The organism is Listeria grandensis (genome assembly GCF_014322885.1).
GTDB classification, from domain to species: domain Bacteria; phylum Bacillota; class Bacilli; order Lactobacillales; family Listeriaceae; genus Listeria_A; species Listeria_A grandensis.
Window position 1 is genome coordinate 1 of the sequence record NZ_JAASUG010000009.1, and the last position, 57,671, is coordinate 57,671.

General features: G+C 42.8%; 42 protein-coding genes (1 of these 42 running past the window's edge). 5 read left to right on the forward strand and 37 right to left on the reverse strand.

The window, feature by feature from the left end; all coding sequences use genetic code 11:
* From HCJ54_RS12000 to tadA, 9 genes are all read right to left on the reverse strand, one after another.
* A partial coding sequence (locus tag HCJ54_RS12000) for an Ig-like domain-containing protein (RefSeq protein WP_187137815.1) occupies positions 1–4,073 on the reverse strand: 4,073 nt, incomplete at its 3' end.
* 286 nt (positions 4,074–4,359) lie between these two features.
* A complete protein-coding gene (locus HCJ54_RS12005) occupies positions 4,360–5,034 on the reverse strand; it encodes a Crp/Fnr family transcriptional regulator (RefSeq protein WP_036066515.1) in 675 nt (224 codons plus the stop codon).
* A 127-nt stretch (positions 5,035–5,161) separates the two neighbouring features.
* Complete coding sequence (locus HCJ54_RS12010) at positions 5,162–5,848, reverse strand: Crp/Fnr family transcriptional regulator (protein WP_187137816.1); 687 nt, start codon at positions 5,846–5,848, stop codon at positions 5,162–5,164.
* A gap of 467 nt (positions 5,849–6,315) precedes the next feature.
* Positions 6,316–7,023 carry a Crp/Fnr family transcriptional regulator gene (locus tag HCJ54_RS12015; protein ID WP_187137817.1) on the reverse strand — a complete coding sequence of 236 codons (708 nt, stop codon included), beginning with the start codon at positions 7,021–7,023 and terminating at the stop codon, positions 6,316–6,318.
* Between the two features lie 343 nt (positions 7,024–7,366).
* Positions 7,367–9,103, reverse strand: a complete 1,737-nt coding sequence (gene cydC, locus HCJ54_RS12020) for a thiol reductant ABC exporter subunit CydC (protein ID WP_187137818.1) — start codon at positions 9,101–9,103, stop codon at positions 7,367–7,369.
* Entirely contained in the window at positions 9,103–10,818 is a 1,716-nt protein-coding gene (gene cydD, locus HCJ54_RS12025; protein WP_187137819.1) for a thiol reductant ABC exporter subunit CydD, read from the reverse strand. Before cydD ends, cydC begins: the two co-directional genes overlap by 1 nt.
* Complete coding sequence (cydB, locus tag HCJ54_RS12030) at positions 10,818–11,831, reverse strand: cytochrome d ubiquinol oxidase subunit II (RefSeq protein ID WP_036066531.1); 1,014 nt, start codon at positions 11,829–11,831, stop codon at positions 10,818–10,820. The genes cydD and cydB overlap by 1 nt, the downstream gene beginning before the upstream one ends.
* Before the next feature lies 1 nt (position 11,832).
* Entirely contained in the window at positions 11,833–13,257 is a 1,425-nt protein-coding gene (locus HCJ54_RS12035) for a cytochrome ubiquinol oxidase subunit I (RefSeq protein WP_185409710.1), read from the reverse strand.
* 481 nt (positions 13,258–13,738) lie between these two features.
* Entirely contained in the window at positions 13,739–14,212 is a 474-nt protein-coding gene (tadA, locus tag HCJ54_RS12040; RefSeq protein WP_187137820.1) for a tRNA adenosine(34) deaminase TadA, read from the reverse strand.
* A gap of 254 nt (positions 14,213–14,466) precedes the next feature.
* On the opposite strand from tadA, the gene HCJ54_RS12045 reads away from it, so the two are divergent.
* Entirely contained in the window at positions 14,467–16,050 is a 1,584-nt protein-coding gene (locus HCJ54_RS12045; RefSeq protein WP_187137821.1) for an acetate--CoA ligase, read from the forward strand.
* 72 nt (positions 16,051–16,122) lie between these two features.
* The gene (locus HCJ54_RS12050; protein WP_187137822.1) at positions 16,123–16,563 is read left to right on the forward strand and encodes a GNAT family N-acetyltransferase; all 441 of its coding nucleotides are present in this window, start codon (positions 16,123–16,125) and stop codon (positions 16,561–16,563) included.
* A gap of 293 nt (positions 16,564–16,856) precedes the next feature.
* Here HCJ54_RS12050 and HCJ54_RS12055 read toward each other — a convergent pair whose 3' ends face one another.
* The 10 genes from HCJ54_RS12055 to yicI all read right to left on the reverse strand — a co-directional run bounded on the left by HCJ54_RS12055 (position 16,857) and on the right by yicI (position 33,483).
* A complete protein-coding gene (locus HCJ54_RS12055; RefSeq protein WP_187137823.1) occupies positions 16,857–17,387 on the reverse strand; it encodes a hypothetical protein in 531 nt (176 codons plus the stop codon).
* 11 nt (positions 17,388–17,398) lie between these two features.
* Positions 17,399–18,277 (reverse strand): hypothetical protein, encoded by an 879-nt coding sequence (locus HCJ54_RS12060; RefSeq protein WP_187137824.1) that lies wholly within the window; start codon positions 18,275–18,277, stop codon positions 17,399–17,401.
* Positions 18,278–18,976: 699 nt separating this feature from the next.
* Positions 18,977–20,692, reverse strand: coding sequence for a DUF6119 family protein (locus HCJ54_RS12065; RefSeq protein WP_222713025.1), 1,716 nt, complete (start codon positions 20,690–20,692; stop codon positions 18,977–18,979).
* Between the two features lie 164 nt (positions 20,693–20,856).
* A complete protein-coding gene (locus HCJ54_RS12070; RefSeq protein ID WP_187137825.1) occupies positions 20,857–24,015 on the reverse strand; it encodes a type I restriction endonuclease subunit R in 3,159 nt (1,052 codons plus the stop codon).
* A gap of 25 nt (positions 24,016–24,040) precedes the next feature.
* Positions 24,041–25,252 (reverse strand): restriction endonuclease subunit S, encoded by a 1,212-nt coding sequence (locus HCJ54_RS12075; protein WP_222713026.1) that lies wholly within the window; start codon positions 25,250–25,252, stop codon positions 24,041–24,043.
* Positions 25,242–26,834 (reverse strand): type I restriction-modification system subunit M, encoded by a 1,593-nt coding sequence (locus HCJ54_RS12080; protein ID WP_187137827.1) that lies wholly within the window; start codon positions 26,832–26,834, stop codon positions 25,242–25,244. The genes HCJ54_RS12075 and HCJ54_RS12080 overlap by 11 nt, the downstream gene beginning before the upstream one ends.
* A 551-nt stretch (positions 26,835–27,385) precedes the next feature.
* A complete protein-coding gene (locus HCJ54_RS12085) occupies positions 27,386–28,945 on the reverse strand; it encodes a right-handed parallel beta-helix repeat-containing protein (RefSeq protein ID WP_187137828.1) in 1,560 nt (519 codons plus the stop codon).
* A 236-nt stretch (positions 28,946–29,181) separates the two neighbouring features.
* A complete protein-coding gene (locus tag HCJ54_RS12090; RefSeq protein ID WP_187137829.1) occupies positions 29,182–29,700 on the reverse strand; it encodes a peptidoglycan recognition protein family protein in 519 nt (172 codons plus the stop codon).
* A 72-nt stretch (positions 29,701–29,772) separates the two neighbouring features.
* A complete protein-coding gene (locus tag HCJ54_RS12095; protein ID WP_187137830.1) occupies positions 29,773–31,158 on the reverse strand; it encodes a glycoside-pentoside-hexuronide (GPH):cation symporter in 1,386 nt (461 codons plus the stop codon).
* Between the two features lie 57 nt (positions 31,159–31,215).
* Positions 31,216–33,483: an alpha-xylosidase gene (yicI, locus tag HCJ54_RS12100; RefSeq protein ID WP_187137831.1), complete on the reverse strand. Its 2,268-nt coding sequence runs from the start codon at positions 33,481–33,483 to the stop codon at positions 31,216–31,218.
* A 153-nt stretch (positions 33,484–33,636) separates the two neighbouring features.
* On the opposite strand from yicI, the gene HCJ54_RS12105 reads away from it, so the two are divergent.
* The gene (locus HCJ54_RS12105; protein ID WP_187137832.1) at positions 33,637–34,791 is read left to right on the forward strand and encodes an ROK family transcriptional regulator; all 1,155 of its coding nucleotides are present in this window, start codon (positions 33,637–33,639) and stop codon (positions 34,789–34,791) included.
* Positions 34,792–34,842: 51 nt separating this feature from the next.
* Here the strand turns inward: HCJ54_RS12105 and HCJ54_RS12110 are convergent, their stop codons facing one another.
* Positions 34,843–36,195: an MATE family efflux transporter gene (locus HCJ54_RS12110; RefSeq protein ID WP_185409720.1), complete on the reverse strand. Its 1,353-nt coding sequence runs from the start codon at positions 36,193–36,195 to the stop codon at positions 34,843–34,845.
* Complete coding sequence (locus HCJ54_RS12115) at positions 36,192–36,641, reverse strand: MarR family winged helix-turn-helix transcriptional regulator (RefSeq protein ID WP_187137833.1); 450 nt, start codon at positions 36,639–36,641, stop codon at positions 36,192–36,194. The genes HCJ54_RS12110 and HCJ54_RS12115 overlap by 4 nt, the downstream gene beginning before the upstream one ends.
* Positions 36,642–36,781: 140 nt before the next feature.
* On the opposite strand from HCJ54_RS12115, the gene HCJ54_RS12120 reads away from it, so the two are divergent.
* Complete coding sequence (locus tag HCJ54_RS12120; RefSeq protein ID WP_187137888.1) at positions 36,782–37,660, forward strand: helix-turn-helix domain-containing protein; 879 nt, start codon at positions 36,782–36,784, stop codon at positions 37,658–37,660.
* A gap of 379 nt (positions 37,661–38,039) precedes the next feature.
* Here HCJ54_RS12120 and HCJ54_RS12125 read toward each other — a convergent pair whose 3' ends face one another.
* Both HCJ54_RS12125 and HCJ54_RS12130 read right to left on the reverse strand, forming a co-directional pair.
* On the reverse strand, positions 38,040–38,435 hold the full coding sequence (locus HCJ54_RS12125) for a DUF1398 domain-containing protein (protein WP_187137834.1): 396 nt from the start codon (positions 38,433–38,435) through the stop codon (positions 38,040–38,042).
* Between the two features lie 121 nt (positions 38,436–38,556).
* Positions 38,557–39,147, reverse strand: a complete 591-nt coding sequence (locus HCJ54_RS12130; RefSeq protein WP_187137835.1) for a LysE family transporter — start codon at positions 39,145–39,147, stop codon at positions 38,557–38,559.
* A gap of 116 nt (positions 39,148–39,263) precedes the next feature.
* Between HCJ54_RS12130 and HCJ54_RS12135 the strand changes: the two genes are divergently transcribed.
* Positions 39,264–39,818, forward strand: coding sequence for a helix-turn-helix domain-containing protein (locus tag HCJ54_RS12135; RefSeq protein ID WP_036066554.1), 555 nt, complete (start codon positions 39,264–39,266; stop codon positions 39,816–39,818).
* A gap of 66 nt (positions 39,819–39,884) precedes the next feature.
* Here the strand turns inward: HCJ54_RS12135 and HCJ54_RS12140 are convergent, their stop codons facing one another.
* The 14 genes from HCJ54_RS12140 to HCJ54_RS12205 form a co-directional block, all read right to left on the reverse strand.
* Positions 39,885–41,636, reverse strand: a complete 1,752-nt coding sequence (locus tag HCJ54_RS12140) for a class I mannose-6-phosphate isomerase (protein WP_187137836.1) — start codon at positions 41,634–41,636, stop codon at positions 39,885–39,887.
* A gap of 127 nt (positions 41,637–41,763) precedes the next feature.
* Complete coding sequence (locus HCJ54_RS12145; protein ID WP_185409844.1) at positions 41,764–42,627, reverse strand: MurR/RpiR family transcriptional regulator; 864 nt, start codon at positions 42,625–42,627, stop codon at positions 41,764–41,766.
* A 99-nt stretch (positions 42,628–42,726) separates the two neighbouring features.
* Positions 42,727–44,184, reverse strand: coding sequence for a glycoside hydrolase family 125 protein (locus tag HCJ54_RS12150; RefSeq protein WP_244966950.1), 1,458 nt, complete (start codon positions 44,182–44,184; stop codon positions 42,727–42,729).
* A complete protein-coding gene (locus HCJ54_RS12155) occupies positions 44,147–45,016 on the reverse strand; it encodes an ROK family protein (RefSeq protein WP_187137837.1) in 870 nt (289 codons plus the stop codon). Before HCJ54_RS12155 ends, HCJ54_RS12150 begins: the two co-directional genes overlap by 38 nt.
* A gap of 15 nt (positions 45,017–45,031) precedes the next feature.
* On the reverse strand, positions 45,032–47,461 hold the full coding sequence (locus tag HCJ54_RS12160; protein ID WP_187137838.1) for a glycoside hydrolase family 38 N-terminal domain-containing protein: 2,430 nt from the start codon (positions 47,459–47,461) through the stop codon (positions 45,032–45,034).
* Between the two features lie 15 nt (positions 47,462–47,476).
* The gene (locus HCJ54_RS12165) at positions 47,477–48,313 is read right to left on the reverse strand and encodes a carbohydrate ABC transporter permease (RefSeq protein WP_187137839.1); all 837 of its coding nucleotides are present in this window, start codon (positions 48,311–48,313) and stop codon (positions 47,477–47,479) included.
* Between the two features lie 2 nt (positions 48,314–48,315).
* Positions 48,316–49,203: a carbohydrate ABC transporter permease gene (locus HCJ54_RS12170; RefSeq protein ID WP_187137840.1), complete on the reverse strand. Its 888-nt coding sequence runs from the start codon at positions 49,201–49,203 to the stop codon at positions 48,316–48,318.
* A 73-nt stretch (positions 49,204–49,276) separates the two neighbouring features.
* Entirely contained in the window at positions 49,277–50,383 is a 1,107-nt protein-coding gene (locus tag HCJ54_RS12175) for an ABC transporter substrate-binding protein (protein ID WP_244966951.1), read from the reverse strand.
* A gap of 417 nt (positions 50,384–50,800) precedes the next feature.
* Positions 50,801–51,460, reverse strand: a complete 660-nt coding sequence (pgmB, locus tag HCJ54_RS12180; RefSeq protein ID WP_187137842.1) for a beta-phosphoglucomutase — start codon at positions 51,458–51,460, stop codon at positions 50,801–50,803.
* Complete coding sequence (locus HCJ54_RS12185) at positions 51,457–52,575, reverse strand: glycerate kinase (protein WP_187137843.1); 1,119 nt, start codon at positions 52,573–52,575, stop codon at positions 51,457–51,459. Before HCJ54_RS12185 ends, pgmB begins: the two co-directional genes overlap by 4 nt.
* Before the next feature lie 21 nt (positions 52,576–52,596).
* Positions 52,597–54,780, reverse strand: a complete 2,184-nt coding sequence (locus HCJ54_RS12190) for a glycoside hydrolase family 65 protein (RefSeq protein WP_425324808.1) — start codon at positions 54,778–54,780, stop codon at positions 52,597–52,599.
* Positions 54,781–54,785: 5 nt separating this feature from the next.
* Positions 54,786–55,820 (reverse strand): Gfo/Idh/MocA family oxidoreductase, encoded by a 1,035-nt coding sequence (locus HCJ54_RS12195; RefSeq protein WP_187137845.1) that lies wholly within the window; start codon positions 55,818–55,820, stop codon positions 54,786–54,788.
* A gap of 103 nt (positions 55,821–55,923) precedes the next feature.
* Positions 55,924–56,715, reverse strand: a complete 792-nt coding sequence (locus tag HCJ54_RS12200; RefSeq protein ID WP_187137846.1) for a sugar phosphate isomerase/epimerase family protein — start codon at positions 56,713–56,715, stop codon at positions 55,924–55,926.
* Positions 56,716–56,733: 18 nt separating this feature from the next.
* A protein-coding gene (locus tag HCJ54_RS12205) for a zinc-dependent alcohol dehydrogenase (RefSeq protein ID WP_187137890.1) crosses the window boundary here: on the reverse strand, positions 56,734–57,671 show its 3' portion. 115 nt of this gene lie beyond the right edge of the window; the window shows 938 of its 1,053 coding nt (coding positions 116–1,053); its start codon lies beyond the right edge, outside the window — the gene reads right to left on this strand; its stop codon occupies positions 56,734–56,736.

A 57,671-nucleotide genomic window follows, 5' to 3' on the forward strand; every position in this document is an offset into this window, starting at 1 on the left:
AAAGTACCTTTGACAGTCGTGTCTGTTTTTAGTTTAAATGCAGCTGGTGTAATCGTGCTTGTTCCTGCAGGGTTTTGCGTGACAGTGATTGTTTTCGTGTCTACAAGCGTTCCAGCGGCATTGTAACCTTTCACAGAAACAACATCCGTAGGGTTCGTAATTTTACCTTTTGCATAGTACTGCCAGTTTGTTGCGTCTACCACGTTCACTTTCGCTGATTCTACACTGTTGACAACGAGCGATACATATTTCACGTTACCAGTAAAGGTACCTTTCACATATGTGTCTGTTGAAATGACAAAATTACTTGGGTTTGGTGTAATCGTACCAGTTAAGCTTTCTGGACCGGCCACAGTAACGGTTGTTGTCGCAATGGATGTGCCTTCGGAATTGTAACCAATGACTTTCACGACATCCGTTGTATTTTTAATCTTGTCTTTCGCGTAGTATTGGAATTTGTTATTTGCGCCTACAGCCACGGCAGGGTACACCGTTCCGTTGACAGAAATGGCTACTTTGCTGACAGAGCCAGTGAAGGAACCTGACACATAACTAGAATCACTGATCGTGAATCCGTTCGCTGTCACCGCACCTTTTAATAGGTTGCCGTCTTTTAATGTTACTTTCGCGCGTGATAGTTCTCTACCAGATGCGTCTGTCGCTACAATATACGCGTTTTGTGTCGTGCTTGTAATCTTGTCTTTCGCATAATATTGGAAGCTTCCACTTACTGGAACGGTTGTATATTTCGTATCGCCTACAAGAAGGTATACTTTTGTTGCGTCACCAGAAACGGTTGCTTTGACGTTGGTATCATAGCCTACATAATAGGCTGCATTGACAACGACAGTACCTGCTGTTTGTTTGGTTACGGTTGTAGAAGCGCTCGATGATTTACCATCTTTCGTTACATTCGCTGTCACAACGGCACCTGTTGTTTGTTTTGGAATCGTCAAGCTGTAATTGCCATCGCCTCCTGTTGTTCCAGTTGCGATTACTGTTCCAGCAGCATTTTTAATCTCGATAGAAGCGTTTGGCTCACCTTTACCTGAAACAACGGTAGAATCATTGGTTAATGGATTAATCGTTGTTTTCGCGAGTTCTTTACCTGCTGTTACAGTTGTATTTCCACTTGTTGATTTACCATTTAATGTTCCTTTTGCTGTCACAACTGTTCCTGCTGCTTGCTTAGTAATGGTCAAGCTGTAGTTACCTTCTCCGCCTGCTGTTCCTGTTGCAAGCGTCGTCCCAGCAGCGTTTTTAATCTCAACTGAAGCGTTTGGTTCTGTTGTTCCTGTTGCTACTGTTGAATCAGCTGTTAGTGAATTAATCGTTGTAGGGGCAATACCACCACGTACGACTGTTGTGTTTGCACTTGATGTTTTACCATTTAGCGTTGCTGTTGCTGTAATAACTGTTCCTGCTGTTTGCTTATCAATGGTAAGACTGTATTTACCTTCTGATCCTACTACTCCTTTTGCAAGCTCCTTACCATCTTGATCCTTCAAAACGATTGCTGAGTTAGGCTCTGCTGTTCCTGACAAAGTTGTTGACTCTGTTGTGATAGGATTATTAATTGTTGTTTGATCGATACTACCACGTACTACAGTTGTGTTTGCACTTGATGTTTTGCCATCTAATGTTGCTGTTGCTGTAAGAACTGTTCCTGCTGGTTGTTTAGGGATCGTAAGAACATATTTACCATCTGATCTCACTGCTCCAGATGCTATCTCCGTTCCATCAGCTTTTTTGATTACAATATCGGCATTTCGTTCTGCTGTTCCTGATATAGTTGTTGCCTCTGTTGTAACTGGATTCTCAATTGTTGTTTGATCGATACTACCACGTATTACAATAGTTGATGCTGTAGCAGAAAATCCATCTAAAGTAGCTGTTGCCGTAATAACTGTTCCTGCTAGTTGCTTATCAATGGTAAGACTGTATTTACCTTCTGATCCTACTTCTCCTTTTGCAAGCTCCTTACCATCTTGATCCTTCAAAACGATTACTGAGTTAGGCTCTGCTGTTCCTGACAAAGTTGTTGACTCTGATGTAACAGGATTATTAATAACTGTATCCGCAATGTCACCACGAACGACTGTTGTTTGTGCAGTAGATGTTTTGCCACTTAATGTTGCTGTTGCTATAACAACTGTTCCTCTTGGTTGCTTAGGAATCGTAAGACTATACTTACCTTCTGATCCTACTTGTCCTTCTGCTAGTAAAGTTCCATCAGCTTTTTTGAGTACAATTGCTGCATTTGCTTCTGCTGTACCTGTTGCTGTTGTTGATTTTGTTGTTAAAGCTGAAATTGTTGTTTGTGCAAGCTCACCTTTTGTAACGGTTGTTGTTGCTGAAGAAGTTGCGGATCCTTTTGTTGCCGTTGCTGTTACTCGTGTGCCCACATCTTGTTGTGGAATGGTAAGGCTGTATTTTCCGTTTGCCCCTACTGTTCCAGAAGCAATAACTTCACCATTGGCCATAAGTTCAATCGTCGCATCTGGTTCCGCTGTACCTGTTGCTGTTTTTGAATCTGTTGTTAAAGCTGCGATTGTAGTTTGTGCAATTGCCGCTTGTTTTACTGTTGTTTCCGCAGAAGAAGAAATACCGTTAGAAGTTGCTGTTGCTGTTACTTTTGTATTCACAGCTTGTTTAGGAATTGTAATGTTATAGTAACCGTCTGATCCTACTGCTCCTGAGCCTAGCGTAGCACCTGCAGCATTTTTAATAACGATTGATGCGTTTGGCTCTGCTACACCCGTTGCTTGTGTTGAATCTGTTGTAAGTTCCTCAATTGTAGTTTGTGCAATATTTGTAAGTGCATAGCTACCACCGAAAAGTTTCGCTGTTGTTTTACTTACAAATTGTGATTGGAATTGTGCACTGTTTGAAGTTAGATTTCTTTGACTCAAGTTGCCTTTCGCCCATCCAGATAAATCAAAAGTTGCTGTTGTAAAGTTGTTGTAGTTACGTGTTGGAATTTCACTGTTGATTAAACCAGAATCCCACGTTGATAGTCCTTTATCAGAATTAATATTGATGTTTGTTGAATTTCCTGCATAGTTGGCAAAAACAGAACCAACAGAGTTCGTATTTGTAATAGCAAAGTTCGAACCATTCTCAAATACTAATTTACCACCCGTTTGCACTGTTCCTTGTTGACCTGGTGAAGTCGCAACAAAATCTGCGCCAGTTTGAACCGTCAAGTTACCACTTGTAATAGAGATACCTTCTTCAACCAAATCGCCTGCAACAGCTTTTAGTTTAGCTCCAGTTTTGACGATCATGTTACCGCCTGCACCTGCTGTGTAGATTGCTTGTCTATTTGTAGAAGTTAAATCCATATTTCCTGCTAAAGTGATTTGCGTGTTGTTGTTATGACCGTAAATAGAAATATCTTTCGAATTTACTTTCAAATTAGAGTTCGCTTCTTGATTCATACTTCCGTATAAACGAATGGCAGGACAGTTAGATGAAGATGTGAAGTTTACGTTTGCGCCATCTTTAATATTGAGAGTTGTTCCTTGAAAAACTTCTTCTAATGCTGCATCTGCTGTAATTTTGCCTTCTAAGATTGTTGTACCATTAGCGTTATATACAAATTGTTGACCGCTAGAAGTTACATCTTTATACGTAACTTGTACGCCTTGATATTCTGACCAGAATAATGGATAGATATTTTGATTCGTCATTGTTAAATCTTCCACACGGTTGACTGAATCTGCTTTGGCAATTCCTATTTTGGCGAAGTTCATATCAATAGTGTGCCCGTTACCATATAGATTTTTTTGTGTTGTGAAGTTAAAGCTTGCTGTTACTTTGAAATCTGCTGTTAATTTGATGTCTTTTACACTTGTATTTAATAATGCTGCCCTGAATTCTGCAAACGTTGCTACCTCTGTTGCATTGGCTGGTGCTGCTGTTAGTGCTGTGCTTTTAAGTGCCGCGCTTTTAAGAGCAGCTTCACTTGCGAATACATTAACAGGTAATGTGCTTAATAAAGAACTTCCCACCAATACAGTTGCTAAGGCGATTGTTCCACTTTTTCTGACGATATTTTTTTTCGTTGACATTAATAAATGTCCTCCTCTGAATTTAAATTATTATTATAGTTGCGCAACTATTTTTTGGACTGAATTCAAAAGTTTTAACTTGAATCAATCATATTTCTTAATTTTTCCATAAGGCACATCCTTTCTTTATGAAAAATTATTTAAATAATCGCTTTCTTGAAACATTTCGAATTAATTTATCTGACAAATAATAAGCCTATGTTTCAAAAAATCATGTTTGCTTTTGAAATTGAACTTCTGCTCTGACCTGAATATACGTTTTACTTGATGATCAAATAATGTTTTTTTATACGTGCACGATCTCTTCCTTATTTAAAATATATTGATTTGGATCGACAGTGAAAATACCATCATTTGCGAGATTTCGATATAAGGTTGTCATATGCTGTCGAGACATACCTAGATAATTCGAAATTATTGCTTTTGTAAAATATTTCGGTATTTTAATTTGATCGCCATCTTCTTCTCCATAAAGCCTTCCTAAATAAGTGAGGGTGGATATAAGTCGTTCTTTTGTATCTTCCATTTGCCACATTTGTTTCTGTAGTAGCTTGGCATTTGTTTCTTTCATAGAATGATAAAGATAAAAGGCACCTTCTTGAGAATACATCAGCTTGCTCATTACTTGTTGTTTTGAGAAGCGCCAAGTCTTTACATCTGTTAACGCGACTGCGCTGATAGCCGATTTTTCATTTCCAAATATATCGTTCATACCAATGATATCGTGTGGACCAATAAAGTAAGTGACGTGTTCATTTTGCCACGCTACACAAACACCGGATTGGATAAAATAAATGTAATCATGTATAAGGTTTTCTGAACTTAATTTTTCTTTCTTGTTAAATATTCTCTCTTCTATATTGATGGGATAAGAGCTTGTATCTGATAATAATTTTAACAACTGCGTACTACCAAACTGTTGATCCATGACGTCCTTATCAAATAATGCCATATAACTCATGTTTGGGCAGCTCCTTTCTGTATTGCCTTTCGATATATTTAATATTACCATGTTTTTTAGGGGTGAGATGGAAAGTATACGTCATAAAAGTTACTTTATTTCATCTATTTTGTGAACACCTGTTTTTTTAGCTGCAGGCGCCTATTTTAGGGGAAAGTTGATTAAGATACACGATCATGCCGTGTGGCTCATCATGGATAATACCTTCTGCCACTAGCAACTTAAAAGCCTTGACAACCGTAACATAGCTTACATTCAAATAGTTAGCTATCATTTTTTTAGAAAAATATTTTTCTGTATAGATACAATGATCTTTTTCTTCACCGTACAAAAAGCTAAGTTGGAGTAACACATCCAATACTCTATCTCTCGCTACGCCTGATCTAATAAGATGATGTGTTAATAACTCTGTGCGGCCAGCCATGACCGCTACTGCTAAACGCCATCCTTGTGCTCTTTTGTGTAATTTTATATGCACATCTTGTAATGTCATTTTGTATAACTTCATTTTGGTCAGCGTCACAATACGTGTTCTTGTTTCACCACCAACCAAAATATTTTCTACTCCTAGGCATTCGTTCCGCCCCAAGAATTGAATAATAATACCATCTTGCATCACTACAGCAACACCGGATGCTATCATGTATATATCTGTTAAAAGTGTATCTTCTGCTATGATGACTTGATCAGCTTCCATGAAACATATTTCACTAGGAATGCTATATGCGCCGCCTGCTACTAAATATTGTTTGAGTAGGCTATTGATACGTTTCTGTTGTTGTAGCGCTTCATTTAAAGTAATGGAACTGTTCATCACGGATACACTCCTTTTTTTCTTTCGTTTTTGTTGTCTGAATTTGTTTACTCACACAGTATACCCCCATTTGCATTTCCGTGCCTTTGGTGTTCCAACTTACAAATGAGAGATTTTTTTGCATTTACGAGATCCTTCGTATTATTTTGGCGTTAAATGTATTACTTTTGTTATGCTGTTCCTGCCGATTATGAACAATTGGTGACAATAAAAATTTATTGGCATCTCGATATAATGTTCTTCTAAAGATACATAATATACATTTTTATCATTTTATAAGAACTCAATATAGTGTTTCCGATCTCCTTTATTTCTCTTTTTTCCCTTTGCTATACTTGATTGTATGCCTTGATACACGCAAAAATGCACATCTAAACTGTTCCTACAGTCCAGATGTGCATTTTATTAGTATATTCATCTTTACTTCTATATTATTCAGTTAAAAATTATTACTTTCGTTTTCTTCCTTAATCCTCAGCATCTATTGGAATTTTTTCTTGTGCCATCAACTCCATAAATCTTTTTACATCTATAATAGTCCAAGGCCTCTTACTAGAAACTAGTATCCCATCTTCTCTCAAAGATTTACAAACGAGGGTTACCAAACTTTTTGAGACGTTGGCCATATCAGCTAGTAGTACGTAATTAACGAACATCGGTAACTCAATACTATTAGGTTTAGCATGGAAACCATCGTACATTAATCTGTATATGCAGAAATATACCCGTTCCGTAGCATCCAAGTTAGCTCGAATAGAAGCTTGGAAAAATTTTTTACGTGTTCTTAAGAAATGTTGCATTAAAATGAAATTGTGAGGATCTTCCTTAGCTAAGACTCGCTCAAAGAACGGAAAATCAATTACCCAGCCAACGATATCTGTAATAGCCTCGTAGCGATATTCCATTGGTAGTTCTGCCTCGTATTCTGTAAGCCTCATGAACTCCGTTGGTTCTAACAAATGTTGAAAAATAAACGCTTGACCTTTCATATAACTAAATTTCATTACACCTGCTTCTATAAAGAAAAGATGGTTATTAATTATTTTTCGCGTTAGTACCTCTCCTTTTTTTATTCGCTTTTCATAGCAACGTTCATGGAAATCTGGATCTGACCTCAAAAGTTGCATCGCATCTATTTTCTCTTTAATATTTGGAAAAAAAGATTCGGAGTACATAATTCTCACCTCTATCTATTTTTTTATGTATCTTCTCTTACAACTTACCCATAATCACATTTTACAAACTCCGCACTTCACTCAGTTTTCTCCTTATGCTACTTCCAAAAAACCGGCGCCAGGGGTATTGATTTGCTAATACATTTTTAGTAGCTAAAATGAGACGGCTATGTTTTGCTATTTTTCTTTGTTTAACGCTTGATGGCATGTCAACAAAATGACAAGATCATAGTTAGCCATTTTTTCGTAATCGACCGCGATGGGTTCATAAATGGATCACAAAAACACTCCCCTACACCACAAGAGCTAGCTTGTCGTGCATGAGAGCGTATTTTATATTACTTTATAATGGGCGATCCAATTCATACAAATGACGATAACGTTCTTCCTTCTCTAGCAATTCCTGATGCGTTCCGTCCATGATCACATCGCCATTCTCCAAGAATAACACCCGGTCCATTTTCTCCACACCAACAAGATGATGCGTCACCCAAACGAGCGACTTCTCTTGCAGTGTCTCAAAAATCGTGCCAAGCAATTCCTTCTCGGTAATCGGATCAAGTCCCACTGTCGGCTCATCCAATACAACGATTGGCGTATCCTGCAACAAAATCCGAGCCAGCGCAATCCGTTGACGTTCGCCACCTGAAAAGCGTGCACCCATCTCCGTCATCTGCGTACGATATCCATCCGGCATGCTCATAATAAAGTCATGCAACTTCACTTGTTTCGCGACCTCAGCCACTTCCTCATCCGTTGCATCCTGATTGCCCATCCGAATATTATTCAGCACCGTCGTATTAAACAAATGCGCCTTCTGATTCAGCATTGAAATCACCTCCGCGATTTGCGGTCGCAACTTCGCAACACTTTCACCATTCAACGTCACAGAACCAGATGTTGGCATCAAAGCGCCCTGTACTAATTTCAAAAACGTCGACTTCCCAGTGCCACTTCGTCCCAAAATCGCAACCTTCTCGCCCTGCTTCAACTCAAAATCCAAATCACGCAAAACTGGAGCCTTTGCTTCCGGATAACCAAATGTCAGTTTTTCCGTACGTAAAATTACGTTTTCCGTATCGATCGCCACTTTTGGGAGCGCACCTTCCTCTTCCCAAGTGAGGAGTTCCGCGTCTTCCATCTGCTCCAAGCGCGCAATCGAATCCTTGTAAAGCGAACCATCACTGACCGCGTTACTCACCGGAATAAAGCTCTCCGACAACGCCAAAATCGCGAGCACAAACGCTGCAATAAAGGTCGGTTCAAAAACGCCATCCACGACTTGCTGATTCGTCCAATACACCATCGAAAGCACCATAACCCCAATAATCAATTGCCCGACAAAATCCCGCAATGTCGCAAAGCGCGCCTGTTTTGTCTCCATCGCCAGCAACACTTTTTCATCCGCTTCATAATCCGCGATAAAATCCTTTTCACGACCACTAAACATCCAGTCGCTAATTCCAAACACCGCATCCGTGAACTTCTGATACAATTTGTTCCGCTCCTGTTTCATGTATGCATTTTTTCCACGCGCGTAAAGCAACGAAACCCAAGGCATCACGAGCACCAGCAAGGCAATATACGCGAAAAATAAAATCGCAAACGGTATCGAAAAGAAGCCCAGTCCAATCACAATACCGCCGTACAAAACCATCGCCACAATATTCGGCAACAACGTCGTCAAATAGTAATTCTGCAAATGCTCAATATCATCCGAAAGAAGCCCCAAAATATCCCCCGTCCGATAACGCGAACGCATCAACAACGCCTGCGGTTCAATGATTCGGTACAAACGCACACGCATCGATGCCAAAATCCGCAAAACGAGCGAATGACTTGCGAGCCGCTCAATGTACCGCGACACTGCACGCATAATTCCGAATGCCCGAACCCCAACTATCGGCACATAAATCAGCAAAATCGTCTCTGGAATCGTCGCTGCCGTCGAAATCAAATATCCCGACGTAAACATCAGCGCCCCCGTCGAGAACACCGTCAGCAAACCAAGCAAAATAACCCAGAGGAAAAGCATCCGATTTTGTTTAATATAAGGCCCAATCCAGCTACTTTGTCTCATCAGATCTCCTCCAATTGGGCTTTGATTAATTTCGCATAAAAGCCATTTTTCGTGAGCAATTCCGCGTGCGTGCCAACTTCCACAATCGCGCCATGATCCAGCACGATAATCCGGTCCATTTCAAGCATCCAATGCAAACGATGCGTCGCAAAAAAGACAAGCCGATCCGTGAACAAATCAAGCATTGGTTGCTTCAACTCGTACTCCGTTTCAATATCCAAATGCGCCGTCGGTTCATCCATCAACACAATTCGGCGATCACTTAAGAATGCCCGCGCAATCGCGATCCGCTGCTCCTGACCACCACTCAGCACACGTCCAGCCTCACCTACAAGCGTATCATAACCAGCATCAAGCTCCGCCACTAACTCACGCAAGCCCGCCGCATCAGCCGCCCGTTCCACTTCCTGGTCATCACTATCCGGCGCATAAAAACGAATATTCTCGCGCACCGTCTCGTGGAACAAATAAGGATGCTGCGGAATATACGTCACCTGACTCTGCCAAGCCGCATCACGCAACTGCACACGTTCGGCGTCATTCCAGAGAAATCCCCCGTCCGTCGGTTCCAAAAAGCCACTGAGCACATCGATCATCGTCGACTTCCCAGCACCCGTGGCACCGATAATCCCAATTTTCTCAAAACCGCTCACCGTAAAATTAGCCGCATCAAGCGACGTCGGCGAATCCGGCTGGTGTTTCACCGTCACATTTTGCAAAGTAAACGACGTATTCGCGTCATAATCCAACGCTTGATCCGCCACAATCTCCGTCACGTCCTTATCAATAATCTCCTGAATCACGCGTCCAGCCTCTTGCCCAGCAAGCGTCGCATGATAATCTGAGCCAACCTCACGAACCGGCAAAAAGTACTCCGGCGCCAAAATCAGAATCGCTAAAGCCGGCTGCAAAATCATCGTCGACTCAATCAAGCCTAAGCCCAGAAACACCGCCACCGTCGCGACCGAAAGCATCGTAAAGAAGTCCAACGCAAACGAAGACAAGAACGCCATCCGCAAAGTCCCCATCGTCGCTTTCCGGTAATCTTCACTCACCTTCGCAATATTCCCCTCGTGCGCGCGACTAATCCCCAAATACTTCAACGTCTCGAGCCCTTTAAGCGAATCCACGAAATGGTTCGACAACACCCGATGCGTCTCAAACTGGCGATCCGCCTGAGCCTTCGTTGCCAGCCCAATCATAATCAAAAACAGAATCAAGATCGGCAACGTCAAAATCAGAATCGTGCCCGACGTCGTATCTTCTATAAATACGTAGATTAAAATCATCACCGGAATAATCGACATATTCATCAATTTCGGCAAAAACAGCTCCAAATAACGACGGAAATCAGCGACACCCTCCATGACCATCGTCACGACTTTCCCTGTCCCCTCCGCACTCGTAAAACGCGGCCCAAGTAGAAACAGTTTCGAAAGCAACGCCTCACGCATTGCCGTCCCCGTTTTTGCAGCATAGTCATAGACAATTTTGCGTTTCCATACATTCAAAAAATGCCGTACGAGATAAGCCCCCGCAAAGAGGCCTAAATCGAACAGCGCATCTCCCCACGGATCACCGTGAAAGAGCGTCGTAATCGCAGTTGCTAAGTATTTTGCCATCGCAATGATAGCCGCGCCCTGAATTATAGTCAGGACGGCTAACATCGCAAGGATCGGTTTGATACCTTGGTATTTCAATAAATCTCTACCCATTAGTACGTCATTTTCTCCTTACTGGATACACGCTTGCGGAACACATAATAGCTCCAGATTTGATAACCTAGTACAAACGGCAAAAGCGTCAGAGCCACGATTGTCATTACTTTTAGCGAATAATCGCCAGATGCTGCATTATGAATCGTTAAATCATACAACGAGCTTGTCGAACTAATCATCACACGCGGGAATAATCCTGCGAAAATCGAACCGATCGTCCCAACAATTCCGAGTCCACTAAACGCAAACGCCCAACCTTCGCGTCCCTTCCAAAGAGAAAGCGCAGAGATCACGTAAAACACGACTGTCGCTCCAATCATAATCGGTAACAAAATCGGACGAACTTGGAAAATATCTGTATAGAAGAAGGCCATAACAACAAAAATCGCAAGGACAGGAACCGTTACAAACCACATCCGTTTGGCAATCCGAGTCGCACGTTCACGAATTTCGTCATGCGTACGAAGCGTAATGAACAGCAAACCGTGGAAGTAACAAATCAGCGTTACCGTCACACCGCCCATAAGCGAGAATGGCGTAATGTAATCGAAGAACCCTGCATTCATATTCATTTCACTATTAATCGGCATCCCCGCAACAAGTGAGGAGAACAAGACGCCAAGCAAGAACGGCGGCAAAATACTACCGATAAAAATAACCCAATCCCACGTCTTCACCCAAGCCTTCGTATCATGTTTCCCGCGGAATTCAAACGAAACCCCACGACCAATGAGCGCCAGCAAGAAGAATACAAGTGGAATATAATAACCACTAAACATTGTCGCATACCAGTTCGGAAACGCCGCAAAAATCGCGCCCCCAGCCGTCAGCAACCAAACCTCATTCGCGTCCCAGAATGGCCCAATCGTATTGATTAAAACACGACGTTCCAAATCATTCCGAGCCACAAAGCGCGTCGACATCCCAACCCCGAAATCAAAACCTTCCAGGAAGAAAAAGCCGATGAAAAGTACAGCAACTAAAAGGAACCACAGTTCGTTTAATTCCATCTTAATTCGCCCCCTTTAAATCAAATGGATCCACAGACGCAGGCTCTTTTTTGCCTTTTTTCTTGTCATGATTATGCGCGTCTGGGCCTGCCTTAATTTCACGAATAAATAGCCAGACGAGTACAATCGCGAGCGCTAAATAAATCGCTGAAAATGCAATAAGTGAGAACAGTATCGAGCCCGCCGAAACGTTCGGTGAAACCCCGTCCGCCGTTGACATATAGCCAAATACCACCCACGGTTGACGCCCAACTTCCGTCATGATCCACCCCATCGAGTTTGCGATGAACGGGAAAGCGATCATTGGAATCATCAAACGTAGATACAATTTTGACGTTGTTAATCTCTTACGCCATGCAAGGAAAGCTCCCCACAAGCCGAATAGAATCATTAACATACCAGAGAGCACCATGATCCGGAAGCTCCAGAATGACGTTTTAACCGGTGGAATGTAGTTCATATCCGCCCCGAAACGATCTTTGTACTTCTCTTGATACTCGGCCTGCAGTGATTTCATACCTTGAACACTACCAGAGAACGTTGAGTACGAGAGGAAACTTAGCGCGTATGGAATGTTGACTTCCCAGGTATTCTTCTGATTAGCTACATCAATACCCGCGATCATCGTCCACGGTGCCGGATCGGCTGTATCCTCCCAAATTCCTTCCGTCGCCGCCATTTTCATCGGTTGCGTTTTAACAAGATATTGCGCTTGTTGGTGACCACTGAAAGCCGTACCAAAACCACCGATAATAACGAGTACAAGCGCGATTTGGAACGATTTTCGGAAAAAGTCTACATCTTGCTTTTTAAGTAATTTGTAGGCGCTGACCCCTGCGACAAAGAATGCCCCCGTCGCGAACGCACCAAAGATAACGTGTGGAAACTCCACAAGTAACTGCCCATTCGTAATAAGCGCCCAGAAATCGTTCATTTCCGCACGACCATTAATTTCTTGGAACCCTACTGGATGCTGCATGAACGAGTTCGCCGCCAAAATCCAGAACGCGGAGAAGACCGTACCAAGCGCAACAAGCCAAATACATGCCAAATGTAATTTCTTGTTCAGGCGATCCCAACCGAAGATCCACAATCCGATAAACGTCGATTCCATAAAGAACGCGAGTAGCGCTTCAATCGCAAGCGGCGCCCCAAATACATCCCCTACGAATCTGGAGTAATCCGACCAGTTCATCCCGAATTGGAATTCCTGAATAATCCCTGTTACTACCCCCACAGCGAAGTTGATTAAGAACAAGTGTCCCCAGAACTTCGACATTTTTTTGTAGATTTCTTTTTTCTTCACAACATACAACGTTTCCATAAGAGCAACCATAAATACAAGTCCAATAGAAAGTGGTACAAATAAGAAATGGAAAACGGTTGTTGATCCGAATTGAAGTCTAGCTAAGAAAAGTTTATCCACCTTTTTTCCTCCTTTTTGTGTTTATTTGGGTGTTTAACCCGATTTTGTCTTTATTATTATAATTTGCCGACTGTTTACTATACACATTAATCGATTGTGAAAAACTGTGAATACTGTTACGCTCTCTTGTGTTTTAATTCACAAAATCATGTGTACGAAAATAAAGTATGTAGGAATCATCTGTTTACCGTGAAAATTTTTCATTTTTCAGGCTTTGTCTATTTTCTCACATAAGTAAACGAGCTATAGAAACCGGACTACCGAATTTCTCTCGCATCTTCAGCCAATTAGAATAAGTTTTACCTAATTCTTATTCTATCGCATTTCGCCCTAAATTTGTTTAGTTCTTTTGGTTCTATTTTAATAAGGGAAAACATGGAGACAAGAAATGAGTCGGGTAGGTCACTTAAGTAACATCAATCAATTGCACATATTTTCACAAAAGAACGTATAATGGATGTTACATGCATTAAAATAGGTATTAAGGCTCTTTTTGCTGTTTTTTCTTTGCACGTAGATCTCGGAAAAAGTTGGTCAAGATGGCTCCACATTCATCGGCTAGGATTCCTGGTTCGATTTCACATTGATGATTGAAACGTGAATCTTGGAGCAGGTTCATGAGCGTTCCTGCTGTGCCGGCTTTTGGATCAGCGGCTCCGTAGTAGACTTTGGCAATGCGGGAGAGCAGAATTGCGCCGCTGCACATTGGACAAGGCTCAAGCGTGACGTAAAGTTCCGCACCTTCTAATCGCCAAGCATCTTGATTTTTGCAGGCGTCTTGAATCGCTAGAATTTCGGCGTGCGTGATGGCGTTTTTGGTCGTTTCACGGAGATTATGCGCGCGTCCGATGATTTCGCCGTTAAGCACGACAACCGCGCCGATTGGAACTTCTCCTTTTTCACGTGCTTTTTCGGCTTCTATTAAGGCCTCACGCATGTAGATTTCTTTTTGCATTGGTGGATGACTCCCTCTTTTTGAATTCTTTTACATTTTAGCATAGCGACAGCATGCACGCCTTTTATTTGCTTTGAGATAACCGATATAGTACCATGTATTAGTATCAGGTGATAAAGATGCTGAAGGCGCTCGTTCAGCCCTGACAGAATTTGTTAGAGGGCGCTGAACAAGATCTCAAAGACACCCCACCCGCCTAACCACCATCCATGGAAGAACACAAAACTAACCTAAAACCAAGGAGATGTTATCAAATGAAATCAGAAAATTTAATTGCCCCTGAATTTTATAATATTACGGATGAGATTGCACAGTTTGACTCGGAGAAGGCGGCGCTGATTTGGCAAAATGAGGCTGGAGATGTGAAGGAATGGTCGTATCATCATTTGTTGGAAGCGGCGAACCGTTTTGCGAATGTAATCAAGCATGCTGGGATTGAGAAAGGCGATCACGTGATTGTGATGATGCCGCGATTGCTTGAGACGTATGCGGTTTATATGGGGCTTTGGCTGACGGGCGCGATTATTATTCCTGCCTCTGAGCTTTTGAAGGCGCATGATTTAGAGTATCGGATTCATCATGCGAACGTGAAAGCGGTCATTGCGGACGCGAGTTGTATGGCGGAGTTTGATAAGATTGTGGACGCGCCAAGTGTCGTGACGCGGATTGTTGTTGGGGCGGACGGCGCGCTTGATGGTTGGCAGAATTATGGGCGGTTGGTTGACGCGGCGTCGACGGAATTTGAAAAAGTGGCGACGCGCAAAGATGATCCGTGTTTGCTGGCCTTCACGTCAGGCACGACGGGAAATCCGAAGGGCGTGGTGCACGTGCATGGTTGGGGTTACGCGCATATTCGGATTGCTGCGGACCACTGGCTAGATATTCGCGAGGATGACCTCGTTTGGGCAACGGCTGGACCCGGCTGGCAAAAGTGGGTTTGGTCGCCGTTCTTGTCTGTCCTTGGTAAAGGCGCGACGGGATTCATTTATAATGGGCGTTTTCGTCCCGCGAAGCAGTTGGAACTTTTGCAAGATAAGCAAGTGAATGTGCTTTGTTGTACGCCAACGGAATACCGTTTGATGGCAAAGGCGGATCATTTGGATGCGTATGATTTGAGTCATTTGCGCAGCGCCGTTTCTGCTGGTGAGCCGCTAAACCGCGAAGTGATCAGCGTTTTCCAAGACAATTTTGATATTAAAGTTCGCGATGGTTATGGCCAGACCGAGAGTACGCTCCTGATTGGGACGCTTGTCGATTTTCCGATTCGTCCGGGCTCGATGGGCAAGCCGATTATGCCGGAGTACATGGCGATTATTGATGAAAATGGGCAGCCTGTTGGTGTCGGCGAAATTGGTGATATCGCGATGCGCAAGGATTTCCCAGCGCTGTTCCAGGAATATTACAAAGAACCTGAGCGTCTGGAAAAGGCGATTCGTGGCGATTATTTCGTGTCCGGCGACCGCGCCTATCGTGATGAGGACGATTATTACTGGTTCCAAGGCCGGAATGACGATATTATTATTAGTTCGGGATATACGATTGGGCCGTTTGAGGTGGAAGATGCGTTGACACACCATCCGAGCGTGAGGGAAGTGGCTGTTGTGGCGAGTCCTGACGAGATTCGCGGTACGGTTGTGAAGGCGTTCATCGTTTTAAAAGACGGTTTTGTTGGGGACATCGCGCTTGTGAAAGAGTTGCAGAACTTCACGAAAGAACACACCGCACCGTATAAATATCCACGACGCATTGAATTTGTTGAAAGTTTACCAAAAACCGATTCCGGAAAAGTTCGCCGAGTAGCCCTGCGCGATGCAGAATTCGCGAAAATCTCACAATAATCGTTGCCAAATCCCGCAAAATTGGGTACAATCATTCCAAGTAACTTGCTTTTGAGAGAGGGAATGGTATAGATGGAAACACGGTTTATAGAGGCCACCCAAACACACGATTTGCGCCACCGCGTGCTAATTCCAGATCACCCAGTGGAGGCGCTTGTCTATCCGGGAGATGAGGATCGGGCGACGTTTCATGTCGGGGTATTTGATGACGACGGGAAGCTGGTTGCGATTGGGAGTTTTTACGAAGAAACAGACAGCCATTTTGAAGGTGAAAAACAGTACCGATTACGCGGCATGGCGAGCGATTCCAATGCACGATTGCGCGGACTTGGAAAAGCTGTGATTGTGTTTGCCGAGGAAGAACTGGCGCGACGTAACGTGGATTTACTTTGGTGTAACGCACGCGTAATTGCGACTGGATTTTATGAAAAAATGGGATTCTATTCGGTTGGAGACGAGTTCGTGATTCCGAAGATCGGCGGGCATTATCGGATGGGGAAGGATTATAAATGAAGATTAGTTATTAAACGCAATAGAACCCCCAGTCTCCAGCCAGAGATTAGGGGTTCTTTTAGGATGTTTTTTCAACGCCATTATTAAATAGAGTGTCCTTATTGGGGCATAAAACCCGTTAAAGAATCTACAATATTAAGCAGTCTATCTGAAATATTTACAAGCGCATTTAGTATAAAAATCTGGATTATTAAGAACGCTACCATGCAAATAATAATGGCAATTTTGAAATACAAATCATTTTTATTCATGAGTTTTTCTCCCTTTTTATTAATTACCTATCTATATACAACCTAATACGGAAATTTATATTTATCGTAATCATACAACACAACAACCGTTACTGTATCATTTGCGTAATCAATTCCAAAACCTATCTTTTGATTTGTGTTAGAGTCCTGGAATTCAACCATGTCACCATATATCTCCGTACTTTTCTTTCTATAGTTAGTCCCATATTCCAGCTTAACATCCGCAAAGCTACTGCCGATACCGAGTCCTTTTTTTGTCGTAAAATTTTGCCCATCAATCTTGTCCCTTAGCTCCATGCAAACAATTTTTTTAGTTTTGGCGTCCGTTGTCACAATAAAACTATCTTTATCATCGAAATAATATATATTTCCTTCATCCTCGTTCGCAATTGCAAATTCAGGATAGTAATGTCTAATATGCGATTCATCCATTCTGATAGTTAGTTTTCCGATCCCCTCGTTTTTTAGCGAAGTGTCCTCAATAGGCCATACATTTTTTATCCATAAAACACCCACGTAGACCAGTAAACCTGTTAACAAGATTCCAGTAATCAATAATATTTTTTTTAGCATTTTTCACCTTCCTAATGTGCATGGTATGTCTTACCGTGACCAATTAGACCACTACATTTTCCATTTTTGGATTTATCTTCCCAAGCGCAATATCTATATTTAGCTGGCCCATAATCTTTTAAACATTGTACATGCCATACAAGTGCTCGGTCACAGTCACTCCATAAAAAATTCCTAGCAGCCATTACTGCATTTTCTGACTTCAGATAATATTTATTGTTTCCCCAAGGTCCATTAAATCTATTACAGGTTATCCGTGCGCCCTTACTATAAGATTTTACTACCTTCTCAAATTTAAATTTACTAGCTGGTGCTAAAGGAATTATCATAAATTTATCAGCATGTGCTTTATTTATCTTTTCGGTTTCATGTCCATTTTCCTCATCCATCCTGTTAATAAGTGTGTCTAAATTTATTTCCTCTACCAAGCTTACCTTTTTTTGCTCTCCTTTTTCAACAATTACTTTCTTTGCTTCCTCGTTTATCTCTGCTTCGATACTTACTGGGTTAGTATCATAGTTTGGTGAAGAGACGGTTACCTCTCCTTCTCCAGTTCTTACACTAATTTTAGTAGATACCTCACCATTCTCATCCGTTATGTAAGTAAGCCCATTGATGTTGACTGTTTCATCAGCATAACGTACATCTTTATACATATAATTAAGCTCTTTGTTCCATTTCCAGCCATCATTAAGATATAAATCGATTAGATCGTCTGGAGCATTATCTGGCATAGAATATTCCAACCTTTTTATATTTTCGACTACCAAATTATCTGTAGAGGTATCAGTACTCTTTGGTATCTCATCTGCAAATACATGGAGTGAGCTCAATGTCACTCCAGTTAATAAAAATACTACGATGCATAAACTAACTTTTATTTTCCTCATTATTCACTTCTCCCTTTAAGTCTATTTTACTACTTTCTATTGATGGTTATTGTATTCCCTCGATCATTTCCAACCCCATGCTCATTATTACACTAACGAACGAAAAAAAATATTATGCTTTCACTCGTTACACTTTACTCTACAAGCACTGCAAATCCTCACATAAAGTTAATACGAATTATTAAGCATCACTCTTCTCAACTCCCTTTGTACGTATCTCCCCTTATTTTAGCCGAACACAAATAAATAGTCAAAATATTTAATCATTTAGTATAAAAAGATACTTAATAAAAAATATAGGCCAAAAACGTCATAAATACGCTGATGCCCTATACTTCAGAAATTACGATTAGCAGTATTAAATAAATTGCTAGTTTTAAATTGCCCTGTCTAATACCTAAAAATGTATAAAAAATTAACTTCCCTATAAAGTATCGAATATAATTTTTATACTTTTTTTAATATCTAACTCACCCATTTAAATAACTGAAGCAATTTCATAATTCAAAAGCGTTGCCTCCCAATGATTTTCAGAGATAGAAAAAATGCTACCTCCCCATTCCAGCACTCGAAATTTCATAAAATAACTAATTTTAAATTTATAAAACCTTGTTCATAAGCCATTCCAAAACTATATGGATTATTATTTTTGCGAAAAAATGAGGACTTATGAAATTGATTCACTAATAAAATCACTGCCTAATCAATTACATCCATTGGTAAAGGTAGATCGAGAGCAAAGTAAATTTTAGGAGTATATCCATTATCTTTTGTAAATGAATACCAATCTATTATCTTAAGCTTAAGCAAAATTGAGTTAAATTTCAAAAGATCCAAATTTTTATTTCGCACACCTTCATATACGTAAGTCACCTTTTGATCTATCAACCATAGTACACACGATGTTTTGCATTCCATAATCTCACCTAGTTGTTTTTTCGTTAAGTTAGGATATTTCTTCACATCATCGTATTTTTTTCTATCGTTGTATTTCAAAAGCTCATCTCGCACCTTAAACTCATTACTGTTAGATAATACTTGCATCGATAATAGCGATTGCTCGAAACTATATAATGCCATTGATGTTCCTGTCCCTCTCTTTATTGCGAGTAACTCTTTGCTATTCCGATTAAATATATCAGCCACTTCTATATATGTTCCATGGGTATTTATATTACGTTTATGGAGTTTCACCATATGAGATATTCCAGCCAACGCTTCTATATAACCACCTTCACCAGCGTATTCACCAGACTCGTCACTTTCATATTGACAACTATATTCATCATTATAGTCTATTATGTCATTGATTTCTTTCATTTTTTCTTCAACTAAGCTATAGAAACGATTATTGAAGTGTCCCCACATACCGTTGTCTAACAAGTATACTTTATCTCCCATTTGCAATTCGCAAAAAACAATTTTTTTAAATGGTACATCCTTAGTTATACAATCTTCCTCATCGAATACACTGAATTTCAATTTGGATATATCATTGATTAAATCGCTATACTTAATTATATACTCTTTTAGCTGATCACCATCAATAGATATCTCCTCCTCAGTCTCCTTCTTCGAACCAGTTACATAGGCAGTTAATTTTTTATCGCTTTCTAACATTATTATTCTATTACCCAACAATTGGATTTTACTAATACTAAAGGAAATAGATATGTTATCATCAATTTTTTTTATCATACCAAGCAGCTGCGTATCCAAAGTAGTATTCAACGGATCTTTCTTATTTATTTTTATTAATCTTGGTATGGATGATATATTACCTTTTAATGATAATGCAATATCGATTTGCCCAAATAAATCTATAAACTCATCTTCTTGCTCATCCCCTTTGTTCAAGCTATATTCCCTAGCAAATGTAATCCCTGTTCCGCAGGTTAGGTTGCTGCCAAAAATGCTTTCTGATCTAGGTTTTCCACTTACACTAAAATAACTTTCACTAGCTTGTGGAAATTCAGTTTGATTCTGTTTATAATTTGTCACACCTTTCATTTTATTTCTTTGTATATAGCTTACACCTTTTAAAGAAATATCTTTATCAAGTATAGTTTTTTCAGCAAAATTCAACCCAAAATTCATATCTGCTAACTTTTCAACTGTCCAATATGCTCGACCTTGCGGGAGTAAGTATATATTTTTCATTGTCTGTACAACAATAATTGCATTATACTGATCAGGAATCGTGTAATCCTCTAATTCTTCAGTATCAAAAAAATCTAATACTTCCTTCACCCATCCTGGGGCATTTTTTTCATGAATGTCCATATATAAAGTCATTCTAACTCCTTGTTCCTTCCAATACTTCTCTTGTCCCTTTTTCTTGTAATTATTATCTTCAAAAACAGACTCTATCCTTTCCAACGTCTCTTTAGCCTTATAAACCGTTAGCTTCATCATACCCTCATTTCTTGGCTGCTTAATCAAAAATATATCAAATAAAATTATAAAAGCCAGTTTTTATGTTAATTTAATTTCTATACACAATAATCAATCATTTTGAGTTGAACTAATATGGAGCATAAAACAAGATTTATTCCATGCACCATATACACTAATTCATATTATCTCAACTCATCCACCAATGGTACAACATTCTCATCCAACTGCTGCTTCCATTGTTGTTTCATTGCCTTCTTAACGCTAAGTTTTACCGCCTCAGGGTGCGCCACCTTATACTCTTCAAAACGAAGGCTCTTGCTTATTCTTCCCTGATTTGGCACCTGATCTTCCCCCGACACATACTGTATCGCAGATGAATATAACTCATCCTTAGATACAAACCATTCCTCTGCAAAATTATGAAGCGCCTCCTCACGTGCATGTGTGAAATAACGTCGTTTCACCGCAAGAATGTCTTCTTCCTCGTCAACTTCTTTCGTATCGATGGCATTCAGGATTTCATGATAAATCTCTTTCACATTTTCCGATTTCTTCATTTTTTGCAAGGCTTTCTCAATTTCTTCGCGAAGGTCTTTATCGTTCGCCGAGTAATTTCCAAGTAATCTGTCAATGTAGGTGGAATCAATATCATAAATCTTACTCGTATTATCTCCGTAGAATTCAATTTCTGAAAAATCACCGTCGATCTTCTCGTCACCATCTACAACAAGCGAACCTTTAATCGTATTGTAAACGCCCAAATACTCTTCTAACGTCTTCACTTGTTGTCGCAACGCTTCAGAATTCTCCATGTCATCATTGTACTCATCGTACGTGACCAACGCCACAAAAGCATTATTCAGCTCTTGGAATGATTTCACGAATTCTATGCGCTCCTCCATCGAGGAATGCTCGCTAATATCTGCTGAATTCGGAACGTTATTTTTCAGCATCTTATGGGCTTTTGTAAAGCGTTTCTTGGAATCATCGTACGTAGGATAAACTAAGTTCGTTTCTTCTTCTGACGTTTGTGAATACAGGCGAGTTGCATCCGCCACGTTTTTCTCCATTGTATACGGCTTACGGAAAGTCACGATAAGACCTTTTAACTTCTTAGGAAAAGTTCGATTCGTTCGTGAAAATGCTTGAATCAAATTCGCATAGCTTAAATTCCGGTCAACGAATAAAGTTTGAATCATCGGTGCATCAAAGCCTGTCAGCAAACGATCGACAACAATGACAAGATCAATCTGCTTCCCAATTTCTTTAAATTCACCCTTTTTACGCGCCAAACGATTATTAATATCGCTGTTATACAAATTAATCTGTTCCGATGACCATGATGTCCCGTAATAAGTATTGTACTCCTCTATCATTTGGGTCATTTCTTCCTGAATTACTTTGGCATTTTCCTCGTTTTCCTGCATGGAATACGTGATGGCAACCCGCGGGAAATCTAGATCCTCCATCACGCGCCCTTTACGAATTGGATGCTCTGAAAACTCATTCGTCATCCACTCCGGATCACGTGTCATCTCCTTAATCGCATGATAATAACGCTTCGCCATATCAATCGAACTCGTCGTCAAAATCGCGGACTTTTGCGGACGTCCATTTAAAAAGTCGAATTTCGTATACGCATTATCCGGTTTGAAAATTTTGTGTATCACTTTATCGATATGATCGTTACCACTCTCAAACGTTTTAGGTTCCAAATAGCTTTCCTTCTCAATTCCGCTCATTTCATCGACCATGGCACTAATTTCACTGTCATTTCTGTCGCTATATTTCTCCATATAACGAAGATTATCAAAAATATGACCGTGCAGTGAAATAGGATCAATCGTGTCCTCGTGCTCCACCTGAAAACCAAGAACGGCCCCATCATCCAACGCGTTCTTAATCGTATACGTATGCAATGTATCGCCATACTGATCATCCGTCGTCCGAGCCAATTGTCCCTGAGCCTGCTTTTTATTCTCTTGGAAAATCGGTGTACCCGTAAAGCCAAACCAAGTCGAATTAGGGAAAAACTTCTTGATAGACTGCATCCCTTCCGAACTCACCGCACGATGACATTCATCCACAACAAAAACAATATGCTGACCAAGTAGCTCCTCGTATTTCTTTTTGCCGTCTTCATCTTCTGCCTTTCGAGCAGATTCAAGCGCAGCTTCTAATTTTTGACGCGTCGTCACGATGACTGTGTTGAAATTTGTTTTCGATAAAAGCGCGTTCCCAAGTTGCTTCGAGTCTCCTGTCCCAATAATCAAGCTATTTGAGACTGCACGACCACTCGAATCACCCGTATTAAATTCCGATGCAAACTTCTTGAACTCCGTCGTTGTCTGGTCGTCAAGATCTTTCCGGTCAATCAACATAATCGTGCGATCAATCCCCGGTTTGCGAGCAAGTAACTTCGTCGAAACAAAGCTTGTAAGCGTTTTACCAGAACCTGTCGCGTGCCAAATATAACCCGATTTACGCTTCCCAGCAGACTTGTACAGCGCTTCGATCGCATGCACCTGATACGGATGTAAAACCATCAACGCGCGATTATTCTGCTCCTCACTCACAATCATATAATCCGCAATAAGACGATGCGCCTCTGGAATACTCAAAACCTGCTTCGAAAATTCGTACAAATTCTCGACCCTGTGATTATCCGTTGTCCGCCAGCTAAATACAAGTTTACGGTGCATACCTTGTGGCAATGCATTCGCAAAATAGCGCGTCGTTTGCTCATTCGAGATCACGAAAAGTTGCAGCGTGGAAAAGATGTTATTACGAAACATCCCTTCCTCTACATATTTTTTGATTTGGTTATACGCTTGGTAAACACCGTCTTTAGCGCTAACCTGTTTCAGCTCGATTTGAACGATTGGTAAACCGTTGATGAGAAGCGTCACGTCAAAACGGCGATCACGTCCATCGGTACTCGTCTTTTGTTTGGCAATTTGGTGTACCACTTCGTAGGAAGACATTCCGCCATTGATATCGTTAGAGTATAAAATAAGCGACATCGAACCTTTCGAAATATCGTCGCGGTTAATGCGAATACGAGAAATACCGTTCTCACCTTTCAGCCATTTCCCAGCGTAAAACGGCGTACGTGTGCGCGAGAGTAATTCTGTTTTGATATGTTCAAATTCATTTTTTGTGATTGGTGTATCTTTAATTTCAGACTGGTTATTTTGCGAAATTTTTTGGTATAAGTTGTCCCATAAATCTTCCTCTGATTTCAAATCTGGACGGTAGTTCCACTGGTTGTGCCCTTCCCCTAGCACCTCGATTAGACGCCGTTCTACTTCCGCTTCATCGTTATGTTTGATTTTTGTCATGGTTATTCCCCCGTTATTTGTTTTTTTATATGAACATTTTTTGTAGGAATGCTTTTTTGGTTTGTTTTAGTAAATCGAGTTCGCGTTGGTGGAGAGCGATTGTGTCGTCGAGTTGTTTGAAGAACTGGCCTATTTTTTGTTGTTCTTCTCGTAAAGGCACTAATAAACTTTGATTTTTTACCAAATCAGAATTAAGATTGACCTGGCTCCCTGGCTGTCCATATTTTCCCCACTCAGATCTGAACATTTCTAACCACTGAAACATAAACTCTTGTTCAAATAACGGATTAAGAAAGATTAAGAATCCATCATGAACACCTGTTTTCACATAATTTATGACTGGTTTTCCCACAGTAGCAGCAATACTCAAGAGCAAATGAGGCTCTATTAACACACGAGTTTTTCTTTGCCCTAATTGAGAAATTTTTTGTTCAATATAGTTTATCCTTCCATTTTGTGCCGTTACATCCGATATTCTTAACCATCCTACGTCTGACTTAGTATCAAACCATTTAGGATCTTGAATCGGTCGTGGCGATGCTCCTCTCACAATTTCTGCTATCCCCCCCAATTTACACTCTTTCCAAGCATAGGAAAACCCAGGAAAACGAAGTTCTGGAACTGACTCGCCTTCTTTTGGAAACATTTTTTGAAGGAATCCTTGTTTTGTTTGCTTTAAGTTGTCTAGCATGTGTTGCTGCAAAATTATATCCTCATCTAACCGTTTAAAGAAATCCCCTATCTCAGTCTGTTCTTTTACTGAGGGCAAGAATAAGCTATAAGATTCTAACACCTTGTAGTACAAACGTACTCGTGTCCCACCTTTTTTTTGCATATGTGAGAACTGAGTGAAACCGGCTGAATAATTTAAATTATTTAATACAAAGTTAATATTAGCTTCCTTATTAGTTGTAAAAACAGGGTATTCTTTACTAACAAGGATGGGTGTTCCCATAGTATTTTGATTAAAATGAAAAGTAGAATCATCTGACATATGACGATAAGTAATATAATATTCTGGAACAACATGAAATATCAAACTCTCATCTATACCGCTTCGTTTCCCATCAAAATATAGTGATTGTAAAAATAGTCCTCTTCTAGATGATGTCGCTATTGGATATTTATCGCCTTTTAAAAATTCATTGTGCTCCTCTAAAATATCTCCTAAACGACGATACCCCCAATTCACAGTAAACCCCGAAAATCGTATTTCTGGGAATCTCTCATTTCTCACAGTCAAACACCTCAATCGCACCCCTAATCCATGCCTCGTTCTCTTCGCCATACTCAAGAGAAGAAATCATATCCAACAAACTCTTCTCAAGCGCTTCTTTTTCTTTCCTAATTTCACGAATCGACGGACCAATTGCTGCCATATCTACTATTTCTTCTTCCTCAAATGTATCCACATACCGCGGAATATTCAAGTTATAGTCGTTTTTTACAATCTCATCAAACGTTGCAACATAAGCATATTTCTCAACACTTTCACGTTTTTTATACGCATCAATAACCTTCTCAATGTTTTCTACAGAAAGCTTGTTCTGGTTCCTTTTTTTCACAAACTCATCACTCGCATCAATAAACAGAACATCTCGCGTCGTCCGATTCTTCTTCAATATAATAACCGTCGTCGGAATCGAGGTACCGAAAAACATATTAGACGGCATCCCAATAATCGCGTCAATACTTCCATCTTCCAACAGTTTTTTACGAATAACGCCTTCAGCAGCACCACGGAAAAGCACGCCATGTGGTAATACAATCGCCATTGTCCCTGAATCTTTCAAATGGTAAAAACCGTGCAGCAAGAACGCAAAATCGGCTTTTGATTTCGGCGCTAATTTTCCGTAATTTTTAAAGCGAGAATCTGACATAAACGTATCATCCGCAGACCATTTCGCTGAGTAAGGTGGATTCATCAATACCGAATCGAACGTATATGGCTCATCGTCAGGCCAGTCTTTATTCAATGTATCCGCATTATTTAACCTCATATCCTCGTCTTCCACGCCATGCAATATCAAGTTCATTCTGGCTAGATTATACGTTGTGGTATTCAACTCTTGTCCATGATACTTCACACTATCTGGGTGATTAAGATAGTTTCGCACGTTCAACATTAAGGAACCCGACCCCATTGTCGGATCGTACACGCTAAACAGCTTCTTATCCTCTTGCCCGATAGCAACAATACGCGCCATCATAACCGACACTTCATGAGGCGTATAGAATTCCCCGGCTTTTTTCCCAGCATCCGATGCAAACTGATCAATCAAAAACTCGTACGCATCGCCAATCACATCGCTATTACGGCCTAACACATCCACATTGTTCAATTTCTTAATCACTTCGGTAATCGTAACGTTCCGCTGTTGATCATCCACGCCCAGTTTCCGTGAGTACAAATCAACATCGTCAAACAACCCAACAAATTGTGCATATGTACCATCCAAATTCACGAAAGCTTGATGCAAATCATTTAATTGGAACACATTATGTTTCGCTTTTTCCGCTAGCTCATTGAATAGATAATCCGGCTTAATCTCATAACCAAGCGTATCTATTAGTTCTTCGATTAAATCCTCTTTTACTTCATCATTTGCAAGGTATTCGCGGTATAATCCCGTTTGTTTTTCTCGCGTGTCGAATTTCTCCAACGGTTCACCGACTGCATCAACTACTTGCTCCAATAACTTATCCGATAAATACTTATAGAAAATCAGCCCTAGTAGATAATTCTTATACTCCGAAGCGTCCATCTTGCTCCGTAAATTGTCAGCTGCACTAAATAATGTTGCGTTTAATTCACTCATTTTAAATCTCCTTTTCCGATCGTATGTTTCTATTTTACCACGATTTTATTGAAATGAGCGATCTGTTTGAAACTAATCTCAATATACTTGCAATCTATCCATATGTAAAACTACCTATTCATCCATTAAGTATTCATAATCCTCGAACACCTCACTTTTCCCAACCACTGTAAACTTCGAAAAATCATGCCTAACTTCTCGATCCATCCGTTCAAATTTTCGCACCACAAATATTACTCTGTATGTTCCTCATAGAAACCCTCCAATATCTACCTTTATTATATGCAATCATTTTCTAGATGTACAGCATCAAGCAGGAGGCATCTGACCTCTGTACATACATTTCAAATGAAACATGTACGTTATTGTAATGCTTGTGCGAACAAAAAAAGAGAACTTATCCATGATGCCAACTTTGACAATCCTGAACAAACCTAATTAGAAAATCTATTAGCAATAAATTATTTAAAATATACCTGACTAAACTAATTTCATAACCTCGCTTCTAAATGCACGCCAAAAAAAGCTGCCCATACACTGAGCGACCCCCTTCATTTTATAATCCTCACCCGCTCCCTATCCAACTGCTTATTATTCGCATTATAAGCAATCAAATCCACCTTATCCGTGCTCTTATACCGAGTATGTCCTCCCACATAAAACTGGAACTTGCCATTCATAAAAGCACCGCCCAACTGTTTCGCGACACCATTCACAACTAAGCGAGCCCTCACAATTGGGCCACTGTAGGTTCCAGTCATACACTTGCTCCTATTCCGATAACCGTTCAGCTTCACAGTCCCACCGATCCTATTTAAAATCGCAGGATATTTGCCACTAAATTTGTTGCTTTCCATCTTCAATACCTTAATTTGAGGGACGACTGGTACTTTTTCACGTAGCAAACAGGCGTTTTTCGCGATAACGCTACCAGCACGAGGTTTTACTGTGTTTCCCGTAATTTGCACCGAATCCATTTCTGCTTGACCTTGCAAACTAAACAAATTTTGATAATTCGCGAGACCTTTCACAATGAATTGATTCGCTTGAATGGTCAGCTTTTTCACTCTACCGATCGGAATGGTGTCGTAGTTTGCGGGTGCCGTATCGGTATCTATTTTATTGTTCGAAAAATTGAGTTGTTGCACGGTATAGGCCGTATTGTTACGCCATGCAATAACCGCTGGACGCTGCTGTGTTTTTTCATTTTTGACGTTATTATTCGTTACTTCTACACTTTTTGTAGTACCGTTAATGGCGATAAATTTATTCAACACATTGTATGCGCGGTTATTCGTGATTTTGAAATGGCCACCAGAGAGGACGATCCCTTCATCAGGAGAATTGGTAGTTTTCGTTTTATTGAAGTCATTGTTGTAGATGTTCGCAACGGGGATATCCAGTAGGTATATGCTATTATCAATCACCGCGTTGAAAGCATTATTGTAGACGCTGAATTTGCTAATTTTATTGCCGTTTACGACGATAGCCTGGCTTACTTTGGTAAATTCATTATTGTAAATGGTATAGTTGTCGCCGGCATTTCCCTGAATTGTAATGCAGCGGTTGAGCTCGCTCAGGGCTCTGCCGTATTGGTAACCGTTATTGATAAAGCGATTATTGCGAATGGTGATATTCTTGCTATCCGTGAAGCAAATCGAACTGTCGACTGCGCGCCAACCATATGTTTTGGAGTAACCTGTGAAAAAGCAGTTTTCCACGACGATATTCGTATTTTGATAAAAATTAATCGCTCCCCTGCCGATCTGAGCCAAATCAAAGCTGATATTTTTGATGAAAATATTGTGGATACCAGCTTGATAGTGGAGCAAAGATGGCGTCTCTGAATTGCCGTAGCCTTTGAAATTCGCTTTAACAGAGGAACCTCCTGGTGCGCCTTGAATGCTGCATTTCACATTTCTAATTGGCTCATTTACGATGTAGGTAACTTCTTTTTTGCCTTTCAAAATGAGTGTCCCACTACCAGCTTGTTCGATGAGTGGCTTTAAATCAATAACACTAGCCGATTTTACAATTACGGAATTTCCCAAAATAACTAAGCAGAATACAGCTATTAATGAAACCACGCCTAATAAATATAGTTTTTTCAATGTCGCTCCCCCCTACATAATTCTATGAGCGTCATGATTGTATTTATTATTACTTATTTAGTTCCCCAAAAATGATATATGAAAACTACTGGTAATAATTTTGATTAGTTAGGAAGGATAAGCGTCGCGTACAAGACGAAAAAGCCACCCATCCCTGAGTGACCCCGATATTTCCCCAATAGCTTGCTGCACCGAGCCACTGCCGTCTTTTCCAGTTCTAACTGTTAGCATCAGATCTACCCTTTTATTATTTCCTCGTCGTACTCATTCACCCGCCGAACAATTTCGGCTAACCGTGGAATCAGGGATGGTCCTGGACATTGTGTCGTCTCCGCAGAATTTCCTTCCGCGCATTGATGCCCAACGATTCGCATTTTTCGATCGTATCGCGCGTTAATATCTTGGATTAGTAGCACAAGCGAATCGATCGTTTTCTCACTGACTTCCCAATCTGGCGCTTCCGTGACATTACAACATTCAATACCAATCGAATAAGAATTTGCCGCCCGTGCATGCCAAGCCCTGTGCTCTTCACCAACATAGACTCTTATTTCCCCGCTCGGTCCAATACCATAATGCGCCGAAGCCTCGCGTTCTCGCCATACCTCCGGAACCTCATCAAAATCCGTTTTCGCCATATGATGTACAACCACCGTCGTGATTTCTGCGCCTTCTCTGCTATTCCATCTTTCCTCACCAGGATTCACAAAGCTTTCAAACTCGTACGGAGTTGCTAACGGACTAATCGTGGACATACACTTCGCCTCATTTCTTTTTCTAAAAGTATAACACAAGAAAACCACTCTAAATCAGAGTGGCTCGCCTCATTACTTCTCTTCTCTTAATTTCCTGTTCCGTTCCGCCAATTCCACAAGATACACCTTCTCTTGCTTATCTGCTTTATAGAACATCAACGCAATCGCTGCAATCGCAAAGCCGACAATCGGAATCCAAATAAAGTTGAACTCAATCGCATGTAGCGCGCTCGTAGATTGCACTTTATTCGCTTGATAACCGCCCGCCGCTAAAATTCCCGCCGTCATCGCGCCACCAATTCCCATTCCAAATTTCGCGCCGAAGCTCGATGCGGAAGTCAGCAATCCTTGTGCTCTCACGCCACTTTTCCACTCGCCATAATCGACGGTATCTGCAAGCATAACCGACAGCAATCCAGAGATAAATCCAGTTCCAAACGCGTTAATCACAACGCCGACAATGATAATCGGCACGCTCAGGCTATACGCCCCAACGCCCATAATCACTTGTCCAATAATCGCCAAAACAAGTCCGCCAACCATCGTGTTTCGTTTGCCCAATCGTCCAGCCACAGCGGGCGTCATCAGCAACGTCAAAAGTGATCCAAACGCCAGCGCCATAATCATCGGCACCAAATCTTCACGTCCCAAATTATATTTGAAGAAGTAAATCGTCGTTTGGTTTTTCATCGTCATCGCCATCCAATAAATGAAGTTCATCAAAATCATGATCGCCCATGGCCAGTTGCGCTTAATCGCCTGAATGCTGTCTTTCACGCGCACAACTTTTTGCACGTTTTCAATCCGCTCTTTCGTGTTAAAGAACGTGTTCAGCAATAATACCACAGCCACGATGGAAAAAATCAAAATCGTGAGGAAAAACCCTTTTTGGTCGTCGCCTTTTCCGAGTGCTGCTACAATCGGCAAAGTGAATACGGTTACAATGATTTGTCCTAGCGTTCCACCAAATTGACGTATGGTTCCCAAAACCGTTCTTTCTTGCGGATTATTCGTCAAACTCGGCAAAATCGATGTGATCGGCAAGTTCACGCAAGAATATAAAATACCTACTAAAATATAAGTGATATAAGCCCATGCCAATTTTCCAGCGTCATCAAAGCCTGGTGTCGTAAAGGTTAACACGCACATGAGGCCAAATGGAATCGCGAACCACAGGAAAAATGGTCGACTTTTGCCCCAGCGTGTATTGGTCCGATCGATGAAAATCCCGATGATCGGTCCGTCGAAAGCATCGATCACGCGCGCGACTAGAAATAGCGTTCCAACTGCAGCCGCGCTTAGTCCGTAAACGTCTGTATAGAAAAACATTAAATAGGTCGAGATAACTTGAAATGCTAGATTACATGCGGTATCACTTAAACCATAACTAATTCTTTCTTTCCATGGCACCATCGCTTTCAATGGCTGTTCCGTCGATATTCTTCCTGTTGCTTCCATTAAATCTCCACCTTTTTTAGTAGTCGCCCATCTCGACGCAGAGATGGGCTCGATTTTTTATGCTAGTTTGATTGTTTTTTCAGATGTTTCGTATGTTTTTGTCCCTGATTCGTGTTGTTTATGCCAGATGACTTCGTAGTTCGCCAAGCCTTCTGTGTGAACCGTGATTTCGGAATTGTTATTTTGGACGCGGATGGTTGCTTTTGGCGTACCGTTTGCTTGATAAATCACGGTTTCTGCGCACGCGTCCGCCGTTTCAAAACCGTATACGTGGATCGTCGGATTTTCCGCATAATCGTATTCCGCGTGGTCATCCTGTGAACCGCACACGATAATGCTGTTTTCCTTCGCCAAAAGCGGGAAGCTCATGTAATCGTGATGCTCGCTCACCCATGTGCCGCCGTCGTACACTGCATCAGTCAGAATATTTGTCCACTTGCCTTTTGGAAGGTAAAACTCGGCGCGACCTTCGTCATTGAAAATTGGTGCTACGAGGAGATTCTCACCTAACATGTATTGTCGGTCAAGCGTCGCGGCAGCTGGATCTTCCATATAAGAAAGCACCATCGGACGCATCATGGGCATACCATCTTGATGCGCCATCACGGCTTGCTTGAACAAGTACGGCATCAGACGCATTTTTAATTTCGTGAATTTCCGCGTCACATCCACCGCTTCTTCGTCGAAAATCCACGGTACGCGATACTCCACGTTTCCATGGTAACGACTATGCGATGATAGCAAGCCAAACTGTGTCCAACGCTTGTAAATATCCGGTGTCGCACCCTCTTCAAACCCGCCAATATCATGACTCCAAAAACCAAATCCAGACAGCATAAATGATAAGCCGCCACGTAACGATTCCGCCATCGAGCTATACGTAGAAAGGCAGTCACCGCCCCAATGAACCGGAAATTTTTGCGATCCGACTGTGGCCGATCTGGCGAATAGTACGGCTTCTTGCTCGCCTTTCTTCTCTTTCAACAGATCAAACACGACTTCATTGTAAATATACGCGTAATAGTTATGCATTTTTTCAGGATCGGAGCCGTCGAAATACTGCACATCGGTCGGGATTCGTTCGCCGAAATCCGTTTTGAACGCGTCCACGCCCATATCGATCAATACGCTCAACTTATCACGATACCACGCGCACGCTACCGGGTTCGTAAAGTCGACAATCGCTTGCCCACCTTGCCATAAATCCCACTGCCACACGGAGCCGTCTTTATTTTTGATGAAGTAGCCATGTTCCTTACCTTCCGCGAAAAGCGCCGACTTCTGCGCGATGTACGGATTAATCCAGACGCAGATCTTCAAACCCTTCGCCTTCAACTTCGCGAGCATTTTCTCAGGTTCCGGAAAAACACGACGATCCCATTCAAAATTGCACCACTCAAAATCCTTCATCCAAAAACAATCGAAATGGAACACATCCAGCGGAATATCCCGCTCTTTCATACCATCGATGAACGAATTCACGGTCTCTTCGTTGTAATCCGTACAAAAGGAAGTACTGAGCCATAGTCCGAAAGACCAAGCTGGCGGCAAGGCTGGTTTTCCCGTCAAATCCGTATACTTCCGCAAAATCTCTTCCATCGTTGGTCCATAAATAATCATGTACTCCAACGTCTCGCCGGCAACGCTAAATTGATTTTTCGACACGTGCTCCGAGCCAACTTCAAAGGACACACACTCGGGATGATTCACAAACACGCCGTAGCCTTTATTGCTCACGAAAAACGGAATATTCTTGTACGACTGATCACTACTCGTTCCGCCATCCTTATTCCAAATATCCACGGTTTGGCCATTCTTCACGAAATTCGTAAAGCGTTCGCCTAGCCCGTAAATATTTTCCCCAACACCAAGATCCAAGCGTTCCCGTATGTAATTTTGATCCGCGGAAGTGATGTAACCTTGCCCATTCACATCCGATTTCGTCAAAAACTGCTGCTTCCCGAAAAAGGACAGGGCATAGTTTTCTTTATCGATCTGAACTTCGAGATCTCCCGACTTGATTGTAATCGCTTTCTCGTTATCCGTCGTTTGTAGCGAAACCTGCTGTTCTTCCACATGAAACGCTGGGGACTTTCGATCGCCGCCATCGTGATGCTTCAACCGCACGGTGAACACATCTTCTCGTGGCGAACGGATCTCAGTCGTCATCAAACCAAGATTCAATGTATCTCCACGCGTTTTAATTTTTTTAAAAGGTGCGAAAATCGTCGCTGTATCCGCTTTCAATTCATAATCAAATACTTCTTTCGGATTTTGGATTTCAAAGCCTTCTTTTACAAGCCAAATCCCATCTGTAAATTTCATTTTTGTCCCTCCTTAGATTCGTTTAAGTTAGTTAGCATAACAAACCAACTAACATCATAATAATACGCCTCTTTCATTTTGTCAAGCGTTTTCTTCATAGACAAACAGGGCACTACACGCTACAATAAGTAGTAAGAATAAGGGGGTACTGCAATGTTTGCAAATCGAACTGGCATTAGAGAAACCAATGAGCGTACCGTTCTGAGCGTCATCCTAAATGAAGGACCTCTCTCACGTGCTCAGCTCTCTGAAAAAATTGGCCTAAACAAAGCTAGCGTTTCTGCCATCGTCAAAACACTGATCGATCAACAACTCATAAAAGAAGTCGGCATCGGCGAAAGTACCATCCAAGGTGGCCGCAAACCGATCATGCTTGAGCTCAACAAAGCAGCTGGCTTCGCGATTAGCGTCGATATTGGCCACGATTACATAGATACGATGGTTCACTACCTCGACGGCTCCACCCTAAAAAGAAAACTACTCCCGTTTCGCGTCGTCGAAAAAGCAACCATCACCGCTGATTTAGTCACCATTCTCCAAGAAATCACCGCCCAGCTTCCAGAATCACCTTTTGGCATTGTTGGTATGACGATCGCAATTCATGGCATCATCCACAATAATGCGATTGACTTCACGCCAGTTTATGACTTTTCCGATTTTCCGCTTGCCGAAGAGCTTGAGAAACATCTGGATTATCCGATTTTCCTAGAGAATGAAGCGAACCTACTCGCGCTTAGCGAACACGCCAAAAATAGTGACTTCAGCAACCTTGTCTGCATCAGTATTCACGCTGGCGTCGGCGCCGGTATTATTATGAACGACCAGCTTTACACCGGGGAAAACGGGCTCAGCGGCGAAATCGGCCACATGATCGTGCAAGTCAACGGAAATCCCTGTACTTGTGGCGGAAACGGTTGCCTCCAGACGTATAGTTCAGAAAAAGTACTTTTGGATACGTATCGTGAACTTTCAGGGAACAAAGAAGCGATTATTCCCGATGTTTATCGCGCCTATGCGAAGAACGACGCCCTTGCGACGAAGCTGATCAACAACATGATCGACTACTTAACGATTGCCGTCCACAACATCATTACGCTTTATAACCCGAGAGTTATTGCCATTCACAGCGAAATTAGTCGCCTCCTCCCTGATTTTCCAGAGAAAATCAAGCACAAGTTACCGCACCTCACATCAGCGAACATTCAGATGAAACACGCCAGTCTCGGTGAAGAAGCCATTCTATTCGGCGCCGCGGTAGTAACGATTGCGAATTTCTTAGAAGTACCAAGATTCGAATTAAAAAAATAAGCACACAAAAACCAAGTCGGGCAAAATGACTTGGCTCTTTGTGATGCTCTTTTAAACCATTTCTGGGTTTTTAAATAGTCCGCGCCACGTGCGCATCATGATGATGAGACACACCGTAAACGCGCCGACATCTGCCAGCGGGAAAGCATACCAAACTCCGTCCAAGCCCCAAAAATTCGGTAAAATGAGGAGTAGCGGAATCAGACAAATAATTTGGCGCATCAGCGAAATCACAAAGGAGATTCGCGCGCGACCAAGCGCTTGATACAAGCCACCGCAGACGATTTGGAAACCGATTGTAGGTGCTGCGAGCAAGACGATTTGCACGGCGTGTGCTCCGTCTTTTAGTAGTTGCTGATCGGTCGTAAAGACGCTGACCAGCAAATCTGGAAACAGCTCGACGACGGCAAATGCGACGAGCGACATCACCGTGGCTGCTACGATAGAAAGCTTCACGGCTTTTACGACCCGCTTATACTCGCGCGAACCGTAGTTAAATCCGACAATTGGTTGCATGCCTTGTGTCACGCCATTAATCGGCATAATCATGAAGGATGCGATGCGATTTGCGACGCCATACGCTGCAATTGCCATCGTCCCGCCATGAATATTGAGCATCCAGTTTACCGCGATCGATACGACACTTCCCGCGGACATCATGATAAACGACGGGAATCCAATCGCAACAATACTTCCCGACAATTTCCAATCAAGATGAAATCGGAGACCTTTTAGCGTCAGCGAACTTTTTCCGGATAGGAAGTAGATGAGTAGCCAAACCGCGCCAACCGCCTGCGCGATCAACGTCGCAAAAGCCGAGCCACGAATCCCCATATCCAGACCCATAATGAAAATTGGATTCAAAATCATATTCAAAACCGCCGAAATGATCATTGTCAACATCGCAATTTTGGCGTTCCCTTCCGAACGAACGATATTATTCATCGCCATCGCGAACGTTTGAAACACCGAACCCAGTAGCAAAATTTGCAGGAAATCCTTCGCGTATTGGTGAATCTCCGGTGTCGCGCCAAACATCGTTACGAGCGGATCAAGAAAAATAAACGTCACGATTGCCAGCAGTAAACTCGATATAATAACGAGCCAAATCACCTGATGGTACACTTTATTGGCCTCGTCTTGCTTTCCTGCGCCAAGTGCTCGCGAAATAATCGATGCCCCACCGATACCGAACATGGCGGCCATTGCCATCATGATCATCTGCACCGGAAAGGCAATCGAAAGTGCCGCTACACCTAACGATCCAACGCCACGCGCCACGAAAATCGTGTCAACAATATTGTACATGCCCATCACGAACATACCGATAAACGCCGGAACGGATAAACGCCACATCAGCGACCCAATTTTATCCTCGCCCAGTCGTTTGCTCTGTTCCTTCATTCCAAATCACCCGCCTCTTGGTAATTTTGCGCATTAGCCGACATTCGCAAGAGTAAATCGATCAACTGCTCCTTCTCCTCTTCCGAAAAATCTTGCGTCAAAATTCCTGACCATGTTTTCATTGTATCCTCGATAAGCGGCTGGACTTCCCTGCCTTTATCCGTCAAATAAACACGATGTTTGCGCTTGTCGGCTTGGTTCACTTCTCGTCGAATCATGCCTAGCTCTTCCAAGCGATGAAGGTGTCGCGCAACATTGGCCTTATCGACCATGAACCGTTTCACGATCTCATCCTGTGATAAACCATCGAACTCGTACAGCGTCGCAATGTAACGTAATTGTCCGACACCCAGTCCATATTTCTTTAACCGTTCTAACTTAAATGTATTTCCACACCGATTCACAATCGACATCGACTTTGCTATAATTTCGTATCTCTCTGTCATAATATCCTCTTTCTCAACCGCTAACTTGGTTGCGCAATCAACTTTATCCATTATAGCGAATATAGGTTCGATTCGCAATCAAATTTGACTTTGCCTTGTGGTTTTGACACAATAAATGAGTGGAAAGCGAGGCTATAATGATGCGAATAAAAAAACTAAAAGAACGATATCCCGATCTTACATATTCTGAAAAACCGTTGAAAGCAAACACGACACACCTCTTTTTCTATGAAAATCCATATTATTTTGCGATTCCAAAGAAAACGTTAACAACCGAAGAGCAACTGCTTTTACAAACCTTGTTTCAAGCGCCCACACCAACTTTCAAAAATGCAGGCTTAGAACAGTGGTATGCATTATTATTCACCCAAGAAGAAGTAACACTTGCCGCAAAGCCAGATGCTTACCGAATCATCCAATTCCAAATTCAGTCAGGCACACCAGCAAAAGCCACCTTAATCGAATGGCAAAAAGCTTTGACAAGTTTCTTCGCACAAGACGCCGAATTGCTCATGCTGACCGATGATTACGGCGTGATAATCGAAAAAGTCGCCGGTTCCTTGCTTGGTGAAGAAGAGCTCGATGCGATTGCGACAACGCTTGAAGGCGATTTCTACATGCGGGTCCATTTTTTCATGGGCTTGTTTCATCAGCAAAATTTATTGTTACGCGACTTGTTCGCCGAGGAACAACGACTGTTTCGGCAGAATTCCAATCACCTCGTACAAACCGTTGAATCTAACTGTCTGCCAATGATCGCCGAACAGCTCACGAACAGTTTATTAGCCCAACAAATCGGCCTCCTATTTGAAAAAGACGACGCGTGGGAGCCGCTCATTAAGGCACTTTGGGAGCAACAAGGAAACTTGAGCATGACGGCAAAATCCCTATTCATGCACCGCAACACGATTCAATATCGGATTGATAAGTTTCAGGAGCTGACGAATTTGTCGTTGCGAAAAACCGATGGATTGCTATTTGCTTATTTGAGTTGTCTGCTCTATGAAAACAGACATTGACGAAAAAAAGCCCTAGAGTTACCTCCTAGAACTTTAGTCATCGTGTCGTTCTCTGCTTTTTGGCTCAAATATGAAAAGTCCAATACCTAACAATACAATCCCGATAATTAATAGATACATCACATAGCCCCTTTTCGAAACAAATGCTAACACTTTTACTGTTTACCCTATTCGAAAAAATATATGCAAAAAAACGATGCTACTCCTAGAAATTAGAGTAAAATCGTTTTTTGTGGTTATACGATCATCAAGCGTTGGAAGAATTATAATGCAAGAGCATTTTTAAGAGAAGACCTGTCGTTTCTCTGTAGATGAACTAATACTTCTACGCCTGCCAATAAAAGAGGCTCTCCATGACAGAGAGCGCTCTTGCTAATACTTATTGAACAGCAGGGATCGGTTCTTGTAGCAAAATCCCTCCAGCTTTATCTTGATAAGTAACCAGCATTTCGATTAAATTGGAGTGCCAAATCGATACGCCCGCCTCGCCTGCCAATTCGCAAAACTGTTCAAAATCGATGTTGCCAGATTGGGCTTGTTTGACAGCGGCTTGAATTGCCTTCACTGAGCCGATTTCTGCGATGCTTTTTGGGACACCATTTAGTTTCGCTTCGACTTTTGTGCCGTCTATGTCATAGAACACGTACAGTCCGCTCGCCACGATGTAATCATATGCCACAACGCCTGCTGATTTAAATCCCTGCACTACTTTTGGAAAATCTCCAGCATTCGCTTCACTCGTCGCTACTTGCATGATGGTTTCTTCGGTTAACATGAACTCACCTTCCTACTCAAACGTCGTTGTACTAAATAGCATCTATTTTCTCCCTTTTCCGGTGGTGTGATAAACTCCTCTTCATTTTACTATGCCCACCACCAAAAAACAATACACCTTGCTAAATCAAAATAGAGACTGCGCAATACCCTAGCAATAGCGCCATTACAATGTTGAGCCCCCGCTTATGTTCCGCGAAAAGCTTGCTGAAAATAGAGCCGAACATCGCCCAACAACACGTGCCAGAAAAGCCAACAACCGTCAAAATCACGATAAATAAAGAAACTTGGAACATACCTGTGAAATAAGGTAAAACAAGCGTTGAAAAAGTCGTAATTCCGTATAAAATCACCTTTACATTCACAAACTGCATCACCATCCCCGCAAAGAAACAGTTCGGTTCTAATCGCACTTTGTTACCTTTAGAATTTTTAGGTTTATCTCGTAAAATCATCCACGCTAGCCATAAAATATATGCTGCTCCGATAAAACGCATAAACGGTTCAATCGTCGGGATAATATCATATAAAGCTGCACTAAAAATCGCGGATGCCAGCACAACGACGAAAAATCCAGCTAAAACACCTAAACAAAACCGAAAACTCTTTTTAAAGCCGTCATTACTTGCGTTGGTCATTGCCATGATATTATTTGGCCCCGGCGTGTATGCTGTCAGGAATATATAAGATAAAAACGCTGCTACATTGAACATATTCTTTACCTCCTTCTCTGCGGATGTTATAATACACAAAAAGGATATTATAACGTTCATACAGTATACAATACATTACGTGCGTTATATTGTCAACATCGTAAAAGGAGCAGTCTATGGATAATATCAGTGCCATTGTCTCAGAAAATTTAAAATTAGCCCGTCAAAAAAAACGTCTCAGCCTCGATGAACTCGCGAAACTCACTGGGGTCAGTAAGAGTATGCTTGGTCAAATTGAGCGCGGAGACGTGAATCCTACCATTTCTACGCTTTGGAAAATCGCGAATGGGTTGAAAGTTTCTTTTACAGAACTTGTTACGAAGCCCAAAATTGACTATGAAGTGATCGATCGAAAATCCCGTGAACCACTTATTGCTGATGACGGGAAATGCCGTAACTATCCAATGTTTACGTTCGATAGCGAGCGCCGCTTTGAAACATATTATTTGGAGATTGATCCCGATGGAAGGCTAGAATCCACACCACATCCAGATGGTACGGAAGAATTTATCACGGTTTTTTCCGGAGAACTCGTTATTATGACAAACGGACAACAACTAAACGCCAAGGATGGCGACTCGATTCGTTTTAAAGCCGATCAAGAGCATGTCTATACCAACGCAAGTTCCGACATCTGCCGCCTCAGCATGATTATTTACTATCCCAACTAACGACAAAAGGAACCACTCCGTTTTTGATGTCCTATCAGATCCATCAAAAGGGAGTGATTCCTCATGTTATATAATCCACGCGCGTAAAATAGCTACTCGTTCGCTTGTGCCGACATTCCTTATTCTAAATTTCTCCACTTGCGCAGGGATAACGAAAGTTTCTACATAATGTACTTCAAACGCTTCAAATGCATGATCCACGCTCTCTACAACGACCTTATCTCCTTCCACTAGATTCAACATGTTCACCGTTTTTTCCGAATTATCGTAATCCACAAAATCAGTAAACCAATCCCGTTCCGTCCTGATTTGCTCTGTTTTATATAAGCCGGTATGTTCTTTTTTATGCGTATCCGTCTCTTTTAACACCTCGAAATGGTTCACTAAGTTATCCGCTACCCATCCTTCTGATCGATTCCAGTTAATCACTTTTTCACCGTGATCGAGGTGAACCGGACGCGGCTTTCCGTCTAGCCCTAACCGTCCCCAATCCCATAGCTTGAACGTGAAAATATACGCGCATAAACTTATTTCAAGTACCATCGAATTCGCTCCTGAACAATGTATCGTGCCTGACGGTATTAAGAAATGATCATGTTTCTTAGCCGGAAAAGTGCGGATATATTCGGGCACATCCATTTCACCCGAACCATTTTGCGCCGCGTTCAGTGCCGATAATAACGCATCAGGCCGCACCTCATCTCTCACACCTAAGTAAACGACCGCATCCGCTTTTGCATCCAATAAATAATAGCTTTCCTCTTGTGTGTAGTCCATCCCGAACTGCTTTTTAATGTACTCTTTGTCTGGATGCACTTGCAGGCTCAAGTTCTGCCCACCCATCGTGTCTAAAAAGTCAAAACGAATCGGCAATTCTGCTCCAAATCGGCTAAAGACCAATTCTCCTAGTAGCTGCATTGGATATTTCAGTACCACATTAATGCCTGGCGTCTCAATCCGCGTATCTCCAAACTGTAAATACAAACTATTCTCCTCTGCAACCCCATCAAACGCCCACGCAAAATTCTCACGGCTTGCATCAAGGCCCAGCTTCTCCTTCATCCACTGTCCGCCCCATACACCAGGATCAAAATATGGCACAAATCGAAACGGACCTTGTAACGTCTGCTCCAAACCTGCACAATAATCGTCCCAACGCACCATTTTAGGCATATCTAAGGTATTATCATCCACATAATAATCAATCTTCGGAAACAGGTCGACCTTCAACTGATCCGCAGCGCGCCAGTCCAAAAAGAACCCTCTTTTATATTTCCGCAAAATATCCTCTGCAACATTCGTATCATTCCAATTTCCCATCTCACCAGAGCGCATCCGTTGCTGAATTTCCCAGCGCGCCACGTCCACATAAGCCATGACATCCGCATCTGCGGCTAAGCTCGCTCCAGTTCCAAAAACAATCGTCAACCCACTTCCCGTAGTTGCAACTTCTTCCTGCAAAGCCCGCAACTTCTCTTTGTGATAATAATCCTCAATCTTAATCGCAGCCATCCGTCCAAAAACCCGATCTTCCGTAATCAGCATCTCGAATTTCGCGGCAATCTCGGCACCACTCAAAGCAAAATCATCCGCACAAATGATCGTCGCATCTTTAAAATATTCCTCCAATGCCTGTCTTAGTTTCCCCACACGAGCTCCCGGATAAAGCTCTACGGCAAGTATTGTCTTCTTTTTTGAAAGTTTAATCGCGGCACTTGAAAGTTCTGAAAAAATAGCTGTAAATCCTGTCCACGTGGTAAAGTCCCCCTTCACTTTCGTTGTCGGACAATGATTATATGTCGTTTGATTGGTAGTCAATCACGACGCCTCCTTCCCTTCATGCCTTCAGTATAAGAATATAAAGCGCTTTCCACAATACTTTTACCAAATAGCGAAAACCATTTCCGCCGTACGAAAAAAACCTTACCTAAACGCTCATTCTTTTTTACGTATCCTCATTCTTTTTCTTAAAATAAGGTCTTGACCGCGAGATTTTAGAAGCAATCGTTTCATCATACGTACTGGCATACACAGAGTAAATGATATCCATTACGTGTAACATCTCAATACGCGATGCCGCCGCAACATAGCCTTCTGGATGCTCAATTTGGGCCACTGTAATATTGCATTCGGCCACTTGCGCCAAACTGTTATCTTCTTCTGACGTAAAAGAAATCGTATACGCCCCTAATTGTTTTGCGATCTCGAGCGCTGTTGTCACCTCTTTTGTTTCCCCGCTATACGAAATCCCGACGGCAACACAACCAGCTTCCGACTGTTGCGCCTGTGAAATTTGAATATGGGAATCCGCAAAAGCACTCGTATTTTTCCCCGCGCGCAAAAACCGATACGAAAAGTCTTGCGCCACGAGATTCGATATGCCACAACCATAAAAATCAATCCGTTCCGCCTCATATAAAATCTTCGCCAAATCCGTTACCAACTCCGAGTCTAAAAACTGGACGCTTTTTATCATCCCGTTGATCGTCAAATTTGTGATGACCTCGCCAATCTCAATAGCCGCCTTATTCGGATAAATATAGCCGCGATTATACACTTCCTGCTTCTCAAAAAACCATTTATGTAGATTCAGTACTAAATCTTGTTTAAAATCGGTGTATCCTCTATAACCAAGTTTCTTGCACATCCGCACAATCGTTGCTGGACTTGTAAAACATTCATTCGCGAGCTGCGTAATATGCATTGTTTTTACCGTTTCCGCATTTGTTACAATGTATTTGGCAATGTCTTGATACGATCCCATCGACTGTTTGGCTAACGCTTGCAACTGTACAATACCAGATTTCATAGCTAACACTCCTTTCGTCATATCATCATTATACAGCAAATATCCCCGTAATTATTTCAAAAATAACCACGGAGATACCGTACCTCACTTGAAAACAAGCTATAGCCTCAACTTCCCAATTTCTTTTAAAATAAATTCGCAAAAGATCGAGTTCGACCAAGAGAACCATTCTCGCGTATATACACTCGGATCGTCTGCCAAAAACCCTTCATGCGTCAGATCCGTTCCAGCATCCGTCGTTTCGAACAAAGCTAACAGTTCCTGACACTCGCATACCTCAGTAGACGTCAAACCTTGGATTGCAAGCCCCATATGCCAAACGTAACCAGGTGGAGTATGCGGGCTCCCTAAACCTTTTGCAGCCTTTCCTTCAAAGTAATAACGATTAGCCGCTGATAAGGAAAAACGGCGCGTATTTTGATAAATCGGATCATCTGTCTCGCAATATTTTATATACGGCAAAGACAACAAGCTCGGCACGCCAGTATCGTCCATCAAATTATAGTTGCCTAAACCATCTACTTCATAGGCATAAATCGCGCCATATGTCGGATGTTCGATGATTCCAAACTGCGCAATACCTTCCTCAACCTGCGTTCTAAGCTCCGTTATCGTCGCTAACAATTCATTTTCAGCTGGATAAAAAGCGTTTATAATCTCCTGCAAATAACCAAGAATCACGACTGCAAACATGTTGGCCGGCAGTAAATAACCATACTCACAAGCATCATCACTCGGACGAAAGCCAGACCAAATCATCCCTGTATAGCCGACCGCCGTTCCTCGCCCCTCATTCGGCAACGTATCTTGTTCCACACCATTATCACGGATAAAGAAATACTCCGAGCGCTCCTCGTGATGCTGTTCCGTGCGAAATACACGAATCACTTCCCTGACCGCTGCTAAAAAATCGTCATCAAATAAATCCGTCCGCTTCGTCTGTTTCCAGTAAAAATACGCGAGTTCCACCGGAAAACAAAGCGAATCCAACTCATATTTCCGCTCCCAACTCCAAGGATTTTGTCTCTCACTTTGATCAATAGCGCTCCAACAATTCCCATCAGCCGCAAAATTAAATGCGTTTGTGTATGGATCCAATAATATATAGCGGAATTGTTGTCGAATCACCGCTCCAATCACATCATACAATTTGCCACTCGGGTCATCCAGATTTAAAAATACGCGTAACTGTCCGCCGGAATCCCGCAACCACATAGCTGGAATGTCACCCGTAAACAAGAATGCCGAATCATCCTTCTTTTGCACAAGTGTGGACGTAATCGTGTTTAGCATACATTTTCGAAACATCCGTTGCAATTTTGCGGATAAATTAGTGTTTTTCAGCAGATTATCTACCGCTTTATCAATGATTTGAGCGAGCTCCGCGTTATCATTTGCCGCTTGTTTTAAAATATCATCCGTGATTTGTCGCAACCGCAGATACGTATCGTCACCCATCAACTCTTTGTCCAGACTCGTATTTTTCAGTATTTCCTTATCCAAAAGATCACCATTCCCTTCATTTGACAAGCATCGCAGCACCGTAAAGTCCTGCATCGTCTCCTAAACTTGCGACCTTTAATTGAATTGTTTCTTTCATTGTGCTGTATACCTGCTCTGCTACGATCCCGTGAAGCGCCTCCACTAACCATGGATGATGTAAAATAACCGCGCCTCCCAGTACGAAAACTTCGGGGTCAATGACTTGAATAATCGATGTTATCGCCGCTCCAAAATGCTGTAACCAGTTAGCCATCACGCGTTTTGCATCGGCGTCTCCATCACCATATTTTGCAAATAAATCCGCTGCCGTCTTGTCCTCACCAAACAAATGCTTACTTTCTCTGCGCAAAGCACTGCCGCTGCACAAGTGCTCTAGCGTACCATTTTCACAGCTCGCATCCACAATCATATTACCGACTTCTGACGCATGCTGATGACTTCCCGCGAACAGCTTGCCGCCCTCAACGAAGCCGCCACCAACGCCCGTACTCACGGTGATATACTGCACACTACTGTAACCTGCTCCCGCTCCGATTTTAGCCTCTGCCAAGGCTGCTACTTTCGCATCGTTCATTAGAAAAACGGGTCTCCCCGAGTGACTGGCAAGCTCCGCTCGAATCGCAAAACCGTGCCACCCAGACAGGTTCGGTGCATCCAGAATGATTCCTCTATCCACATCAAGTGGTCCTGGCGCGCCAATTCCAATCCCTACTGCCTGACGTTCTGGATCAACCAACGCTATCATAGCCACCAATTTTTCAAGCGCCTGTGCAGGTCCCAGAGTCGCTTCTGTTCTCATTTGTTCACGCGCTACTAATTGACTCGCCGCATCGAACAATCCAACTCGCATATTTGTTGCTCCAATATCTATACCAATCCGGTACATGTCTCTACACTCCTCTTAGATATACATCGATAAGAATCCTTGATTATAGGACTTGCAGACATCGATTGCAGCATCCGCCTGATTTGACTGCACCGTCGCCAGCGTATATCGGAACTCGTAAAATCCCGCTAAATCGACTTTAAAATTGGTTTCCCAAAAATTGTTCATGACCCAGACGTAAAGTGGTTCTTCATTTTTCAAGATTTCGCCTTGTCCTGTTAGCTCAATCAAATGATGCGCAAGATCACCCAATACTAATAGCGGCGTATCTTTTACAGCGACAATAAGCGATTTCTCCTCGCCGACATAAGCCGCGCCTTCTTGCACCAAGTAAAATTCCTGATTAGTGCCTGGTAACTGGTCTATTCCTGGGCGCACAAGACATCCTGCTTTATCAAAATATAGTTCCTCGGTCGCGCCCGTCGTGAATGGGAACGAGATGTATAAATTTTCTGGGTCCCAGATGCTGTCCTTATGCAAACGTAGCGTGACATCGATTTTTGGCGTGTCTCTGTAAATCTTCATATGGATTTCATACATTTGTGTTCCTGCGAGGTCATACGTAAATACAACGGTTGCACTCACCTCGCCCGCCTCCGCTACTTTGATATCTCGTAATTCGGATACGTAGCGCTTCGTTCCTACTTTTTTGCGATTTCGTCCCATGGAATGACGTACTTCCCATGCATCTGGCTCCGTTTCTGTGCGTTCATAAATGCCTGTAAATGGCGCATGTACCATGTTATCGCGAAGCAATGAGCGCCCATCTAACTTATCAATCATCGACGCAATTCCACTCGTTTCATCAAAAGTCATCGAATAAAATCTCGTCTCTACTTGATGCGCGTTGACCCGTAAGCCTTCTTGCCAACCGTCATACATAATATCATTCACTTTATCCACCGCTAAGTAACGATACTTTTCTTGATGCAAATCTTTTTTAGGCCGAATGCGCAAAATCCGTTCTTCCAAAGCGCCCAACTCTATGACAACGTCAACTTCTTTCGCCCGTGCAATATTCCGAACTTGCGACGGTAATACTTTTCCAGTTTGCTCGTCGACTACTTCGATATTTTGCAGTAACATGTCTACCGCGACGCCTTCAACGTCTTCCCAATGCTCGATATACAAACATACACTATCCGTTCGCGCCACCTTCTGCGGGTTAATTACTTTAAATAATTTCTCCCGATCAGGCCGAATGCTCACTTCTCCTTTTTCAGCTAAAATCGTATCCAATTTCAGCGATGCCAACTGATTTGCGCGGATTGCATAGGCTGACTTTCTGAAATCTAAATCATTGACCAGCGTCTCCCAAGGTTCTGTCACGGATGAGGAATAGCCCCACGTATGCTCTGCGTACAGCGCCAATTCATACTCTACTTCATCCACATACGCCTGATCCTCTGCCACCACGTCTGGCGCCAACTGTTTACCGATATGATATTTCCGCTGGGCATCTTTATAATGCTTCACAACCGCAGGCGTAGAGCCAACGCCATCCGCCCACCAATCGTTCCAATCTCCACGATACACCGGCAACTCACTCACCTGTTCCCGCAAAATTTCGAAAAAGTGGTTTAGCGTGATCATCTCGATCTTGATTTCTTCGCCGTGCAAGTCATTCCAAGCCTTCACGCGCTCCAAAATACGACCATTCGGCGCGCCATTATCCGTACTCATCCCAGAAATCATCACCGGCACAAAATTGTATTCATATTCTGGATCATTATCCAAGCTCTCGATATACTTGAAAATCCGTTCTTCGGCAACTTGAAAATCAGCCACTGCAGCCTTCTCATTATAACGATCCTCGAGTAAATACGTAATGCCATGATTGGGCACTAGACATAACTCATTTCCCATATGATAGTGATCCGACACCCAAGTCAAAACACGTTCGCCGCTCGGGCCTTCCCACCAAAAACCGTGATGCTTTTTACCAAGTGGATACATGCCGTGATGCGTATGGATACAGCTAAATAAATTCTCAATTCCATTGCGTGCTAGTGCATCGGCGTAACCCCACGAATAGCCGTTAATATCTGCACTCATCGCTGAATCAAGCGGTACTGCCAACCGGTCCGCATACGCCTTTCCCTGCGCCAATTTATGATTCAAAACATCATTATCCACAAGTTCCGTCATGTTTAAATAATTGAGTGAAATATCAATCAACCCCGCCTGGACATAGCGTTCAAAGCAAGCAATATTATCTGGACTACTGTTCGCAAGGAAGTTCTCCACCTGCCAATAATTTTCACAAACCCACCGAAACCCTTCCCATTCCGGACGCTTCCCTTGTTCAATCTCTGTTAAAATATCAATCGCTTGCTGAATAAAATCGACATGGTATCGCTTCAACTTTTCTTGACGCTCCGTGTAGCCAATATCCGTATGCGAATGATGCAGTAAGTATAGCGTCCATTTTTTTGATACACTCATTTTTCATAACACTCCTTATTTTGTAGTGACGATAAATCCTTTTTCCAAATGTCGATGTGATAAGACAAATAAAATAATGGTGGGAATCGAAACGATGATCGCTGCTAGTAAAATTGGCGGAACTTTCTGTATCGTAGCGCCTCCGAGTAAGGATACCGCTGCCATAACCGGGCGCGCCGTTTCTGATTTCGCTAAGGTCATCCCGAATAATAAATCGCTCCAAATCCAGGTGAACTGGAATAAAAATACGGCGGCAAGCGGGGCACGAGCCATTGGCATATAGATTTTCCGGAAGATATAGAAATCCGATGCACCGTCAATCCTTGCACTTTCTAACATTTCTTTGGAAACTCCCATCAAGAAATTCCGCAATACGAACACACTAAACGGAATAATTAAAGCTGCATAAATAAGAATCATGCCCACCCGCGTATCGTACAGCCCCACCTTATTATAAGCTTTAAAAATCGGAATCAGATACACTTGAAACGGAAAAATCGTCCCGCTATAAATCACAAAAAACCACAGCAAGCCATGCTTAATTTTAAGTGTTTCGATGGCATAAGCCGCTAGAGCCGCCATAATAATACCGAGTCCACCGCCAAGCGCGCCGTAAATCATACTATTAATGAAACCCGAACCAAGCTGAATTTGTTGCGTTAAGTACGTCCAGTTTTCTGCAATCGAAAATGATTGTGGTAAATCCCAGAAGTTCCCCATGCTGTACTCTGCTGAACTTTTCACAGCGTTGACGATGACGTAAAGAAACGGGAAAATCCAGATAAGCGCCAAGATAATAAGGATGATATTAATGGTCCACTTCCCAAGTCCAGCGTGTTTTGCTTGCATCATAATTAATGGCTCCCTTCTTTAACAAATGTCTTTCTTAAGTAGACAATAGAGATGATGAGTATAATCACTGATAGCATGACAGCAATGGCGGACCCCATACCTAAATGATTGTTCGAAAAAGACTCCTTGTACATCGTAACAGCCAACGTTTCGGAAGTCCGATATGGTCCACCACCAGTCATGATCCAGATACTATCAAATGTCTTGAAGCTATTCACTAATGACATGAGTACAACGACGATAATGGTCGGTTTTAGCAACGGCAAAATGATTTTGGTATATAAGTCAAACCCTGAGGCTCCTTCCAATTTTGCCGCTTCGATTGGTTCTGTTGGCATATTCACCAAACCGATAATAAAGAGTAGCATGTTCATCCCAATCCCTTGCCAAATCCCAGCCCCGATCATCACACCAGTGTTGACATACGGGATATTCAGCCAGTTTTTATCCAAATCTTCAAAACCCATCATGCCTAAAAGCTGTGGCAAGCCATACATCGATAACAGGCTGGTCATGATGAGACCTACAATAACCCCAGAAACCGCATTCGGAAAATAAAATAAATTTTTGAATAAGGTCGCAAAGGAACTTTTTGTAATAGCGATGGCGAAAAGGAGGGGGAGCACAACAGGAATAATAAGCCCCGCGGCCACCCAAACCAGCGTATTAATACAAGACAATAAGAAGTTCTTATCTTGGAAAACAGCAATATAATTATCAAAACCTACAAATTTAAAATCTCCTAAACCGCTCCAATCTGTAAAACTAATAACCAGCGTAAAAAGCATCGATAAAATACAAAAACAGAATACAAAGAGTACCGCTGGGGCAATATATAAATAGGCTTTCAAATCACGTCTTCTTACATTTGGCTTTGCTTGCAAACTCATACGGGTCACACCCTTCCTAATAAACTCCTTGGAAAGCAGAAGAAGCTATATCCGACTCTTCTGCTTTGTGCTATTATTTAAATGCCTTATCGGCCGCTTTTTGAATCGTGTTTAATGTATCGTCAATCATTGCATCTGTTGGACTGTAGAAAAACTTCCACAATTCATCTGTGGCAACGTTCACGACTTCAATCGGTGTGGCCTCATAGTAGCGAACCATTACAGAGTATTTATTAGTATCCGCTGCTTCCTTAACAAAACCGCCATTTACCGGATCATCTGACTTGGTTTTATTAGTATTAATGACTCCTGCCTCATCTACAAAGATCTGTTGAACATCTTTTTTATAAAAACTTTGTAGTACCTTTTTCGCATCTGCGCTTTGTTTACTTTTTTTAGAAACAACGATGGGGGCTGCTTCAAAGAAAATGACTTTTTTCTGATCTGCGGTCACGGATGGGGCAACAAATACGTCAAAATCTTTCCCTGGCTCCATATTGTATTCTTTTTTCAATGTTGTTGATGTGACGGTTGGTTCGTATATCATCGCGCTTTTATCTGTAGAGAACATTTTCACTTGTGATGCTGGATCGACCGGCTCACCAAAGTAGCCTTTTTTAATCATCTTTTGCCACATCTTCATTACCTTTTCCATTTCGGGATCTGTGTATTTAATCGTGCCATTCGTTAGCCCGACATATAGATCAGGATTATAACTAGCAATCAATGTTTGGAACCATAGGAAACTTGCCCAAGGGTCATTTTTTAGACCGATCGGATCTATCTTATTGGCTTTTAATGTGTCACATACTTTGATGAAATCATCCCACGTTTCTGGTATTTTTAGATTGTACTTATCAAAGAGGTGTTTATTGTATAAAATACCGTTATATAACACGCTAAACGGTGCGGCATAGACTTTTCCATCGATTGTAAAGGCATCTGCAAGCCCTGGATTAACGCCTTCTTTTTCATAGTATGCTTTCCATTCCTTGGATAGGTCGACCACCAAATCGTTGTCCACTAGTTTTTTTAGCTTATCGCCACTCCACCATGTGAATAAACCCGGTGCTTTCTCGCTATCCAATGATTGCTGGATCGTCGTTTCATATGCTGTTACTTCTGTGTATCCTACCGTTTTGTAGCCTACGCCGCCGTCATCTTTAATTTTGTCAGACATAGAATTTAGAATCCCGACATTTTCTCCCCCTTTATCGGTATAAAACTCCACTCCTGAGCTTGAAGAATCTCCTCCTCCACAACTAGCTAAAAGCATGAGAACTGTTATTATACAACTGATTGATATAATTTTTTTCATCCTAAAACGCTCCTTTTTTATTAGTTTACATGAAAATTTAATTAAAAATTCCTATTTTTTAGACTCCTTTTTTCAAAATTGCTAATTTTAGGAATTATTATCCTTCACTCATTTGTTATTTTCATTATAAGGATATACAAATAATCTTGCAAGCGGTTGCAGATATTTCGAAAATGGTTTTCGATTGACGAAAAAAAATTGGCTGGTATGGAGACGATACTGCACCGAATCCACGCCAGCCAATCAATGGCTTTCTACTATTTAACATAAGTTTGAAAGTTACAGCTGAAATACTTTTTGAACCATCGCTAGTGACAATTTCGATGTATCGCTAACGAGTTCATCTGTTCCGATGAGTCCAGTTCCGACACCAATTGCTTTCATGCCAGCTGATTTGATAGCTTCAACACCGGCTTGAGCGTCTTCGATTCCAACGGCGTTTGCAGGCACTACGCCAAGTCCTGCCGCTGCAACTAAGAAGATTTCTGGATCTGGCTTCGAATGTGTGATTTTTGCTGCGTCTGCTAGGTAGTCGAAGCTATCCGTTAAGCCAAGTGCCGCCAGAACCATTGGGGCATTTTTAGAAACGGAAGCTAAGGCGATTTTCAAGTTTGCCGCGCGAATTGCGTCTAGTAATGGCTTGATACCCGGCAAAATATCTGCTGGTGACAAGTCTTTTAACAACTCCACATAATGCGCATTCTTTTTCGTCGCTAATGCTTCTTTTTCAGCGATTGTGAAATCTTGTTCGCGCCCACCTTTCGTTAAAATTAAGTCGAGCGAGTCCATCCGACTAATGCCTTTTAGCGTCTCATTGAACGCCTCGTCGATCTCGATATCAATCTCTGCCGCGAGTTGTTTCCATGCCAAATAATGAAAATGTGCGCTATCTGTGATGACCCCATCCAAATCAAAAATTACTGCTTCTAATTGTTTCACCGTACTCTCCCTTTCAGCAGAACTGCCACGTTTCGGGCCGTCCGTTCAATATTTTCACGCGTTTGCGGCAAAATGTCTTCCAAGCTCCCAGCTGTTGCAATCGTTGGGAATACGGCATCGATTTTCGAATAAACCGCGTCAATTCCCTCTCCAATACTGCCGCAAATCCCGATGACCGTCGCATTTTCCGGTGCACAGTTTGCTACACCGATTGGCGCTTTACCAAAGACCGTCTGAGCGTCCATACGCCCTTCACCAACCAAGATAATATCCGCATCAGCGCACACTTCTTTCATCCGCAGTTCACGTAAAACAAGCTCGATACCTGGCTCAAATTTAGCACCTGCAAACAGCATCAATCCTGCGCCCATTCCGCCTCCAGCACCGCTTCCTGGCAAATCACGAACATCTTGTTTGAAAATGGAATAGAAACCGTGCATCGCGTTATCGATATGGGGAATCCTATCCTGCGGTAAACCTTTTTGCGGACCAAAAATCGTCGCCGCCCCATTTTCACCGCACAGTGGATTTTCTACGTCCGCCGCAATTCGAATCGTCGCTTTAGATAGTCGTGGATCAAGGTTTGTCAGGGAAACCGAGCTAATCGCGCTCAAATTCGCACCAATTGCCGTCACATTCTCCCCACGCAAATTATAAAAACGCGCGCCCAGCGCTTCCGCCATACCAATTCCGCCATCATGAGTGGCACTTCCACCAACTCCAATCACGATCTCACTTACCTTAGCGTCCAAAGCATGCAACACCAATTCGCCGACACCTGCCGTGCTCATCGCTAGCGGATCACGTTTCTCTGCGGGCACCAAATGTAGTCCACACGCCTCCGCCATTTCGATGAAAGCCCGCGTCCGATCCGCACTAAATGCCATTTTTGCGGTTACCATCTCGCCTAGCGGTCCCGTCACACGCACATCCTCCGTAACGCCACCAGAAGCCTGCGCCAGAATCGCGATGGTTCCCTCTCCGCCATCACCCACAGGTAAAAGCTGATAATCCGCATCAGGAAATACAGTCGCAAATCCCGTCTGGATCGCCTCTGCTACCTCCTGTGCCGTTAAACTTTCCTTATATGAATCGGGGGCAATGACAATTTTCATGAAAACTCTTCCTTCCAAAATTTAAATTTCTAGTCCTGTCGTCATACAATGTTTTTCACCAAAAATGTGAATCTGAATTGGCGCTGTCGTCTCTTTTGTCACGCGAATTTTATCCGATTCCAATTCAATTTCCAAGCGCTCCCCATGCCACACAAACGAAAATGCCAAGCGCTTCCATTCAGCCGGTAGTCGCGGATTCAAATGCAGTTCGCCATCCGAAATCGCTACACCGCCAAATCCGAATATCGTGGACAACCAAATTGCGCCAAGCGACGCCGCATGCACACCTTCATCCGTCCCACCAGGAGCCGCCTCGAGATCAATCCGACATGCCTCTTCGAAAAAGCGATACGCCTTCTCCGTCTGACCAACCCGGTTCGCCACAATCGCATGAATCGCCTTACTCAGCGAAGAATCATGAATCGTGTGCGCCTCATAATAATCCAAATTCCGCGCCACAATTTCCTCGGCAAACAGGTTCGGCATCAAATAAAGCAACATCACCACATCCGCCTGCTTCAAAATCTGCATCTCGTTCACTTCCGCTCGCGAATAATCCAGCAAAATCGCCTGCGATCCCTGCTTCTCCTTATACCCCGTCAAATCAATCTCCGGTTTATCAAGAAACGTATCATCTTGCGGAATCAACTTCGCCTCGTTTGGCTGCGGCAAATAAATTTTTCGTAAAAATGCCTCACACAAATCATAAAACGCCGTATGCTTCTGACCGTATTTCGCCATAAAGCGCAACGTTTGATACACATTCTCATGCGCCAAATAATTCGTATAAGCATTATTATCCACATGTTCCGTATACTCATCAGGACCGATTACATCTAATATAACATATTTCCCCTGCTTTAATACAGCCCTACTCAACCAAAACCGCGCTGTTTCCTGCAAAATTTGCAACCCATCATGCTCCATAAATAGTTCATCTTGGCTCGCCTCATAATAGTTGACCACAGCATGCGCAACATCCGCCACAATATGGTGTTCCGCAAGGGCTGACGCCACCTTTTGACGCTTCCCAGTGCGAACGTTAATCGCCGCAAATTCAGGCGTCTCTTCCTCTCCACTAAACGCGCTCTCCCAAGGAAATAATGCCCCTTGATAGCCATTTTTGACTGCTTTCGCGCGTGCCTGTTCCAGATGAAGATAGCGATAACGCAACAACTTCCGCGCTTTTTCCGGATGATTATACAAATGAAACGGCGCAATAAAAATCTCCGTATCCCAGAACACATGCCCTTTGTAACCTTCACCCGTCAGCCCTTTCGCCCCAACGCTAAAACGCTCATCATGAGCCGGTGTCATCGCTTCCAAATGATACGCCGCAAAATCAAGCGCCAACTGATCAAACGTGTTTTCCGATGTCACCTCAACCCGATAATCCTGCCAAAATTTCTGCCAAGAAACGCGCGATTCCGCCAAAGCATCGTCATAGCTCTTCGCCTCGCGAATCTCGCCGAGCCCAAATTCAGCCGGATTCTCCGTCTCCAAACTCGTCGCGATGACGCTTACCTTTTCCAACGAAAACGGCTCGTTCTCTACCAAACTCTGATTCACCGTCACGAGCAACTGCCGATTCTTCGCTGCAAAACTACCTGGCGCGCTAATCATCGACGTCACCGCTAAATCTTGCCCACTTTGCGTCGTCACATAATCGCCCTGCATCCACGTCTCACTAAACACACGAAGCGATTTTTCCACCAAATGTTGCGTTCCGAAATTCGTCTGTTGCCCATCAATCCCCGTCCGAATCCGCACATCCGCGTCACCCGACAGGCTCGTAATCTCAACCTTCGCATACACCTTATGTAATTCCTTCTTACTGACAAAGCGTTTCAAACAAAGCCCGAACCGTTTCCCATTCGGATGTTGCCAAACCAATTCGCGACACACCTCACCCGTCGCCAAATCAAAAACCCGCTCAAAATCCTGAACTTCCCCACGATGCATTGAGAAATTCACACCATCAATTTCAAACTCAAACCGCGTCACATCAGGCAAATTCACTAAATCAGAACTCACTTGCCCCTGCGCTTTATTATAAATTCCCGCCACAAACATGCCACGCGTCTGCTCCGGATAATCTTCCTCAAATCCTCCGCGAATCCCCATATAACCGTTCCCAGTCATCATCAAACTCGCATACGTATCGAAATAATGCAGATCTATTCTACTCTCCCGTAACACACTGATTCTACTCATAAATATACACTCTCACCTTTTTCTGCTGATTCGTAAATCGCCTCAATCAAACGCTGAACCTGATAACCCTGCTCCGCGTCCGCCACCATCACATCCGCACCAAGCACCCGATCCACAAACGCCTGCATACTTTTTGCATGTCGCTCCTCGTCCGCCGTTTCGTTTTTCAAAATCGTGACCAATTCGCCAGCCCGATCCGTGTAAATCTCCGCTGGAAACAACGTCGCACCAGCCTCATCTCCGAAAAATTCCACATTCAAAACCGAACTTTCCTTCATCTGCAATACAAAAGAAGTCTCCAATTGCAACAAGCCACCATTTTCAAACTCAATAAACGCAAAAACCGCGTCCTCCACATCATATTTCGTAGGATCCCACGTTCCAAACGTTCCTTCCGACTTCTTTGTCCCAATTTTTTGAAACATTTTGGCAGTGACCTTCTTGACCTGTGGAAAGTCTAGCACGTACATCGCCGCGTCTAACATGTGAATCCCAATATCGATTAGCGGGCCGCCACCTTGCAACGCCTTATTCGTGAACGAGCCCCAACCAGGAACTCCCGAACGGCGTAGCGCCTTGGCTTTTGTCATGTAAACTTCGCCTAGCACACCATCCTTATAAGCCTGCTTCACCTCGCGCATATCCGTCGCAAACCGATGATGAAAATCATACGCTAAGACAAGATGCTGTTTCGCCGCCAAATCACGCATCTGCTGCGCCTCATTCGCCGTCATCGCAGGCGGTTTCTCACACATAACCGCAGCACCATGCGATAGCGCCAACATCACATTATCAAAATGAAACCGATTCGGCGTACAAATACTCACCATATCCGGTTTCTCCGTCTCAAACATCTCCGCCGCATCCACGTAACTACGCGCAAAACCATTCTGTTCCGCAAAATCCCGCGCACGCCCCGCATCCGGGTCCACCACCGCGACCAGCTCTAGCTCCTGCGTCCGCGTCTTATAATACGCCGCATGCACCTTCTCCGCAACCTGCCCCGCACCAATAATCGCTACTTTTTTCACGTCTTACTTCCCCCCTTGAAATACTGCCTCCAAAATCGGATTTTAGAGGCAGTATTTCTGAATATAGAAAAACTACAATGTATGATTTACCGCCACGCTGAGTTTATCTAGAGTTTTTCAAATGTTCCAATGCATCCCGATACGCTTTCTCAGGATCCTCCGCGCGAACTCGGCATTCAAACGTCAAGAACCCGTCATAGCCATCCGCTTTCAACTGGTCGAAATGCTTTTTAAAATCAAGCGATCCACTGCCAGGCTGATAGCGATGATTGTCCGCCACGTGCACATGCCGCACCAAATCACGATTCGCGTGAAGTGCCTCCGAAATCCCGTCCTCTTCAATATTCATATGATAAAAGTCCGCGATAATTTTCACATGTTTCAAGTCATTTTGCTCAATATAGCGACGCGCATCGCCCAGCAAATTGATCATGTGGTCCTGATAACGATTCAGCGGTTCCAGAAAAATCGTCGTCCCAGTCTCCGCCGCAATTCCGTCCAAATAAACGAGCGACTCACTCACTGCTTTGAAATCACCAACTTCTGAACGCGGCGAAACCATTGGTGGCAAGCGATACGTGAACATGCCCCAAGCCGCAGGAACCACGATTCCCGTCCCGCCAACCTCTTGCAACGCCTCCAAAATCACTTTGATTTCCTGCAACCCGCGCAGACGGCGCTCCTCGATAAAATCACCGATCCAGCCGTCATAACCACCACAAGCCGTCGAAACCGGAATCCCCGTCGCCGCAATCGCCGCTTTGACCTCCGCCACATTTTCAACCAACAGTTTCCCGTCAATTTCAAAACCTTCAAAACCCATTTCCTTCACATATTCGAACTTCTCCATAATACCCTCTGGAAAAAATGCCTGATTCTGCGTTCCAATTTTCATAACTGTTACCGTCTCCTTCTAAAGTTCGATTCCCATCTTAATACTCAAATCTGGATTCTGATCCACATATTTCATATAAGCTTGCGCACTCTCATCCAAGCTCACAATCGGATCGATCAAATCCTCACAATCGAGGTACCCGTTCATCAAAAGTTCCCAGCACGTCTCCTCAATCCGCTTCCGATTCCAACGCGGATAATCCGGATTCGGCTCACTCGAAGCCCGCGCAAACACGATTTTAGCATTATTAAAATGTGCCTCACGTCCTAAATTAAACCCATCCGGAAACGGCTTCGCAAACGCGACATACGAAATAATCCCGCCATACGCAATCCCGCGTAGCGCCGCCTCCAGCGCCTGCGAATTCCCACTCGTCTCAATAATCGAATCCGCGCCCAGTTTGCCCGTCAATTTCTTGACCTCAAACCCAACATCCGTCCCGATCGGATTAAAGCAAGCATCCGCACCATGACGCATCGCAATCTCACGGCGATGTTCTAGCGGATCAACACCAATCACGATACTCGCACCAGCCTTTTTCGCCAGTTGAACCGCAATTTGGCCAATCGCGCCGAGCCCAACAACCACGACATAGTCGCCCGCACGCACATGCGCCTCACGAACACCACTCATTGCAAACTGCGCCGGATCATAACAAACCGCATTTTTCCAACTAGCGCCCGCTGGCATTTTCCGCAATTTATAATTATCGACCGCCTTCACGATCACCGTCTCCATAATCGGCCCATACGAACAAACCATATCGCCAATCGCATACTCCGTCACATCCGCGCCGATCTCGACAATCTCGCCGACAACCATGTTCCCGAGCTGAAACTCACCGAACACAATCCCGCGCGCCGCACCTTCCGCACGAGGCATAAACATATTCCATTCCTCGTTAAACTCCTCATCAATAAAAGGACTAACCCCGCGAAAATCGACGACCTCCGTTC

Bases quoted from the DNA above. Each gene is read 5' to 3' on its own strand.
- HCJ54_RS12155 (WP_187137837.1), bottom strand. From the start codon at position 45,016: ATGTACCGGATTGGTATAGATATTGGAGCAACAAATATGCGAGTTGGA.
- HCJ54_RS12145 (WP_185409844.1), bottom strand. From the start codon at position 42,627: ATGAAATCTGGTATTGTACAGTTGCAAGCGTTAGCCAAACAGTCGATG.
- HCJ54_RS12175 (WP_244966951.1), bottom strand. From the start codon at position 50,383: ATGTCTGACAAAATTAAAGATGACGGCGGCGTAGGCTACAAAACGGTA.
- HCJ54_RS12110 (WP_185409720.1), bottom strand. From the start codon at position 36,195: ATGAAGGAACAGAGCAAACGACTGGGCGAGGATAAAATTGGGTCGCTG.
- HCJ54_RS12115 (WP_187137833.1), bottom strand. From the start codon at position 36,641: ATGACAGAGAGATACGAAATTATAGCAAAGTCGATGTCGATTGTGAAT.
- HCJ54_RS12055 (WP_187137823.1), bottom strand. From the start codon at position 17,387: ATGCTAAAAAAAATATTATTGATTACTGGAATCTTGTTAACAGGTTTA.
- HCJ54_RS12065 (WP_222713025.1), bottom strand. From the start codon at position 20,692: ATGATGAAGCTAACGGTTTATAAGGCTAAAGAGACGTTGGAAAGGATA.
- HCJ54_RS12060 (WP_187137824.1), bottom strand. From the start codon at position 18,277: ATGAGGAAAATAAAAGTTAGTTTATGCATCGTAGTATTTTTATTAACT.
- HCJ54_RS12170 (WP_187137840.1), bottom strand. From the start codon at position 49,203: ATGAGTTTGCAAGCAAAGCCAAATGTAAGAAGACGTGATTTGAAAGCC.
- HCJ54_RS12070 (WP_187137825.1), bottom strand. From the start codon at position 24,015: ATGACAAAAATCAAACATAACGATGAAGCGGAAGTAGAACGGCGTCTA.
- HCJ54_RS12045 (WP_187137821.1), top strand. From the start codon at position 14,467: ATGAAATCAGAAAATTTAATTGCCCCTGAATTTTATAATATTACGGAT.
- HCJ54_RS12130 (WP_187137835.1), bottom strand. From the start codon at position 39,147: ATGTTCAATGTAGCAGCGTTTTTATCTTATATATTCCTGACAGCATAC.
- HCJ54_RS12095 (WP_187137830.1), bottom strand. From the start codon at position 31,158: ATGGAAGCAACAGGAAGAATATCGACGGAACAGCCATTGAAAGCGATG.
- yicI (WP_187137831.1), bottom strand. From the start codon at position 33,483: ATGAAATTTACAGATGGGATTTGGCTTGTAAAAGAAGGCTTTGAAATC.
- HCJ54_RS12200 (WP_187137846.1), bottom strand. From the start codon at position 56,715: ATGAAAATTGGAACGCAGAATCAGGCATTTTTTCCAGAGGGTATTATG.
- HCJ54_RS12010 (WP_187137816.1), bottom strand. From the start codon at position 5,848: ATGAACAGTTCCATTACTTTAAATGAAGCGCTACAACAACAGAAACGT.
- cydD (WP_187137819.1), bottom strand. From the start codon at position 10,818: ATGGGTAGAGATTTATTGAAATACCAAGGTATCAAACCGATCCTTGCG.
- HCJ54_RS12105 (WP_187137832.1), top strand. From the start codon at position 33,637: ATGTTTGCAAATCGAACTGGCATTAGAGAAACCAATGAGCGTACCGTT.
- HCJ54_RS12165 (WP_187137839.1), bottom strand. From the start codon at position 48,313: ATGATGCAAGCAAAACACGCTGGACTTGGGAAGTGGACCATTAATATC.
- cydC (WP_187137818.1), bottom strand. From the start codon at position 9,103: ATGAGACAAAGTAGCTGGATTGGGCCTTATATTAAACAAAATCGGATG.
- HCJ54_RS12120 (WP_187137888.1), top strand. From the start codon at position 36,782: ATGCGAATAAAAAAACTAAAAGAACGATATCCCGATCTTACATATTCT.
- HCJ54_RS12050 (WP_187137822.1), top strand. From the start codon at position 16,123: ATGGAAACACGGTTTATAGAGGCCACCCAAACACACGATTTGCGCCAC.
- HCJ54_RS12125 (WP_187137834.1), bottom strand. From the start codon at position 38,435: ATGTTAACCGAAGAAACCATCATGCAAGTAGCGACGAGTGAAGCGAAT.
- HCJ54_RS12080 (WP_187137827.1), bottom strand. From the start codon at position 26,834: ATGAGTGAATTAAACGCAACATTATTTAGTGCAGCTGACAATTTACGG.
- HCJ54_RS12185 (WP_187137843.1), bottom strand. From the start codon at position 52,575: ATGAAAATTGTCATTGCCCCCGATTCATATAAGGAAAGTTTAACGGCA.
- HCJ54_RS12090 (WP_187137829.1), bottom strand. From the start codon at position 29,700: ATGTCCACGATTAGTCCGTTAGCAACTCCGTACGAGTTTGAAAGCTTT.
- HCJ54_RS12160 (WP_187137838.1), bottom strand. From the start codon at position 47,461: ATGAGTGTATCAAAAAAATGGACGCTATACTTACTGCATCATTCGCAT.
- HCJ54_RS12005 (WP_036066515.1), bottom strand. From the start codon at position 5,034: ATGAGTTATATGGCATTATTTGATAAGGACGTCATGGATCAACAGTTT.
- tadA (WP_187137820.1), bottom strand. From the start codon at position 14,212: ATGCAAAAAGAAATCTACATGCGTGAGGCCTTAATAGAAGCCGAAAAA.
- HCJ54_RS12150 (WP_244966950.1), bottom strand. From the start codon at position 44,184: ATGCAGGACTTTACGGTGCTGCGATGCTTGTCAAATGAAGGGAATGGT.
- HCJ54_RS12135 (WP_036066554.1), top strand. From the start codon at position 39,264: ATGGATAATATCAGTGCCATTGTCTCAGAAAATTTAAAATTAGCCCGT.
- cydB (WP_036066531.1), bottom strand. From the start codon at position 11,831: ATGGAATTAAACGAACTGTGGTTCCTTTTAGTTGCTGTACTTTTCATC.
- HCJ54_RS12015 (WP_187137817.1), bottom strand. From the start codon at position 7,023: ATGTACTCCGAATCTTTTTTTCCAAATATTAAAGAGAAAATAGATGCG.